The sequence below is a fragment of the Streptomyces sp. NPDC002698 genome, from assembly GCF_042888945.1.
In the GTDB taxonomy this organism is placed as follows: Bacteria; Actinomycetota; Actinomycetes; order Streptomycetales; family Streptomycetaceae; genus Streptomyces.
In genome coordinates, this window is record NZ_JBIAQM010000046.1 from 1 (window position 1) to 50,910 (window position 50,910).

At 72.2% G+C, this 50,910-nt stretch carries 38 protein-coding genes, 1 pseudogene and 1 riboswitch; of the genes and pseudogenes, 16 read left to right on the forward strand and 23 right to left on the reverse strand.

All coding sequences use genetic code 11. The annotated features are described in order from the left end of the window. Positions 1 to 168 precede the first annotated feature (168 nt). The 3 genes from ACFYW9_RS36610 to ACFYW9_RS36620 all read right to left on the reverse strand — a co-directional run bounded on the left by ACFYW9_RS36610 (position 169) and on the right by ACFYW9_RS36620 (position 3,215). Complete coding sequence (locus tag ACFYW9_RS36610; RefSeq protein WP_389159421.1) at positions 169 to 1,086, reverse strand: DUF2690 domain-containing protein; 918 nt, start codon at positions 1,084 to 1,086, stop codon at positions 169 to 171. 373 nt (positions 1,087 to 1,459) lie between these two features. After that, positions 1,460 to 1,897, reverse strand: coding sequence for a DUF3017 domain-containing protein (locus ACFYW9_RS36615; RefSeq protein ID WP_387300143.1), 438 nt, complete (start codon positions 1,895 to 1,897; stop codon positions 1,460 to 1,462). Between the two features lie 463 nt (positions 1,898 to 2,360). Beyond that, positions 2,361 to 3,215: a bifunctional methylenetetrahydrofolate dehydrogenase/methenyltetrahydrofolate cyclohydrolase gene (locus tag ACFYW9_RS36620; protein ID WP_168531814.1), complete on the reverse strand. Its 855-nt coding sequence runs from the start codon at positions 3,213 to 3,215 to the stop codon at positions 2,361 to 2,363. Positions 3,216 to 3,549: 334 nt separating this feature from the next. On the opposite strand from ACFYW9_RS36620, the gene ACFYW9_RS36625 reads away from it, so the two are divergent. Next, the gene (locus ACFYW9_RS36625; RefSeq protein ID WP_389159422.1) at positions 3,550 to 4,188 is read left to right on the forward strand and encodes a hypothetical protein; all 639 of its coding nucleotides are present in this window, start codon (positions 3,550 to 3,552) and stop codon (positions 4,186 to 4,188) included. 73 nt (positions 4,189 to 4,261) lie between these two features. On the opposite strand, the gene purH is transcribed toward ACFYW9_RS36625, so the two are convergent. After that, positions 4,262 to 5,851 (reverse strand): bifunctional phosphoribosylaminoimidazolecarboxamide formyltransferase/IMP cyclohydrolase, encoded by a 1,590-nt coding sequence (purH, locus tag ACFYW9_RS36630; RefSeq protein WP_389159423.1) that lies wholly within the window; start codon positions 5,849 to 5,851, stop codon positions 4,262 to 4,264. Further along, complete coding sequence (gene purN / locus ACFYW9_RS36635) at positions 5,848 to 6,468, reverse strand: phosphoribosylglycinamide formyltransferase (protein WP_328671011.1); 621 nt, start codon at positions 6,466 to 6,468, stop codon at positions 5,848 to 5,850. The genes purH and purN overlap by 4 nt, the downstream gene beginning before the upstream one ends. 471 nt (positions 6,469 to 6,939) lie before the next feature. Between purN and ACFYW9_RS36640 the strand changes: the two genes are divergently transcribed. After that, positions 6,940 to 7,824, forward strand: a complete 885-nt coding sequence (locus tag ACFYW9_RS36640) for a hypothetical protein (protein ID WP_389159424.1) — start codon at positions 6,940 to 6,942, stop codon at positions 7,822 to 7,824. 82 nt (positions 7,825 to 7,906) lie between these two features. Here the strand turns inward: ACFYW9_RS36640 and ACFYW9_RS36645 are convergent, their stop codons facing one another. Continuing rightward, the gene (locus ACFYW9_RS36645; RefSeq protein ID WP_389159425.1) at positions 7,907 to 9,856 is read right to left on the reverse strand and encodes a DUF6350 family protein; all 1,950 of its coding nucleotides are present in this window, start codon (positions 9,854 to 9,856) and stop codon (positions 7,907 to 7,909) included. Positions 9,857 to 9,964: 108 nt separating this feature from the next. On the opposite strand from ACFYW9_RS36645, the gene ACFYW9_RS36650 reads away from it, so the two are divergent. Then, complete coding sequence (locus tag ACFYW9_RS36650; RefSeq protein ID WP_389159445.1) at positions 9,965 to 11,179, forward strand: helix-turn-helix domain-containing protein; 1,215 nt, start codon at positions 9,965 to 9,967, stop codon at positions 11,177 to 11,179. 230 nt (positions 11,180 to 11,409) lie between these two features. Here the strand turns inward: ACFYW9_RS36650 and sucD are convergent, their stop codons facing one another. From sucD to ACFYW9_RS36675, 5 genes are all read right to left on the reverse strand, one after another. Continuing rightward, on the reverse strand, positions 11,410 to 12,294 hold the full coding sequence (gene sucD, locus ACFYW9_RS36655) for a succinate--CoA ligase subunit alpha (RefSeq protein ID WP_261705930.1): 885 nt from the start codon (positions 12,292 to 12,294) through the stop codon (positions 11,410 to 11,412). Positions 12,295 to 12,315: 21 nt separating this feature from the next. Further along, a complete protein-coding gene (gene sucC, locus ACFYW9_RS36660) occupies positions 12,316 to 13,494 on the reverse strand; it encodes an ADP-forming succinate--CoA ligase subunit beta (RefSeq protein WP_351868394.1) in 1,179 nt (392 codons plus the stop codon). Positions 13,495 to 13,898: 404 nt separating this feature from the next. Continuing rightward, on the reverse strand, positions 13,899 to 15,062 hold the full coding sequence (locus tag ACFYW9_RS36665; RefSeq protein WP_389159426.1) for a VWA domain-containing protein: 1,164 nt from the start codon (positions 15,060 to 15,062) through the stop codon (positions 13,899 to 13,901). Further along, positions 15,059 to 17,752: a DUF5682 family protein gene (locus ACFYW9_RS36670; RefSeq protein WP_389159427.1), complete on the reverse strand. Its 2,694-nt coding sequence runs from the start codon at positions 17,750 to 17,752 to the stop codon at positions 15,059 to 15,061. The genes ACFYW9_RS36665 and ACFYW9_RS36670 overlap by 4 nt, the downstream gene beginning before the upstream one ends. Continuing rightward, on the reverse strand, positions 17,749 to 18,894 hold the full coding sequence (locus ACFYW9_RS36675) for an AAA family ATPase (RefSeq protein WP_328449095.1): 1,146 nt from the start codon (positions 18,892 to 18,894) through the stop codon (positions 17,749 to 17,751). The genes ACFYW9_RS36670 and ACFYW9_RS36675 overlap by 4 nt, the downstream gene beginning before the upstream one ends. A gap of 133 nt (positions 18,895 to 19,027) precedes the next feature. Here ACFYW9_RS36675 and ACFYW9_RS36680 point away from each other — a divergent pair, with 133 nt between their 5' ends. From ACFYW9_RS36680 to ACFYW9_RS36690, 3 genes are read left to right on the forward strand one after another with little or no spacing between them, the layout of a single operon-like run. Then, positions 19,028 to 20,383: an SWIM zinc finger family protein gene (locus ACFYW9_RS36680; RefSeq protein ID WP_389159428.1), complete on the forward strand. Its 1,356-nt coding sequence runs from the start codon at positions 19,028 to 19,030 to the stop codon at positions 20,381 to 20,383. Then, complete coding sequence (locus ACFYW9_RS36685) at positions 20,377 to 20,502, forward strand: hypothetical protein (RefSeq protein WP_389159429.1); 126 nt, start codon at positions 20,377 to 20,379, stop codon at positions 20,500 to 20,502. The genes ACFYW9_RS36680 and ACFYW9_RS36685 overlap by 7 nt, the downstream gene beginning before the upstream one ends. 25 nt (positions 20,503 to 20,527) lie before the next feature. Next, positions 20,528 to 22,141 (forward strand): DUF5691 domain-containing protein, encoded by a 1,614-nt coding sequence (locus tag ACFYW9_RS36690; protein ID WP_389159430.1) that lies wholly within the window; start codon positions 20,528 to 20,530, stop codon positions 22,139 to 22,141. 503 nt (positions 22,142 to 22,644) lie between these two features. Here the strand turns inward: ACFYW9_RS36690 and ACFYW9_RS36695 are convergent. Beyond that, a complete protein-coding gene (locus tag ACFYW9_RS36695) occupies positions 22,645 to 23,061 on the reverse strand; it encodes a cobalamin B12-binding domain-containing protein (protein WP_037626795.1) in 417 nt (138 codons plus the stop codon). A 785-nt stretch (positions 23,062 to 23,846) separates the two neighbouring features. Between ACFYW9_RS36695 and ACFYW9_RS36700 the strand changes: the two genes are divergently transcribed. Together ACFYW9_RS36700 and ACFYW9_RS36705 are read left to right on the forward strand one after the other, a co-directional pair. Continuing rightward, entirely contained in the window at positions 23,847 to 24,710 is an 864-nt protein-coding gene (locus ACFYW9_RS36700; protein WP_389159431.1) for an esterase/lipase family protein, read from the forward strand. A gap of 253 nt (positions 24,711 to 24,963) precedes the next feature. Then, on the forward strand, positions 24,964 to 26,658 hold the full coding sequence (locus tag ACFYW9_RS36705) for a peptidoglycan DD-metalloendopeptidase family protein (RefSeq protein WP_389159432.1): 1,695 nt from the start codon (positions 24,964 to 24,966) through the stop codon (positions 26,656 to 26,658). A gap of 149 nt (positions 26,659 to 26,807) precedes the next feature. Here ACFYW9_RS36705 and pcrA read toward each other — a convergent pair whose 3' ends face one another. Continuing rightward, positions 26,808 to 29,294 carry a DNA helicase PcrA gene (gene pcrA / locus ACFYW9_RS36710; protein WP_389159433.1) on the reverse strand — a complete coding sequence of 829 codons (2,487 nt, stop codon included), beginning with the start codon at positions 29,292 to 29,294 and terminating at the stop codon, positions 26,808 to 26,810. 372 nt (positions 29,295 to 29,666) lie between these two features. Continuing rightward, a riboswitch (cyclic di-AMP (ydaO/yuaA leader) is annotated at positions 29,667 to 29,836 on the forward strand. Between the two features lie 7 nt (positions 29,837 to 29,843). Between pcrA and ACFYW9_RS36715 the strand changes: the two genes are divergently transcribed. Together ACFYW9_RS36715 and ACFYW9_RS36720 are read left to right on the forward strand one after the other, a co-directional pair. Continuing rightward, positions 29,844 to 31,013, forward strand: coding sequence for an NlpC/P60 family protein (locus tag ACFYW9_RS36715; protein WP_389159434.1), 1,170 nt, complete (start codon positions 29,844 to 29,846; stop codon positions 31,011 to 31,013). A 135-nt stretch (positions 31,014 to 31,148) separates the two neighbouring features. After that, a complete protein-coding gene (locus ACFYW9_RS36720; RefSeq protein ID WP_389159435.1) occupies positions 31,149 to 32,129 on the forward strand; it encodes a tellurite resistance/C4-dicarboxylate transporter family protein in 981 nt (326 codons plus the stop codon). 105 nt (positions 32,130 to 32,234) lie between these two features. Here the strand turns inward: ACFYW9_RS36720 and ACFYW9_RS36725 are convergent, their stop codons facing one another. After that, positions 32,235 to 32,588, reverse strand: a complete 354-nt coding sequence (locus ACFYW9_RS36725) for a hypothetical protein (RefSeq protein WP_326785966.1) — start codon at positions 32,586 to 32,588, stop codon at positions 32,235 to 32,237. Between the two features lie 520 nt (positions 32,589 to 33,108). On the opposite strand from ACFYW9_RS36725, the gene ACFYW9_RS36730 reads away from it, so the two are divergent. Then, the gene (locus tag ACFYW9_RS36730; protein WP_389159436.1) at positions 33,109 to 34,212 is read left to right on the forward strand and encodes an NlpC/P60 family protein; all 1,104 of its coding nucleotides are present in this window, start codon (positions 33,109 to 33,111) and stop codon (positions 34,210 to 34,212) included. An 84-nt stretch (positions 34,213 to 34,296) separates the two neighbouring features. On the opposite strand, the gene ACFYW9_RS36735 is transcribed toward ACFYW9_RS36730, so the two are convergent. After that, complete coding sequence (locus ACFYW9_RS36735) at positions 34,297 to 35,061, reverse strand: response regulator transcription factor (protein ID WP_351868357.1); 765 nt, start codon at positions 35,059 to 35,061, stop codon at positions 34,297 to 34,299. Further along, the gene (locus ACFYW9_RS36740; RefSeq protein WP_389159437.1) at positions 35,058 to 36,347 is read right to left on the reverse strand and encodes a PspC domain-containing protein; all 1,290 of its coding nucleotides are present in this window, start codon (positions 36,345 to 36,347) and stop codon (positions 35,058 to 35,060) included. Before ACFYW9_RS36740 ends, ACFYW9_RS36735 begins: the two co-directional genes overlap by 4 nt. A gap of 176 nt (positions 36,348 to 36,523) precedes the next feature. On the opposite strand from ACFYW9_RS36740, the gene ACFYW9_RS36745 reads away from it, so the two are divergent. Both ACFYW9_RS36745 and ACFYW9_RS36750 read left to right on the forward strand, forming a co-directional pair. Further along, entirely contained in the window at positions 36,524 to 37,903 is a 1,380-nt protein-coding gene (locus ACFYW9_RS36745) for a PspC domain-containing protein (protein ID WP_389159438.1), read from the forward strand. Further along, on the forward strand, positions 37,890 to 38,102 hold the full coding sequence (locus ACFYW9_RS36750; protein WP_389159439.1) for a hypothetical protein: 213 nt from the start codon (positions 37,890 to 37,892) through the stop codon (positions 38,100 to 38,102). The genes ACFYW9_RS36745 and ACFYW9_RS36750 overlap by 14 nt, the downstream gene beginning before the upstream one ends. A gap of 54 nt (positions 38,103 to 38,156) precedes the next feature. On the opposite strand, the gene ACFYW9_RS36755 is transcribed toward ACFYW9_RS36750, so the two are convergent. The 3 genes from ACFYW9_RS36755 to ACFYW9_RS36765 form a co-directional block, all read right to left on the reverse strand. Then, entirely contained in the window at positions 38,157 to 38,681 is a 525-nt protein-coding gene (locus tag ACFYW9_RS36755) for a DoxX family protein (RefSeq protein WP_351868346.1), read from the reverse strand. A gap of 448 nt (positions 38,682 to 39,129) precedes the next feature. Beyond that, a complete protein-coding gene (locus ACFYW9_RS36760; protein ID WP_389159446.1) occupies positions 39,130 to 40,425 on the reverse strand; it encodes a hypothetical protein in 1,296 nt (431 codons plus the stop codon). 280 nt (positions 40,426 to 40,705) lie between these two features. After that, entirely contained in the window at positions 40,706 to 41,500 is a 795-nt protein-coding gene (locus ACFYW9_RS36765) for a class II aldolase/adducin family protein (protein ID WP_389159440.1), read from the reverse strand. Between the two features lie 154 nt (positions 41,501 to 41,654). On the opposite strand from ACFYW9_RS36765, the gene ACFYW9_RS36770 reads away from it, so the two are divergent. Beyond that, positions 41,655 to 42,125: a pyridoxamine 5'-phosphate oxidase family protein gene (locus ACFYW9_RS36770; RefSeq protein WP_389159441.1), complete on the forward strand. Its 471-nt coding sequence runs from the start codon at positions 41,655 to 41,657 to the stop codon at positions 42,123 to 42,125. Between the two features lie 31 nt (positions 42,126 to 42,156). Here the strand turns inward: ACFYW9_RS36770 and guaA are convergent, their stop codons facing one another. Continuing rightward, on the reverse strand, positions 42,157 to 43,737 hold the full coding sequence (gene guaA / locus ACFYW9_RS36775) for a glutamine-hydrolyzing GMP synthase (RefSeq protein ID WP_389159442.1): 1,581 nt from the start codon (positions 43,735 to 43,737) through the stop codon (positions 42,157 to 42,159). A 364-nt stretch (positions 43,738 to 44,101) separates the two neighbouring features. Between guaA and ACFYW9_RS36780 the strand changes: the two genes are divergently transcribed. Then, positions 44,102 to 44,386 (forward strand): chorismate mutase, encoded by a 285-nt coding sequence (locus tag ACFYW9_RS36780; RefSeq protein ID WP_329301276.1) that lies wholly within the window; start codon positions 44,102 to 44,104, stop codon positions 44,384 to 44,386. A gap of 880 nt (positions 44,387 to 45,266) precedes the next feature. After that, a complete protein-coding gene (locus ACFYW9_RS36785; RefSeq protein WP_389159443.1) occupies positions 45,267 to 46,133 on the forward strand; it encodes an LAETG motif-containing sortase-dependent surface protein in 867 nt (288 codons plus the stop codon). Between the two features lie 150 nt (positions 46,134 to 46,283). On the opposite strand, the gene ACFYW9_RS36790 is transcribed toward ACFYW9_RS36785, so the two are convergent. From ACFYW9_RS36790 to ACFYW9_RS36800, 3 genes and pseudogenes are all read right to left on the reverse strand, one after another. Further along, on the reverse strand, positions 46,284 to 48,092 hold the full coding sequence (locus ACFYW9_RS36790) for a GMC family oxidoreductase N-terminal domain-containing protein (RefSeq protein WP_389159444.1): 1,809 nt from the start codon (positions 48,090 to 48,092) through the stop codon (positions 46,284 to 46,286). 83 nt (positions 48,093 to 48,175) lie between these two features. Next, positions 48,176 to 49,864 carry a succinic semialdehyde dehydrogenase gene (locus ACFYW9_RS36795; RefSeq protein WP_351871995.1) on the reverse strand — a complete coding sequence of 563 codons (1,689 nt, stop codon included), beginning with the start codon at positions 49,862 to 49,864 and terminating at the stop codon, positions 48,176 to 48,178. A gap of 145 nt (positions 49,865 to 50,009) precedes the next feature. After that, a pseudogene (locus ACFYW9_RS36800) lies at positions 50,010 to 50,849 on the reverse strand (serine/threonine protein kinase); the annotation flags it as partial. Between the last annotated feature and the right edge of the window lie 61 nt (positions 50,850 to 50,910).

Here is a 50,910-nt window from a genome sequence, read left to right on the forward strand (position 1 = left end):
GCCGGTACATCGATGCCCGTCGCCACCGACGCCCACCCCTCACCCAACGGCGACGGGCTGATGCACCGGCACGGCCCCGACCCACCCACCGAACCGCACCCGCACCCGCGAACGCACCCGCACCCGCACCCGCACCCGCACCCGCGAACGCCAGCGCGAGCGAACCCGCTACGCGGTACACCCCGCCCGCCCCGAAGCCAGCGTCACGCAAGCCTTCGCGTCACCGGCGCCCTTCACCACGACCATCGGCGTGTACGTGTCCACGTCCGTGCCCACCACCGCCGTCCGCTTCGCCCCGGCCCCCGCCGACACCTCGACCCGGTCCCCCGCCGCCGCCCGCGCGACACGGGCCCAAGCCGCCCCGCACGTCCTGCTGTACCGCACCTCCACCAGCGTGGTCCCCACCGTCACGCTGGTCGCCGTCGTGGCCAGCCGACCGCCGCAGCCCATCTTCTCGGGGTCCTTCCCCGCGCAGGAGGCCCCACTGCACTTCACCCCGGGCGGCAGGACGATCCGCGGACTCGCGGAGACCGCCGGCGTCTTCGGCGTGGCGCCCGGGTCCTTCTTCCCCCCATCGCGGGTGAGCCAGACAGTGGCCGCGACGACGGCCAGGGTCCCCACGACAGCGGCGACGAACACCGTCAGCCGCCGCTTCCGCCGCGCGGAGCCCTCACCCCGTCCGGCCCCGACGGGCCGCGCGTCCTGCGGCTCCGGCGCCCCGGCCGCGGGAGCCGACGTCACCGGACCGAACTCCCCCGGCACAGCCCGCGCCCGGGAGATCCGTATCGCCTCCATCGTGGTGTCGTGACGCGTCTCCGAACGGCTCCAGGCACGCTCGGCCAGCTCCCACATGGTCGCCAGATGCACGGGGTTGGCCCCGGTCACCTCGGCCAGCGCGACGACCGCTCCCTTGGGCGCGAGCAGGCCGGCGCTCAGGTAGCGGTCCCAGGATGTCCTGCTGTAGCCCGTGCGGTCGGCCACGGCCACGACATCCAACCCGCTCCGGTCGACGAGCAGTCGAAGCTGCCCGACCAACTCCGTAACCCGCGGGTCGAGTTCGCCCGGCAAGGCCTTCCAACGAGGCATCGATTTCCCCCACTCCCCCAGTACACGCCAGTGTTCCACCAGTACAGACCACAGGGCAGAGGACAAGGCGGCGAGGGCGGCAACGACGGCTGCGCGAGCCGCAGTTGTACGGTTCCCGTCATACGGCGCGCACACCGTGCCGGAATGGTCACTTCCGTGCCACAGCGGACGGCAAGCTGTTGAACAGGCCGTTCTCGTGCACAAGGGTTGACCCCGGGCGGAACACTCGCCCGATCGCGGCCCGTCCTTGACTCGGGGGAGGGGACGGGCCGCCCTCATTCCCGAGAACGACGAGGCCCGCCCTCCCCGAAGGAGAGGACGGGCCACCGGAACGCACAGCCGGGACGGCACGCACGCGCGTGCCGTCCGCGGTTCAGCGGACCGTGAAGTGCAGGGTGTCGTCGAGGAACGGGATCTCCAGCAACGGGTGGGGCTGGGCCATCAGCGCGAGCACCACGATGGCGATGCCCAGGACGCTGTAGGTGAGCATGTCCGTGAAGCGGGAGCGGACCGCGAGCATGCCGACGCTGGGCAGCATCCATCGCATCACGGCACCCGCGAGCAGCGCGGCGCCGATCAGGATCGTGCCGACGCGGAACACGTCGAGCGCGGTGAGCAGCAGGCCGAGCGCGACGGCGGACAGCACGGTGAGGATGGGCCACTGGCGCGCGGGCGCCGGGGCGTCCCCGGACGCGGCCCGGCCGCCGCCCTCGGGCCGTGCCGTGTCCCGGGTGAACAGCGGGAAGCGCCGTGTGGTGCGCCGCGGCTCGCCCTGGGCGTCGGGCGCGCTGATCGCGTCCCGGACGGTCATCCCGTCCGGCTCGTCGCCCTCAGCCTCAGCCGCGCCTCCACCGGCAACGTCGGCCCCGGACTCGGCCTCGGTGTCACTCTCAGCCTCAGCCTCGGACACGGCCCCAGACCCAGACCCAGCCTCGGCCCCGGCATGAACCTCGGTCTCCGCCCCGACCTCCGTCTCGGCCCCGACCTCTGTCTTCGACTCGGTCTCGATCTCGCTCTCCTTCTCGGACACGGACCGCACACCGGCCCCGGCCCCCCGACTGTCAGAGCCCCCGGCCACGGAACCACCCTCCGCGCCCGCGCCCGCGGAAGCAGAGGTCCCCCCAGAGGCGGAAGCAGAAGCGGAAGCCGCCACGGAAGCGGAACCCGAGTCACGCCCCCCGGTGACAGCGGCGCGCAGCGCGCTCTCCGCCTCCCGTACGGCCGACTCGGTGCCGCCGCGCGCCGCGCCGGCCCCGGACTCGTGGGCGTTGCCGTCAGCCGACACTGCGTTCCGCCGCTTCCACCACGTTGACGAGCAGCTGGGCCCGGGTCATCGGGCCGACACCGCCCGGGTTCGGGGAGATCCAGGCGGCGACCTCGGCGACGTCGGGGTGGACGTCGCCGACGATCTTGCCCTCGGCGCTGCGCGAGACACCGACGTCGAGGACGGCGGCGCCCGGCTTCACGTCCTCGGCCCGGACGAGGTGCGCGGAGCCCGCGGCGGCGACGATGATGTCGGCGCGCTTGAGGTGCGCGGAGAGGTCACGGGTACCGGTGTGGCACTGGGTGACCGTGGCGTTCTCGCTGCGCCGCGTCAGCAGCAGCGGCATCGGACGCCCGATGGTCACACCGCGGCCGACGACCACGACCTCGGCGCCCTTGATCTCCACGCCGTAGCGGCGCAGGAGCGTGAGGACGCCGTTGGGGGTGCAGGGCAGCGGGGCGGGCTCGTTGAGGACGAGACGCCCGAGGTTCATCGGGTGCAGGCCGTCCGCGTCCTTGTCCGGGTCCATCAGTTCCAGGATGCGGTTCTCGTCGATGCCCTTGGGGAGCGGCAGTTGGACGATGTAGCCGGTGCAGGCGGGGTCCTCGTTCAGCTCGCGGACCACCGCCTCGATCTCTTCCTGCGTCGCGGTCGCGGGCAGTTCGCGCTGGATGGAGGCGATGCCGACCTGGGCGCAGTCGCGGTGCTTGCCGGCGACGTACTTCTGGCTTCCGGGGTCGTCCCCGACCAGAACCGTCCCGAGGCCGGGCGTGACGCCCTTCTCCTTCAGGGCCGCCACGCGGACGGTCAGGTCGGACTTGATCGCGGCTGCGGTGGCCTTGCCATCGAGAATCTGGGCGGTCATGCCCCCCATCCTCCCGGATGACGCGGTCCAGGTTCCAATCCGGGGCCGCGGGGACCCCGCAACAGCCGTTCAGCGGCCGTTCTGTGGCTTTTCCGTTGTCTTTCGGCCGCCTCCCGGAAGCCGCCGGGTGCCCGATTCACCCGTATCCGGCCATGATCACTCATGTTGCACTTGGACAACACATACGGAATGGCGCTGGACAAGTAAGAGAGTGCTAAAGAACGATGAGCACCACAGTGTCGCGGGCAGTACCGGGGGGACGGACCGCTCTGTAGAAATTCCTCCGAACCGTGCCGCGCGTAGTCCCCGCATCAGGCAACGGAGGAAACCCGCCATGAGTTTCGGCGACCCGAACAACCCCTACGGCCCGCCGCCGCCGCAGCAGCCTCCCGCCGCCCCGCCGGGCCCTCCCGGTTACGGGTACCCGCAGGCCCCGCCGACCGTGCCCCCGCAGGGCTACGGCTACCCGCAGCAGCCCGCGTACCCCGGCTACCCGGGCGACAACATGATGCCGCAGACCATGCCGGGCCTGATGACGACCGCGCGCGTGCTGCTCTACATCGTGGCGGGCGTGCAGATCCTGATCGGCATCTTCGCCATCTTCGGCGCCGCGACGATCAACGACGCGTCCAACGCGGGCGAGGACACCTTCGGCGACAACGGCCTGTCCGACATCGGCCACGCCTCCGCGGGCATCATCTTCGTGTTCGCGCTGATCTTCCTCGGCCTCGCGGCTCTGTCGATCACCCTGGGGGTCAAGTTCACCAGAGGCGGCCAGGGCATCCGGATCACCACCATGGTCTACGGCATCCTGGGCTCCCTGCTGGGCTTCCTCGGCCTGATCAACGCGGCGGACGTCGGCTCCTCGGCGTCGCTGGTGTTCTCGCTGCTGTGGATCGGCTTCGGCGGTGTGATGGCGGCGGCGATGATCGCGCCGTCCGGCACCGCGTGGTTCAACCGTCCCCGCTACTGAACGATCCGGTACGCGCCGAGGGCCGTGTCCCACCCTGTGAAGGGGGACACGGCCCTCGCGCATGGGCACCGGATCAGTGGAAGAAGTGCCGCGTCCCGGTGAAGTACATCGTGATGCCGGCCTTCTTCGCGGCCTCCACGACCAGCTCGTCGCGGACGGAGCCGCCGGGCTGGACCACGGCCTTGACGCCCGCGTCGGCGAGGATCTCCAGGCCGTCGGGGAACGGGAAGAACGCGTCCGAGGCGGCGTAGGAGCCGCGGGCGCGCTCGGCGCCGGCCCGCTCGACCGCGAGCTTCGCGGAGTCGACACGGTTGACCTGGCCCATGCCGACGCCGACCGAGGCGCCGTCCTTGGCGAGCAGGATCGCGTTGGACTTCACGGCGCGGCAGGCGCGCCACGCGAACGCCAGCTCGTCGAGCTCGCCCTCGCTCAGGGCGTCACCGGTCGCCAGCGTCCAGCTCGCCGGGTTGTCGCCGGGGGCCTGGAGCCGGTCGGTGACCTGGAGGAGCGCGCCACCGTCGACGGGCTTGATCTCGACCGGGTCGGCCGGGGCGTTGTGGGCCCGCAGCACCCGGATGTTCTTCTTCTTGGCGAGGGCCTCGAGGGCGCCGTCCTCGTACTCGGGCGCGACGATGACCTCGGTGAAGATCTCCGCGACCTGCTCGGCCATCTCCTTGGTGACCGGACGGTTGACCGCGATCACACCGCCGAACGCGGACAGCGGGTCGCAGGCGTGCGCCTTGCGGTGCGCCTCGGCGACGTTCGACGCGACGGCGATCCCGCACGGGTTGGCGTGCTTGATGATCGCGACGCAGGGGTCCTCGTGGTCGTACGCGGCACGGCGGGCGGCGTCCGTGTCCGTGTAGTTGTTGTACGACATCTCCTTGCCGTGCAGCTGCTCCGCCTCGGCGAGACCGCCGGTGCCGGAGGTGTAGAGCGCGGCGGGCTGGTGCGGGTTCTCGCCGTAGCGCAGGGTGTGCGCGCGCTCCCAGGTGGCACCGAGGAAGTCGGGGAACTGCGACTCGTCGACCGGCGCGTACGAGGAGGCGAACCAGGAGGCGACGGCGACGTCGTACGCGGCCGTGTGCTGGAAGGCCTCGCCGGCGAGCCGCTTGCGGGTGTGCAGGTCGAAGCCGCCGCTCTGTGCGGCGACGAGGACGTCGCCGTACCGGTCGGGGCTGGTGACGACGGCGACGGAGGGGTGGTTCTTGGCCGCGGCGCGGACCATCGAGGGACCGCCGATGTCGATCTGCTCGACGCACTCGTCGGGGGTCGCCCCGGACGCCACCGTCTCCTTGAACGGGTAGAGGTTGACGACGACGAGGTCGAAGGGCTCGACACCGAGCTCGGCGAGCTGCTGCCGGTGGCTCTCCAGGCGCAGGTCGGCGAGGATCCCGGCGTGGACCTTGGGGTGCAGGGTCTTGACCCGGCCGTCCAGGCACTCGGGGAAGCCGGTCAGTTCCTCCACCTTGGTGACGGGCACCCCGGCCGCGGCGATCTTCGCGGCGGTGGACCCGGTGGAGACGAGCTCGACGCCGGCCGCGTGCAGCCCGCGGGCCAGCTCCTCGAGACCGGTCTTGTCGTACACGCTGACGAGCGCGCGCCGGATGACCCGCTTGGTGCCCTCGGTGCTCTCGGCCGTGACTGTGCTGTCGGCGGTCACTGGATAACTACCTTTCGTCCCTCAATGCGATAGCCGTTGCGGGCGAGCCGCCCCACGACATCGACGAGCAGCATGCGCTCGACTTCCTTGATGCGCTCGTGCAGAGCGCTCTCGTCGTCCTCGTTGCGGACCTCGACCACGCCCTGGGCGATGATCGGTCCGGTGTCGACGCCGTCGTCGACGAAGTGGACGGTGCAACCGGTGACCCGGGCTCCGTACGCGAGCGCGTCACGGACGCCGTGGGCGCCGGGAAAACTGGGGAGCAGCGCGGGATGGGTGTTGACGAACCGTCCGCCGAACCGGGCGAGGAATTCCTTCCCCACGATCTTCATGAACCCGGCGGACACGACGAGATCGGGCTCGTACGCGGCGGTCGCCTCGGCGAGCGCGAGATCCCACTCGTCCCGGCTGCCGTGGTCCTTGACCTTGCACACGAAGGTCGGGAGCCCGGCACGCTCGGCCCGCGCGAGCCCCTCGATGCCGTCCCGGTCGGCTCCGACGGCCACGATCTCGGCACCGTAGGCCGCTGAGCCGGCCTCCGCGACGGCGTCGAGCAGTGCCTGCAGATTCGTACCTGATCCGGAGACCAGCACGACGAGGCGCTTGGTCTTGGCCACGAGAGGGCCCTTTCTCGGGGGAGCGTTTGTACGGTCGTACGAATGCTTCGCGCCCCGGGATACGGGGAAGTCTACGAAGCGGCCGACCGTCAGCAACGATACCGGCACACCGGGCGGCCCCCACGGGACGGGGGCGAGGCCGGAAGGTAGCGTCTGGGGAGGATCCACCCGGGAACGCCTCCGGCACGGGGAACGCCCTGTGCACGTGAGACGTTGGTCTGGGACCAGAACGAACGTCCGGGGCATGGCCCCGGCACCACCCGCGGCTCGGGTTCCGGAGACCTCCGGAGCACGCGTCCGGGGGTACGAAACTCGGGGCGCGAGTCCGGAGTGCGAAGCTCGGGGCGTCGGTCCGGGGCGGACCGGCCCGAGGCGTCAGCCCGGGAGGACCGGCTCGGGGCGCGCGTCACGAGCGCGAAACTGTGTGAACACGCCGCCTGCCGGAACCACCAAGGGGAAGACGCTCACCTGATGCCGGACCGCAGTCTCCGACTCCCTCCGCTCCTGCTGCGCGAGCGGCGCTCTTCGTCCACCCCGCCGAGGCCGGGCGGAGACGGCTCCGCAGGCGGGCCCGGCTCCGCGGACGGGAACGGCGGCGGCTCGGCGGGCGGCAGCGGCGGCCCCTCGGACGAGCGCGGACCCGACGCGCCCGACACTCCCCCGTCCGACACTGCCCCGTCCGGCCCGGCCTCCTCCGGCCAGGAGGACAATCCGTTCGCGCCGCCGCCGGAGGGGACACCCGACCGGCCCTGGCAGCCGCGCCGGCACGGACAGGGCTCCGGTGAGGACGACGGGGACGGACAGCAGGGCTCCGGCCACTCGCCCTGGGGCAGTCAGTGGAGCGACCGGCAGCCCGGTCCCTCCAGCGGCGGCGGTTTCGGCGACCGGCCGGGCGCGCCGCAGGGGCAGCAGGGCGGCCCCGAAGGCCCTGGCGGCACGCCGGGCGGAGGAATGCGCTGGGACCCCACGGACCCGGCCCAGCGTCGCGCCCGTTACGCGCTGCTCTCCGGCATGTGGGCGTTCTTCTTCGTCCTCTTCGGCTGGCCGTACGTGGCCCTGCTGCTCGGGGCGCTCGCCCTGTACTGGGGCACCAGCGCGCTGCGTTCCAAGGCGCGTACGCCGGACCCCGACACCCCGGCTCCCGATCCGAACACCCGCCCGCAGAAGACCGCCGCGGTGAGCGGCATCGTCACCGCGTCGCTGGCCATCGTGCTGGTCGCCGGGGTCTTCACCGCCCGCCTCGTCTACAGCGACTACTACTCCTGCACGAACGACGCCCTGACGACCGCCGCGAAGCAGTCCTGCAACGACCTTCTCCCGAAGGACCTGCGCGGACTGCTGGGCACCCACAACTGACGACCGGTCTCCCGCCCGGACCGTCCCCGGGCCGGAGACCGGTCCGCCGCCGGAACCCGCGAGGGCGAGGGGCGGTCCCGGGTCAGCGGGGCCAAACGCTGTCCAGGTCGTCCGGGTCGGGGTTCTCCGGCCCGCCCTTTGTCCAAGGCCCCCGCCCCTCCGCACTCCCGGACGACTCCCGGCGCCCCGGTCCGTTCCGGTGGGCGGGGCCCTCCGGGTGCTCCAGGCCGTTCCGGTGGGCCGGGCGGCCTTCGGGATTCTCCTCGTCCGCCGGGTCCCCCCGGTCCTCGGGACTCTTCCCCTCCCCGGGGTCCCCCGAGTCCTGCGACTCCGGCCCAGAAGGGCCGTCCGCCTTTCGCAGGGCCTCCCGGCGGGTCTCCCTCGATGCTTCCCCGTGCCAGGCGCCCGCCGCGGGTTCCCCCGGCAGAGGGTCGTACGGCTCGAAGGGGTCGTAGCTGTCGTACGGGTCGAAGGGGTCGTAGGGGTCGTACGGATCGAAGCTCTCGACGACGGACGCCAGTACCGCGGGGTCGGCCCGGCCGGCGGTGGACGGCGCCCCCTGGAGCGGAACCGGTGTCGGCAGCGGCATCGCGGAAGCGCCGCTCCGCCCCGGCAGCCAGGCGCGCATCCGCGGCCGCGGTGTCCACCCGGTCCCTCGCGGGCCCCGGTGGACACCCGCGCCCCCGGCGGCCGCGTCCGCCCGGTCCCGCCACACGACCGCGCCCGCCGCGACCGGAATCCCGACGACCGCCGTCCACACCGCCGTCACGGGCCCCACCTGCCACCACAGCGGCCCGACATGAGTCAGGGCACGGACCCCCAGCGGCCCCCCGGCCAGCCCTGCGAGCACACCGAGCGCGACACCGCACCATCCGGCGGCGATCGAGACGACGGCCACCGCCCGCCCGAGCGGCCGGGCCTCCTCCCGGCCCGGGGTTCCTCGTACGGTCCCCGCCCTCACCGCGAACCACGCCACCGTCACCCCGGCGGCCAGCGGCACCAGCGCGCTCAGCCAGGGCGGCGGCGCCGCGGATCCCGCCTGCGGCAAGGCCGCGAGCAGCGGAAACGCGGGGAGCGGATCGGCCGGTGTGTGCGTCCCCGAGACGCCCGCGGTCAGCGGACCGGCGACATGACCCGCGCTCAGGACGACACCGGGTCCGAGCCCGTACGCCGTTCCCCACACGGCCGCGTTGGGCGCCAGGACCAGACACAGCAGCAGCACGGCGAACCGGCCCGACCACCCCCCGGTGAGCTGCACGAACGCGGCGCGGGCCGTGTCCCCGTGCCACACGAGCGACGCCGCCACGAGCAGGGCCCCGCCTCCGACGAGGACCGCGACCCCGGCCGCGGCGGCCCGCGCCGCACCGCCGAGCACCCGGTCGTCGGCGACGGCCGGACGGCGCACGGCCGGGACCGGGCGCCCTCCGGTTCCCGGAAGCATCCTCGTGGCCCGCCGTCCCCGGAACGGGCTCGGCCCCCACGGCCTCCCGTACGCCGTCCAGACCCCGGCTCCCGCGGCGATCACCGCGAGAAGGGGCAGGCAGATCACCGCCCAGGCCCAGGAGGGACGCAGCGTCCCGCCGGAGGCGTACAGCACGGCGGCCCAGCCGACGGACAGATAACCGGCGACGACCCCGGCCCACGCCGTGCGCGGCGACGACTCCGACGAGACGTCGGCCGCCTCCCGTGCGGCCCGGTGCAGCAGCCACACGGGGAGAGCGAGCAGGAGAAGCGGCGTCACCCCCACCGGCATCGGCAGGCCGGACAGGGTGTCGGTGCGGATCAGCTCCACGCCGTGGGCGAGCAGCCAGAGGGCGGCGGCGACATGCAGCGCTCCGCCCGGCCCGCTGTCCGGGTACGGCGAGCTGATCCACAGCATCATGACGAGGATGGCGAACGAGGCGAGCCCGAGCCCCGCGGCGACGGCGCCGCCCAGGAGGCTCGCGGCCAGTCCGGGTGATCGGCCGCGCATCCGGGTGAGCAGGAGCGACAACGAGAGCCTGCGGTCGGTGATTTGGGTCACGGCTCCCATGCTCCCAACGACACGCGCTTTCTCGTCGTAACAGGCGAACCCTGGATGTGTCGCTCAATATGCAGTTATGTACTTTTTCGTACGAAGGGGCGGTCTGTGGAACCCGACCTGACACAGAGCCCCGCCACCCCGCTGCCGGCGCCCAAGGAGCGCCGCCGTCTGCGCGAGAGCCGGTCGCTGACCCAGACGGACATGGCCACCCGGCTCGGCGTCAGCCGGGCGACGGTGCGCTCGTGGGAGTCCGGCCGTTCGACCCCGCGCGGCCGCATGCGGGAGGCGTACACGAGGCTGCTCGCGGCCGGCCCGGCCGACGCCCGGCCGGAGGTGACCGTCCCTCAGGAGGTCATCAGCTCCGGACTGGTGGGCGCGGGGACGAGCCGCGAAGCCCGGTCCGGTACGGGAAGGAAGCGTTCCGCCCGAGCCGGGGAGCGGCCGGGCCGGAAGCGGGCCGAGGGGCGGCTCACCGAAGGGCTGCCCACCGAGGAGTGGCTCGTCGAGGACGCCCGCGCCGGACTCTCGGAGCCTTCGCTGACGCCCGCTCAGGCCTTCGACGCCCTCTACGCGTTCTGCGCCCCCGCCCTCGTACGACAGGCCTATCTGCTGACCGGGCGGCGCGAACTGGCCCGCGAGTCCGTGGAACGGGCGTTCCAGGAGGCCTGGTACCGCTGGCCCGAGGTGGCCGTGGACCCGGATCCCGCCGGATGGGTGCGCGCGACGGCCTACGAGTACGCGCTCTCCCCCTGGCACCGGCTGCGCCCCCGCTACCGTCACCCGGAAGCACCACCCTCCGGCGCCGCCGACCGTGCCCTGCTCGACGTACTCCTCGAACTGCCGCCCGTGTACCGGCGCACCCTGGTGCTGTACGACGGCGTGGGGCTCGGGCTGCCGGAGACCGCGGCCGAGACGGAGGCGAGCACGCCCGCGGCGGCCAACCGGGTGCTGCACGCGCGCGAGGCCGTCGCCGCACAGCTGCCGGAACTGTCGTCGCCGGAGGACCTGCACCGGCGGCTCGCCGAACTCGCGAGCGCGGAGCGGCTGCGCGCGGCGAAGCCCCGCACGGTCCGCTGGTACGGGGAGCGCCGGGCCCAGCAGTGGACCCGGGCGGCCATCGCCTTCACGGTCCTGCTGATCGGGGTGACCGCCCTGACGATGGGTACGGCCCCGGACCACTACGAGGCCCCCCTCGCGCCGCCGGAGACCATTCACGGCCTGCCGCCCAAGGCCGCCCCCGGGCCACTGTCCTCGGCGGAGCTGAAGCTGCGCGCCAGGCTGAGGTCCCAGGAGATGAACGGCCCGGAACGGCTGATCCCGGAGACCCGCTGACACCGCTGACGCCCGCGAAGCCCGCGAAGCCCGCGAAGCCCGCGAAGCCCGCGAAGCCCGCGAAGCCCGCGAAGCGGAACGCCCGTGACCGCGTCGCGGGTGCCTCAGGTGACCCGAGTGACCTGAGTGATCCGAGTGCCCCGGAACGCCCGTGACCCATGACGCGGAACGCCGGTGGGCCCGCACCCCCGAAAGGGTGCGGGCCCACCGGCGTTCGGTCGAGCGTCGGCTCAGCCCGCGAGGATCTCGCGCGCGAGCTTGGCCGTCTCGGTCGGCGTCTTGCCGACCTTGACGCCCGCGGCCTCGAGGGCCTCCTTCTTCGCGGCGGCCGTGCCGGAGGAGCCGGAGACGATGGCGCCGGCGTGGCCCATGGTCTTGCCCTCGGGCGCGGTGAAGCCGGCGACGTAGCCGACGACCGGCTTCGTCACGTTCTTCGCGATGAAGTCCGCCGCACGCTCCTCGGCGTCGCCGCCGATCTCGCCGATCATGACGATCAGGTCGGTGTCGGGGTCGGCCTCGAACGCGGCGAGCGCGTCGATGTGCGTCGTGCCGATGACCGGGTCGCCACCGATGCCGACGGCGGACGAGAAGCCGATGTCACGGAGCTCGTACATCATCTGGTACGTCAGCGTGCCGGACTTCGAGACCAGGCCGATGCGGCCCGGCTTCGTGATGTCGCCCGGGATGATGCCGGCGTTGGACTGACCCGGGGTGATGAGACCGGGGCAGTTCGGGCCGATGATGCGGGTCTTGTTGCCCTTCGACTTCGCGTACGCCCAGAAGGCGGCGGAGTCGTGGACGGCGATGCCCTCGGTGATGACGACCGCGAGGGGGATCTCCGCGTCGATCGCCTCGACCACGGCGGCCTTGGCGAAGGCCGGCGGCACGAAGAGGACGGACACGTTGGCGCCGGTCTTCTCCATGGCCTCGGCGACCGTGCCGAAGACGGGGATCTCGTTGCCGTCGATGTCGACGGACGTGCCCGCCTTGCGCGGGTTCACGCCACCGACGATGTTCGTCCCGTCCGCGAGCATGAGCTTGGTGTGCTTCATACCCGTGGCACCGGTCATGCCCTGGACGATGACCTTGCTGTCCTTGTTGAGGAAGATAGCCATGGCTGTTTAGTCCCTCGTCCCTTACTTCGCAGCCGCGAGCTCGGCGGCCTTGTCGGCCGCGCCGTCCATGGTGTCCACGCGCTGGACCAGCGGGTGGTTGGCGTCCGACAGGATCCTGCGACCCAGCTCGGCGTTGTTGCCGTCGAGACGCACGACCAGCGGCTTGGTGACAGCCTCGCCCTTGTCGGCGAGCAGCTGGAGCGCCTGGACGATGCCGTTGGCGACCTCGTCACAGGCGGTGATGCCACCGAAGACGTTGACGAAGACGGACTTGACGTCCGGGTCGCCGAGGATGATCTCCAGGCCGTTCGCCATGACGGCGGCGGAGGCGCCACCGCCGATGTCGAGGAAGTTGGCGGGCTTGACGCCACCGTGGTTCTCACCGGCGTACGCGACCACGTCGAGGGTGCTCATGACGAGACCCGCGCCGTTGCCGATGATGCCGACCTCACCGTCGAGCTTGACGTAGTTGAGGTTCTTGGCCTTGGCGGCGGCCTCGAGCGGGTTGGCCGACTCCTTGTCCTCGAGCGCGGCGTGGTCAGGCTGGCGGAACTCGGCGTTCTCGTCCAGCGACACCTTGCCGTCGAGGGCGATGACCTTGCCGGAGGCGACCTTGGCGAGCGGGTTCACCTCGACGAGGAGGGCGTCCTCCTTGATGAAGGTGTCCCACAGCGTCACCAGGATCTCGGCGACCTGCTCGGCCACCTCGGCCGGGAACTTCGCCTGGGCGACGATCTCGCGGGCCTTCTCGATCGACACGCCTTCGTTGGCGTCGACGGGCACCTTCGCGAGGGCGTCGGGGTTCTCCTCCGCGACGACCTCGATCTCCACGCCGCCCTGGACGGACGCCATGGCGAGGAAGGTGCGGTTGGTGCGGTCGAGGAGGTACGAGACGTAGTACTCCTCGACGATCTCGGGCGCGGTCTCGGCGATCATCACCTTGTGGACCGTGTGGCCCTTGATGTCCATGCCGAGGATGTCCGTCGCGCGGGCGACGGCCTCGTCCGGGGTGGCGGCGAGCTTGACGCCGCCGGCCTTTCCACGGCCACCGACCTTCACCTGGGCCTTGACGACGGACTTGCCGCCAAGACGCTCGGTCGCCTCGCGGGCTGCCTCAGGCGTGTCAATGACTTCACCGGCCAGCACCGGTACACCGTGCTTGGCGAAGAGGTCCCTCGCCTGGTACTCGAACAGGTCCACGCGCGTCCGTCCCTATCAGTGATCTCGCGGTTCGTTGGATGCGTGGGCGTGCCGCGAAGGGCAACGTGACGTCCGCTGTCACAAGGGTGGCGCACACGGTGTCCGAGCGCGCGGCATGTCCGTCTCGCAGGTTATCGCCGTGGGGCACGGGACCCTAAATCGCAGCTCACACGACGGCGGTGATACCTGTCACAGATCCGGCCCGGAGGGGCCCTCACCTGGCCGGGGATCACCCGGTGAGGCCCCTGTGAGCAGCCACTGAGGGTCCCGCGCGGCCGGCCGTTCTCCGCGCGGAGCCTGTCGGGCGGGCGCGCAGGGGTCCGGTCGGGTGGATCCGCCGGCTTTCGGCCGTCCGGGTACCCGAACCGGCCCGAACCGGTCATCCGCGCTCAGGACGGGAACGCTCACCTCGTGTCCGGAATCGGAATCGGCCGCTTCTCGATCGCCGCCGCCATGACGTCGGGGAACAGATCGGGTGTGCAGGCGAACGCCGGGGCGTCGAGCGCGGCGAGCGCCGCCGCGTGCTCACGGTCGTACGCGGGCGCCCCCTCGTCGGACAGCGCGAGCAGGGTCACGAACTGGACCCCCGACGACTTCATCGCCGCGACCCGCTTCAGCATCTCGTTGCGGATCCCGCCTTCGTAGAGGTCGCTGATGAGGACGACAACCGTGTCGGCCGGTCTGGTGATCTGCGACTGGCAGTAGGCGAGTGCCCGGTTGATGTCCGTACCGCCGCCGAGCTGGGTGCCGAAGAGGACGTCGACCGGGTCGTCGAGCTGGTCGGTGAGGTCGACGACGGCCGTGTCGAAGACGACGAGCCGGGTGGCGATGGACCGCATCGACGCCAGCACGGCACCGAACACGGAGGCGTAGACGACCGACGCCGCCATCGACCCCGACTGGTCGATGCAGAGGATGACCTCCTTCTTCACGGACTGCGAGGCACGCCCGTAGCCGATCAGCCGCTCGGGCACGACCGTGCGGTACTCGGGCAGGTAGTGCTTCAGGTTGGCCGCGATCGTGCGGTTCCAGTCGATGTCGTGGTGGCGGGGTCTGCTGATCCGGGCGCTGCGGTCGAGGGCGCCGGTGAGCGTGGCCCGGGTGCGGGTGGCGAGCCGCTTCTCCAGGTCCTCCACGACCTTGCGCACCACGGCCCGCGCGGTCTCCTTCGTCGTCTCCGGCATGGCCTTGTTGAGGGAGAGGAGGGTGCCCACCAGATGCACGTCGGCCTCCACCGCCTCCAGCATCTCGGGCTCCAGGAGCAGGGCGGAGAGCCCGAGCCGGTCGATGGCGTCCCGTTGCATCACCTGGACGACGGAGGAGGGGAAGTAGGTCCGGATGTCGCCGAGCCAGCGCGCGACCGACGGCGCCGACGCCCCGAGCCCCGCCGAGCGGTCCCGCCCCGGCCGCCCCGCGCTCCCCTTCCCGTAGAGCGCGCCCAGCGCCCCGTCCATGGCGGCGTCCCGGCCGGAGAGCACGCGCCCGGTGCCGTCCGCCTCGTCGCCGCCGAGCACCAGCCGCCATCGCCGCAGCCGCTCGTCTCCGGCACCCGCCGCCACCTCGGTCATGGAGCCACCCTCACAAGATCGTCGTCGATGTCGGTGCCGGTGCTGATTCCGGTGTCGATGCCGCTGTCGGTTCCGGTGTCGGTGCTGATTCCGGCGTCGGTGCCGGTGTCCGCGCCGGGATCGGCCAGCCCCAGCAGCAGGCTCAGCAGCGGCAGGACGGCGTCGGCGCGCCCGGTGTCGAGGTCGGGGGCGAAACCGGGCATGCCGGAGCCGGAGCCCGAGCCGGCGGCCCCGGCGTTCGCCCGCGGCGCCGGGCCGCGCCGGACGAGTTCGCCCAGGGTCCTGCGTACTCCCGTCTCGTACGCCGAGAACGTCCGGCGCAGCAGCGGCAGCACATCGGTGAACGCGTCCGCCGGAACCCCGGTCAGCCACGTGTCCACCAGCGCGAGAAGGCGCTCGTCGTGCACGAGCAGCATGCCGCCGGAACCGCCCCCGACGAATCCGTCGATCCACGCGGCTCCGTCCGCGGGTTCCGTGCCCGGTGACAGCACGAGACCCATGAGCCGGGCGGCCTCCTCCTGCGCCAGTTCCCCCTCGTCCAGGAGCAGGCGGACGGACCGGCCTCTGACCACACCCGGCACGGTGTCCCGAGCGGCGAGGACCCGCAGCACCGCGTACCAGCGCCCGCGGATCCCCCCGGACTCGGCGGCCCCCGGGGTCGTCTCCTCCAGCAGTCCCACGGCCCCGTGCACGGCGTCGAGGTGGCGGCGCATCTCCTCGGCGGCGTCGCCGTCGAGGGCGGCGCAGGCCGGGGGGAGGCCGACGAAGACGCGTTCGGCGAGGCCGGCCGCGACATCGGCGAGGGCGTGGGTGTCCGTGCCGCGTACGTCGCCGTAGCGCAGGGAGCGGACGAGCGCGGGCAGGGCCTGCGCGAGATGGCCCACGTCCGTGTCGAGGGCGGCGCGGTCGGCGAGCACCCGCATCACCACGGGCAGCGCGTCCGGGAGCCCTGCGAGCAGGCAGCGCTCGGCGAGGGCCGTGACATCCGCGAGGGAGGGCGCGCCGACGGCGTCCGCCTCGGCCTTGGCCGTCGCGGCGGACAGCACGGTCGTGCCCCACACACCGGCCTCGGCGACCCGCACCGACAGCTCCGGCTCCCAGCGCAGCCGCCAGGTCTCGCGGAAGGTGCCCGTGCTGCCGCGGGACATCACGGGCTCGCCCCACGCGATGCCCAGGAGCCGCAACCGGTGCAACAGCGTGCTGCGCCCCGCGTCGGTCTCCTTGCGCAGGTCGAGTTCCATCTCCCGTTCCAGCGCCTCGGGCTTGAGCCGCAGCCGCCGCTGCGCCTGCGCGAGGTCCCGCTGCAACGGCACCGCCGGAGCGGATTCCGGCACCTCGCCGAGCACCTCGCCGACCACGAGCCGGTCGCGCACCAGTTCCAGGGGAACGTCCGAGCCCTCGCACATCACGGCCCGGACGGCGTCGGTGGTCTCGGTCAGTCCCGGCAGCGGGCGACCGCGCATCGCGGCGAGTGTCCCGGCCAGTCGCACCGCCTCGATGACGTGGGCCGACGACACGCCCCGGTCCTCGTCGCGCAGCAGCCTGGCCACCTTCGTCATCCACCGCTCGACCGGTCGGTCGGGGGCGCTGAACAGATGCCCGTACCAGCCCGGCGAGTCGATGCCCGCTCCGTAACCGCTGGCCCGGGACAGCCGGCGGTGCGTCCAGGGCACCCACGTCAGCTGGACCTTGGCCTTGGGCAGCCCCTTGAGGAGTGCCCGGTCGGCGCCGACCGTGGTCTTCCGCCGCAGCGCGGGGACGTGCCAGGCCCCGCACACCACGGCCACGTCGTCCCCGAACTCCCGCTGCGCAGCCCGGATCTGGAGCCGCATGTACGCCTCGCGCACCAGGTCCCGGTCGTGTCCGCCGACCCCGTACGCCTCGCGCAGCGACCCCATGGCCTCCTCCAGCACGGCGAACGGAGCGAACGGGTCGTCCGCCGCACCCGCCCTGTGCTCGACCACGTCCTCCCACCAGCGCTCCGGATCGTCGTAACCGGCCGTCTCGGCGAGCACCGCGAGGGGGTCGATCCGCAGGGTGGTCCCGTCGGCGGAACGGCCGGAACCACCGGCGGCTTCCGGCTGTCCGGGATCACCCGAGGGGCCGGGGTCATCGGCAGGTCCAGAATCACCCGCAGGACCGGGATCAGCCGAGACGCCGGGAGCTTCCGCGGGGCCGGACCCGTCCGGGAGACCGCGTTCGGCTTCCGGCGCGGGCTCGCCTCCGGGGCCGCGGGCGCCGGGCTCTCCGGCCGGGGTGTCGGAGGGCGCGCTCACCGGCCCGTCCCGCTCGGGGTCCGTCCCCTCTCTCCGCCCGGCCAGGGTGTGGGCGGCCGGAAGGTCGATGAAGCGGGCCGGCACCCCGTGTTCCAGGGCCCACTGGATCGCCACCCACTCCGGTGAGAACTCGGCCAGCGGCCAGAAGGCCGAGTGGCCGGGCTCGTCCACCACGTGGGCGAGGAGCGCCACGGGCGGCCGCATGTCCTTGTCGGCGGCCAGCGGGACCAGGGCGTCCGCCTCGGGCGGTCCCTCGATGAGCACGACCCGGGGTGCCGCCGCCTCCAGCGCCGCCCGTACGGCCCTCGCCGACCCGGGCCCGTGGTGCCGCACACCGAGCAGCGACGGCCCCGGACCCCGGACGATCGCCCCGCCCCCCGACGCGGGTGGCCCGGCGTCCCGCCCGGCGCTCATACGCTCACCTCGCGGCAGGCGCGGTAGAAGTCCTTCCAGCCGTCCCGCTCGCGGACGACCGCTTCCAGGTACTCCTGCCAGATGACGCGGTCGGCGGCCGGGTCGCGCACGACGGCGCCGAGGATGCCGGCCGCGACGTCGCTCGCCCGCAGGACGCCGTCGCCGAAGTGGGCGGCCAGCGCGAGGCCGTTGGTGACGACGGAGATCGCCTCGGCCGTGGACAGCGTGCCGCTCGGCGACTTCAGCTTCGTCCGGCCGTCGGCCGTGATCCCGTCACGCAGCTCCCGGAAGACGGTGACGACACGGCGGATCTCGTCGACGCCGTCGGGCACGGCGGGCAGATCGAGGGACCGGCCGATCTGGTCGACCCGGCGCGAGACGATGTCGACCTCGGCCTCGGCGCTCTCCGGCAACGGCAGCACCACCGTGTTGAAACGGCGCCGCAGGGCGCTGGAGAGTTCGTTGACCCCGCGGTCCCGGTCGTTGGCCGTGGCGATCAGGTTGAACCCGCGGACGGCCTGCACCTCCTGGCCCAGCTCCGGTATCGGCAGGGTCTTCTCGGAGAGGATCGTGATCAGACTGTCCTGCACGTCCGCGGGCACGCGCGTGAGTTCCTCGACGCGGGCCGTCATGCCCTCGGCCATGGCCCGCATGACGGGGCTCGGCACGAGCGCGTCCCGGCTGGGCCCGTGCGCGAGCAGCCGCGCGTAGTTCCAGCCGTACCGGATGGCCTCCTCCGGCGTGCCGGCCGTGCCCTGCACGAGCAGGGTCGAGTCGCCGCTGACCGCGGCCGCCAGGTGCTCGGACACCCAGGTCTTCGCGGTGCCGGGCACCCCGAGCAGGAGCAGGGCCCGGTCGGTGGCGAGGGTGGTGACGGCGACCTCGACGATGCGCCGCGGCCCCACGTATTTGGGGGTGATCACGGTGCCGTCCGGCAGTGTGCCGCCCAGCAGATAGGTGGCCACGGCCCAGGGCGACAGCAGCCAGCGCTCCGGGCGCGGCCGGTCGTCCTGCGCGGCGAGCGCGGCGAGTTCGGCCGCGAAGGCGTGCTCGGCGTGCGGTCGCAGCGCCTCGCTCGGCCGGCTCGGCCCCTTCTCTCCCGCGGGTGCGTCAACTGACGTCGGTTCTACGGACACGGACATGCCTCGGTCCCCCTCCAGCTCGGCCGGTTCGGATCTGGTTCCACCGTGCACCACGCCACTGACAATGCCCTCTGAGCTGCGCAAATGTGCTCGCGAGGATCGATTGTCAGTGGTGGGTCCTACCTTCGATGGCATGACACAGCAGGCGGTGCGCTGGACGGCGGATCAGGTGCTGGCACTGGCGCCTGACGCCGCGTCACGCAAGGCGGGGAGCAAGCTCGGCGCGGCCGGACCGTGGTCGGAGGCGGGCAGTACGGAGGAGGGGACGGTATGGGGACTGTGCAAGGGAAGCGGCAGCAAGCCGTATCAGACGGTCGTCGACATCGCGGACTCGGCGGGTCCCGCTTACAAGTGCAGTTGCCCGAGCCGGAAGTTCCCGTGCAAGCACGCGCTGGGACTGCTGCTCCTCTGGGCGGGCGCGGACGGAGCGGTGCCGTCCGCGCAGGCACCGGACTGGGCCGCCCAGTGGCTGGAGGGACGACGCAGGCACGCGGAGGACAAGAACCTGGCGGGCGGGGGATCTGGAGCCGCCTCGCCGGGTGATCCCGAGGCGGCGCGGCGCAGGGCCGAACGGCGGGCCGAGCGGATCACCGCGGGGGCGGCCGAGCTGGAGCAGCGGTTGGCGGACCTGCTGCGCGGCGGCCTCGCCTCCGCCGAGCGGGCGGGGTACGGGATGTGGGAGGAGACGGCGGCCCGGATGGTCGACGCGCAGGCACCCGGTCTGGCCGCGCGTGTAAGGGAGTTGGGGGCGATCCCGTCGTCGGGGCCGGGCTGGCCCGTGCGGCTGCTGGAGGAGTGCGCGTTGCTGCACCTTCTCGACCAGGGCTGGCTGCGGCGCGAGCGGCTGCCGGACGACCTGGCCACGACGGTCCGTTCCCGCGTCGGACTGCCCGGCTCCGCGGACGGCCCGCCGGTGCGTGACCGCTGGCTGGTCCTCGCGCAGTACGACACGGCGGACGCCCGGCTCACGACCCGCAGGATCTGGCTGTACGGCGCCGAGTCCGGCCGTACGGCCCTGCTCCTCTCCTACGGCGCGGCGGGCCGGGCACCCGAACTGACGCTTCCGGTGGGGCTGGCCTTCGAGGCGGAGGTGTCCGCGTACCCGGGCGCCGGCCAGCTGCGGGCGGCGCTGGGCGAGCGGTTCGCTCCCCCGGCACCCGCGGCGATACGGCCGACGGGGCTGACCACGCCCCAGGCGGCCGCCCGTTACGGAGAAGCGCTGCGCGCCGACCCCTGGCTGGACTCCTGCCCGGTCACCCTGGAGCGGGTCGTCCCGGTCCCGGACGGCGACTCATGGCAACTGGCCGACTTCGACGGGGAGTCGGCTCTCCCCCTCAGCCCTTCCTCGCGGTCCCGGCCCGAACTGTGGCGCCTGGTCGCCCTGTCCGGCGGCGCACCGGTCACGGTCTTCGGCGAGTGCGGCCACCGCGGCTTCACTCCGCTCACGGCGTGGCCGCAGGGCGAGGGCGAGGCGGTGGCGCTGTGCTGACCCCGGTCATCACCCCCGCCACCCTCACCACATGCGCCGCCCCCACCACATGCGCCGCCTTCGGCGGCCTCGTCACCCTCGCCACCCCGACCAGCGGTCCGGCGCCCGGCCGCCGCTGACGCGCTTCGTACGGAAAGGACGCTCATGACCACAGCACCGGCATCGGCGGGCGCGCCCGCCGGCGGTTCCTGGGAGGAGCTCGTCACCGTGGCGCTGCTCGGCACCGAGCGGCGCACGCTTCCGGGACAACGGCCCGGGCAGCAGGCTCCTGTCGCGCTGCTGGACGCGGCGGCCGTGGAGACCGTGCGGCGGCGGGCCGGAGTCCGGCCGGCACGCGCGGCGGCCCGGCCGGAGCCCGCGGCACCTGACCCGCGGGCCGCGCTGCCGCCCGCCGCGGCCCGAAGGCTGGCGACCCTGCTGGCGGACCGCCCCGGCGCGGGCGGCGGTGGCCGCAGAGGCACGGCACCCGACCTCATGGAGCTGCTGCCCCAGTGGCTGGCCCTGGCGAACACGCGTGGATTCGCCGCGCCCCCGGGGACCCTTCCCGCACTCCTCGACGCGGCCCGGGGCCGCACGGACCTGCGGCCCGCCGTACTCGACTTCGCCGGGCCGCGGGCGCTGTGGCTGGCCCGGCTGAACCCCGAGTGGCGGTTCGCGCTGCGCTCCTCGTCGGGCGCCGCCGCGCTGCCGGAGGAGGCCGGCGACATACAACGGCTCTGGCAGGAGGGCCTGTTCGCGGAGCGGGTCGCGCTGCTGGCGGCGGTACGGGCCAAGGATCCGGCCGCCGGACGCGCCTTGCTGGTGGCGACCTGGGCGACGGAGCGGGCCGAGGACCGGCTGATGTTCCTCGACTCGCTGCGGTCCGGACTGTGCGCCGAGGACGAGGCGTTCCTGGAGCGGGCGCTGGCCGACCGCAGCCGCAACGTCCGGGCGACGGCGGCCGAGCTGCTGTCCGCCCTGCCGGGGTCCGCGCTCGCCGCGAGGATGGCGGACAGGGCCGCCTCGTGCGTGGCCGTCGACCGTACCCGGGGAACACCGGTGATCACGGTCGAGGCGCCGCACGAGTGCGACGCGGCGATGGAACGGGACGGGGTGGTGCCGAAACCCCCGGGCGGCCGGGGCGAACGGTCATGGTGGCTGGGCCAGCTGGTCGAGGCGACGCCGCTCGCGACCTGGCGGGAGCGGCTCGGCGGCCGTTCGCCGGAGGAGATGGTGGCCCTGCCCGTGACGGACGGCTGGCAGGGGGAACTGCATGCGGCGTGGTGCCGGGCGGCGGTGCGCCAGCGCGATCCCGCGTGGTCGAGGGCGCTCCTCGGGCCGCCCTCCGCTCCGGAGGCCGGGGGACCCGGGGCGGTGTCGCTGGCCGAGCGGGCCAAGCTGCTGGCGACGCTGGGCGCCGGGGAGCGGGCCGAGTGGGTGGCCGGGTTCATCGGTACGCACGGACTGTCCGAGGCGTTCCAGCTGCTCGGGGTCTGCGCGGTGCCCTGGGCGGGGGGCCTGGGGCGGGCGGTGGTCGACGCGCTCGACATCGCGCGGGACGCGGGGAGCTTTCCGTGGAGCTTCAGCGGGGTGATGGGGCTGGCCGAGCGCTGCCTCGACCCGGCCGAGGCGGGACGGCTCGAAGGGCTCACCTCGGTCCCCGACGAGTCGGAGCACGCGGCACCGGGGTCCGGCGACTACTGGGCCGAGGCCTTCCAGCGGCTCGTGACGACCCTGCGGCTGAGAGCGGTCATGTCCGCCGAGCTCACGGCGCCATGACCGCCCCTCCGGCCGTGCGGTGAAAGGGCCACCTGGCCCGGCACGTCCCCTCGCCGTGGGCCGGGCGGCCAGCGTCCGGGACCGGCCGGGTTCCGCCCCGGTCCGCCCGCGCCCCGCGCTCTGCTCCCTGCTCCCGGGACACCGCGCGACACGAAGAAGCCGGGCGAACCCGAAGAGCCGGAGAACCCGGTACTCGGAGAACCCGGTACTCGGAGAACCCGGTACTTGCAGAACCCGTCCGCCCGAAGAACCCGGCAAGGCCGAAACTCTCCGGCGCCGAACCGCTCCGGCGCCGGAGATACCGGAGGTCACCGGTGCCCGCACGAAGCAACACGGGCACCGGTCGGTCACGCGGGCCGACGCAGGCCCAGGCACCCGGCGCTCACTCGGGCGCAGGCGCCCGGCGGTCGCACGGGCCGAAGCAGGCTCAGGCTACCGGCGGTCACCCGGGCCGGAGCAGGCCCAGGCACCCGGCGGTCACCCGGGATGGCGCCGGCGCCCGGTCACGCGCCGGCCGGCTGCCTGACGTTCGCCCGTACCCAGTCCACGATGGACACCGTCGTGGCGCCCGGAGTGAAGATCTCCGCGACGCCCTTCTCCTTGAGGGGGGCGATGTCCGCCTCGGGGATGATGCCGCCGCCGAAGACCTTGATGTCCTCGGCCTCGCGCTCCTTGAGGAGGGCGATGACGGCCGCGAAGAGCGTGTTGTGGGCACCGGACAGGATGGACAGGCCGATCGCGTCGGCGTCCTCCTGGATCGCGGTGTCGACGATCTGCTCCGGGGTCTGATGGAGCCCGGTGTAGATGACCTCCATACCGGCGTCGCGCAGCGCCCGCGCGATCACCTTGGCCCCACGATCGTGGCCGTCGAGCCCCGGCTTGGCCACCACCACGCGGATCGGACCGGCTGCCACACCCATCACTGCCTCCATCAACGGACTGCTTCCACCTGTACCGACGAGGACTGCCGGCACATGCCTGCGACGACCACCACCGGACGACGGCCGACAACTGGCCGAAGGTTCACCGACTGACCAGTATTGACTACCCGTTGTCACCAACAGGCGTCCGTCGACCGCGCCGACTACTGACCATCGACACATATCGCTCAGTTTTCCGCTCGCCACACCGGATCGCTCCGGATCGCCGATCGCGCCAAGCGGCACAGGCGTCCCGGGCCCTTTCGGCCCGGGAAGTGAACGAACGTTATCGCCAGCATCCCGCAAGCGGCAGTTTCGCGGTGGAGAGCGAGGGGGAAATCACACACTGGGACAAGTTCGCCGCGCACGGTTCCGTACGGCGGCACTGGCGCCGCAGGGACCTGCGGCGTACGGGCCACTGCCGGAGGCGGGCGCAAGAAGAGCCGCGACCAGGTGGCCGCACCGTCGCGTCGTCAGCGGACGGCGTGGTGCTGGGGCACATCGGTGACGGCACGACAGCGGGGAGCGAGGCCGGGCAGCAGGACCACGGGAATCACGAGGGCGACTCCACGCCACGACACGACGCCGGTGCACCCAGCACGGCGGACGTCGGGGAGCCGGGGTCGACGTCGTATACCGCGCCCTTCGGCCGAGCGCTCCGTAGCGTCACCGGTCTCCCACACCGGAGACGTTCCGTCGGCCGCCACCGTCGCCGACCTCACGGCTTTCCACTAGGGCACACGGGGGACGGAGTGGTCCTCCCGCGTGCCGACTGGAGGTCGGCCATGAAGGTCACCGAGGCTGCGTCGCCCCTTATCCCCCTGTGCCAGCGCCTGTTTCCGACGAAACTGGCAGGGCTGTCGGTGGCGCTGTTGAAGGCAACGGCCCTGGAGCTCGCGATCCTCGCCGGGCACCTCCTCCTCTATCCCTCCGGCATCATCCAGGAACGCCGGACCGGACACCCGCTCCCCTCGCCCGACGTCGCCGCCCCGCTGCCCACCGAGGCCAAGCCCCCGGTCGTCCTGCTGCACGGCTTCATCGACAACCGCTCCGTCTTCGTCCTGCTGCGCCGCAATCTCGCCCAGCACGGCCGGCAGCACATCGAGTCCCTCAACTACTCGCCGCTGACGTGCGACATCCGTACGGCGGCGGAGCTGCTGGGCCGGCACATCGAGGAGATCTGCGAGCGCACGGGTCATGAGCGGGTGGACATCGTCGGGCACAGCCTCGGCGGGCTGATCGCGCGCTATTACGTGCAGTGCCTCGGCGGCGACAGCCACGTCCGCACACTCGTCACGCTCGGCACCCCGCACTCGGGCACCCGCGTCGCGCCCCTGATGAACGCGCACCCGATCGTCCGCCAGATGCGCCCCGGCTCCGCGGTGATCGAGGAACTGACCGGCCCCGCTCCGGGCTGCCGTACGCAGTTCGTCAGCTTCTGGAGCGATCTCGACCATCTGATGGACCCGCTGGAGACGGCCTGCGTCGAGCATCCCGACCTGCTCGCCCAGAACGTCCGCGTGAGCGGTGTCGGCCATCTCGCGCTGCCCGTGCATCCGGCCGTCGCGACCGGAATCCGGCAGGCACTCGACATCGAGATGCCGGGGTCCCTCGCCGTGGTCCGGAGCGGCGGCCTCACGGTGGCGTGAGAGGCGGCACGGAACGGTCCGAGGGCGGCCGTCGGGAGGGCTGACGGCCGCCCGACGACCCTCCCGGCAACCCAAGTCTTCGAACAGTTATCGAACGCCAGGCCAAGCCCTTGCCCGCCCTCCCCCGAAACACGGCCGAATGCCCGTTTCCCGCGAAGGGGAAACCTGCCGAAGATTGTCGCGCCCGCATACCGCCGGGTACAGTCGCCGCACTGCTCTGCCAGCCCCTGTTGTCGAGGCGAAAGAGAAGTTGGTGAACGACCGTCACCCGTCGGGGATCGCGACTCCCCCGGCTCCGGCTTCCGACGCCGCCTCGGCGCTCTACGCGCCCTACGGCGCGCAAGAAGCCCAGTACGGCGACTTCACCGCGTACGGCGACTACGCCGGCTCGGTCCCCGACCCGGGAGCGAACGCGGCCGCCTACTCCGGCACGGACTTCGCCGGCGACCCGCTCTTCGGCACCATGCCGGGCGGCACCGGCTCGTACGACGCCACGCAGTGGAACGCCGGAGCCCAACAGCCGCTGGGCTACGACCCGTACGCGGCGCAGCAAACCGCCTACGGCACCGGCGCCCACGACACGACGGCCTGGACGAACGGCTATCAGCAGCACGCCGAGATCCCCGCGCAGCACCCGGGCCCCGACGCCTCGGGCCAGTGGGACGCGAACGGCTGGATCCAGCCCGAGCAGCCGCTCGACGGGACCCAGCACTGGACCGTGCCGACGCAGGAAACGGGCGCGTACGACGCCACGCAGTGGAACGTCGCCGGCGGCCAGGACACGTACCAGGCGTACGAGCACCCGCAGCCCGAGTCGTACGAGCACCCCCAAGCCGAGTCGTACGAACACCCGCGGACCGAGTCCTACGAGCATCAGCAGCCCGAGTCGTACGAACAGCCGCAGGCGGCGTCCGAGTCGTACGACCACCACGAGCTGACGCAGCTCGACATGACGTACGAGGGAGTGTCCGACGCGTCGGACCCGGTTCCCTTCGACCAGCAGGCGACCGCGACCTTCGACCAGGCGACCCACGGTCAACTCGCCGCGGAGGACGACGAGTCCGACGCGGCCGAGGACCTCGCGGACACGGCCGGCCCCGACGGCGGCTACGACCCGTACGACGAGGGGCGCGAGAGGCCGCTGCTCGACGACATGGAAGAGATCACCCCGGTCCGGCGTCCCGCGACGCGCAGTGCTTCCCGTGCCCGGCGCCGCAGCCCCGCGAAACGTTCCGCTCTGCTGACCGTCGCGGTGCCCTCGGCCTGTGTCATGGGGGTCGCGGGGATCGCCGCCGCCTCCGTGGGCGGTGTCGGCGGCCTCGGCGGGGACGACTCGAAGGACACGACCACCAGCGCCTCCGACGTGACCTCGGTGAAGCCGTCGGCCGCCAACATCAAGCTGGACACCCAGCTCCAGAGTCTGTCCGCGGGCGCGGACGACTTCGCCGACCGGGCGAGCCGCACGCAGGAACGTATCGACCTCAAGGCCCAGCAGGCGACGGAGAAGAAGAAGGCGGCGGAGGAGGCGGCCCGCAAGGAGCGGCTGCGTCCGAAGTTCGCTCTTCCCGTGGTGCGGCAGGGCCTCAGCGCCTACTTCGGCCAGGCCGGCGTCAACTGGATGTCCGTGCACACGGGCATCGACTTCCCCGTCTCCTACGGGACGCCGGTGCTGGCCGCGACCGACGGCACCGTCCGGACGCAGTGGAACAGCGCCTACGGCAACATGATGATCGTGACCGCGATGGACGGCACCGAGACGTGGTACTGCCACCTCTCCACGTACAGTCTCCCCTCCGGAAGCGCCGTCAAGGCCGGTGACCAGATCGCCTTCTCCGGGAACTCCGGCAACTCGACCGGCCCGCACCTGCACTTCGAGGTCCGCCCGGCCGGCGGTGCGGCGATCGACCCGCTGCCGTGGCTGCGCAGCCACGGCCTGGACCCCACGTAAGAACCCGGACGCCGCGTGACCGCGGGCCCCGGCCGTCTCCGGACGGCCAAGGGCCCTGCGACCGGTCATCCGGATCCGTCACCGCGATCCGTCGCCCGGATCCGTGACCGCGATCCCCGTCGACCGGTTCACGCGAACGGTCTCGCGGACTACAGCTTCTCCACCGGCGCGTACCGCAGCAGCAGCCGCTTCGGCTTGGGCTCTCCGAAGTCGACCGTCGCCTCCGCGTTCGCGCCCGTCCCCTTCACGCCGACGACGGTGCCGAGGCCGAACTGGTCGTGCGTGACCCGGTCCCCGACGGCCAGCGAGACCACCGGCTTCTCGGTCCCGCCGCGGCGGGTGGCGAACCCGGAGGCACCCGAGGCCGCGGACCGCGAACGCGAGGCCGAGAGGGAGGCGGCGACACCGGAGACGGGACCGGCGGGCCTGGACGCCGTCGCCCCCGTGCGCTTCCAGTCCAGATGGGTCGCCGGGATCTCCTCGAGGAAGCGGGAGGGCGGGTTGTACGAGGGCTGGCCCCAGGCGCTGCGCACCGAGGACCGGGTGAGGTAGAGCCGCTCCCGCGCGCGCGTGATGCCGACGTACGCCAGGCGCCTCTCCTCCTCCAGTTCCTTGACCTGTCCGAGCGCGCGCATGTGCGGGAAGACGCCGTCCTCCATGCCGGTCAGGAACACCACGGGGAATTCGAGGCCCTTGGCGGTGTGCAGGGTCATCAGGGTGATGACGCCGTTGCCGTCCTCCTCGTCCGGGATCTGGTCGGAGTCGGCGACGAGCGCGACCCGCTCCAGGAACGCGGCGAGTCCGCCCGTGTTCTCGCCCTCACCGGTCTCCTGCTCGAACTCCAGGGCCACGGAGGCGAGTTCCTGGAGGTTCTCGACCCGGGTCTCGTCCTGCGGGTCGGTCGAGTTCTGCAACTCGGCGAGATAGCCGGTGCGTTCGAGGACCGCCTGCAGGATGGTGGCCGGGCCCGCGCCGGACTCGACGATCGTGCGGAGGTCCTCCATGAGCGTGTTGAACCGCTTGACCGCGTTGGTGGAGCGCGCGGCCATGCCGTAGGCCTCGTCGACGCGGCGCAACGCCGCCGGGAAGCTGATCTTCTCGCGCTGCGAGAGGGCGTCGATCATCGCCTCGGCGCGGTCGCCGATGCCGCGCTTGGGCACGTTCAGGATGCGGCGCATCGGGACGGAGTCCTCGGGGTTGGACAGCACCCTGAGGTACGCAAGGACGTCCCGGACCTCCTTGCGCTCGTAGAAGCGGACGCCGCCGACGACCTTGTAGGGCAGGCCGACGCGGATGAAGATCTCTTCGAAGACACGGGACTGCGCGTTCGTGCGGTAGAAGACCGCGACGTCGCCGGCCTTGGCCTCACCCGCGTCGGTGAGACGGTCTATCTCTTCGGCGACGAACTGGGCCTCGTCGTGCTCGGTGTCCGCGACGTAGCCCGTGATGTTCGAGCCCGCGCCCGCGTTGGTCCACAGGTTCTTGGGGCGGCGGGACTCGTTGCGCTCGATGACCGCGTTGGCGGCGGACAGGATCGTCTGGGTGGAGCGGTAGTTCTGCTCCAGGAGGATCGTCGTCGCGCTCGGGTAGTCCTCCTCGAACTGGAGGATGTTGCGGATGGTCGCGCCGCGGAAGGCGTAGATCGACTGGTCCGCGTCACCCACGACGCACAGCTCGGCGGGTGCCAGGTCGTACTCGCCGAGCGGTACGTCCACGGGGTGCTCGGAGGTCCCCACGAGCTCCCGCACGAGCGCGTACTGGGCGTGGTTCGTGTCCTGGTACTCGTCGACCAGGACGTGCCGGAAGCGGCGGCGGTAGTGCTCGGCGACGTCCGGGAAGGCGCGCAGCAGATTGACCGTGGTCATGATCAGGTCGTCGAAGTCGAGCGCGTTGGCCTCGCGCAGCCGCGACTGGTACATCGCGTACGCCTGGGCGAGGGTCTTCTCGAAGCCGTCGGAGGCCTGGGCGGCGAAGTCCTCCTCGTCGATCAGCTCGTTCTTCAGGTTCGAGATCTTGGCGCTGAACGACTTCGGCGGGAACCGCTTGGGGTCGAGGTCGAGATCACGGCAGACGAGCGCCATCAGACGCTTGGAGTCGGCGGCGTCGTAGATCGAGAACGACGAGGTGAAGCCGAGGGTCTTGCTCTCGCGGCGCAGGATGCGGACGCAGGCGCTGTGGAAGGTCATCACCCACATCGCGTTGGCGCGCGGGCCCACGAGCGCCTCGACGCGCTCCTTCATCTCGCCCGCGGCCTTGTTCGTGAAGGTGATCGCGAGGATCTGGCCCGGGTGGACGTTCCGCTCGCCGAGCAGGTGCGCGATCCGGTGGGTGAGCACGCGGGTCTTGCCGGAGCCGGCACCGGCCACGATGAGCAGCGGCGAGCCGGAGTGGACCACGGCCGCGCGCTGGTTCTCGTTCAGTCCGTCCAGCAGGGCCGCCGGGTCCACGGCGGGCCTGGGCGCGCCGTCGCGGTAGTACGCGTCCCGGCTCGGCGGCATGTCGAACTTCCCGCCGAACAGATCGTCCGGAACGGGCTCCGGTACGTGATCGTCCTCGGGCGGCGGCGGGTGTTCGTCCTCGTGGGCCGCGGAGGGCTTGAGGTCCGCCAGGAAGCTGTCGTCAAAGAGGCTGCTCATCGCTCTCCGAGTCTAGGCCGCCCCACCGACAGCCCGCCGCCGCCTCGAGAACTCGGCCGCAAGTGTGACCAGGGTCCCGGCGGTCACCCCGGGGAAGCCGGCCTTCCGGCCATGACGCGTCACACCCCGTGACGAGAAGCGGCCGGGCGGTCACCCGGCGCGAGACCCCGTCGGCGAGCGGCTCCGGCGAGCCGTTCGGAGCGGGCGGGGCCCGTTCGACGGTTCGGACGAGCGGGTCGCCGCCCGCGGGTCGCACGGCGATGGTCACGAAAACGTATCGGGCATATCGCACATCAACCTTCACACGGGCCACACCGGTTGGCTAGCGTGCCGGAAGGCCGCTCGACCGCGACCGGCGAACCTCGCCGGGCCGAGCGGCCTCCGCCGAGTCCGGTACGCCGCGAGGCCCCGGAGCCGGGGACCCACCGACCTTGGGGTGAATCGGTCCGACCGCCTTGTGGGGCAAGGACCGTAGGGCAGCCTTCCGGAACCACCCGCCCGAACCCGACAGCTAACTCGGTAGGCGGATGACGGAAGGAGTCGCCTCTCTTGGCGTCACACCGCAAAGCGCGCCCCACGGGTGCGCGCATCGCAGGCATACGGACCCCGGCCCTCGCCACAGCGGCCCTCACCTCCGTGGCCCTGCTCTCCCAGACCGCCAACGCCGCCCCCTCGGCCGAGCCCCGGCCCAGCATCGAAGCGGTCTCGAAGAAGGTCGACGACCTCTACCACCAGGCCGAGACGGCCACGGAGAAGTACAACGCGACCCGGGAGAAGACCGCCGAGCAGCGCGAGCGCGTCGACACCCTGCTCGACGACGTCGCCCGGCGCACCGAGAAGCTCAACACCGCGCGCGAGGAACTGGGGTCGTTCGCCGCGGCGCAGTACCGCACCGGGGCCTCCGCGCCCGACACCGCGACCCTGCTGCTCGCGGACAACCCCCAGGACTACTTCGACCAGACCCAGCTGATGAGCCGTCTGACGACTCGCCAGAAGGCCGCCGTCGACGACTACATCACCGAGCAGGCCGCCACCACCAGGAAGCGGGCGGAGGCCACCCGGAGCCTGGAGTCGCTGACCGCCTCGCAGAAGGCGCTCAAGACGTCCAGGGCCACCGTGCAGCACAAGCTCACCGAGGCCCGTTCCCTGCTCTCGGAACTGAACGCCGAGGAAAAGGCGCGGCTGGCGGCGATCGAGAAGAAGAAGCGGGAGCAGGCCGCGGCCGAGGCGGCGGAGCTGGCACGGCAGCAGGCCGCCGCCGAGAAGGCCGCCCAGCAGCAGTCGTCGTCCGGCACCACGACCGGCACGGCCTCCGGCTCGGCCTCCGGGTCGTCGACGGGATCGACGGCCACGGGCTCCTCGTCGAAGGCGGCCGAGGCGCTCGCGTTCGCCCGCGCGCAGATCGGCAAGCCGTACGTCTGGGGCGCCACCGGCCCGGACTCCTACGACTGCTCGGGCCTGACCCAGGCCGCCTGGAAGGCCGCCGGCGTCAGCCTCCCGCGGGTCACCTACGACCAGGTGAACGCGGGCACGACGGTCGCCCTCGCCGACGCCCGGCCCGGCGACCTGGTCTTCTTCTACGACGACCTCAGCCACGTCGGCCTCTACATCGGCGACGGCATGATGATCCACGCGCCGAAGCCGGGCGCGTACGTCCGCGAGGAGTCGATCTACTACGACGGCACCTCCGCGATCCACAGCGTCGTGCGCCCGGCGTAGACCGGGACACGGAAGCCCCTCACGCGGGGCACGCGCTCCGGGCTCTCCCGCACGCCCGCGCGCGTGCCCCGCGTTTTCGTCCCCGCCCGCGCGTGGCCCGCCCGCAACCGTTCGACGGGTCCTTAGCATCGACGCATGCCAGACACACCGGACATGACGGACACCATTCCGCTCCGCACCTGGTGGGCGGGGTGGGCCCCCGCCGCCGGTGCCGCCGTCATGGCCACCGGCATCCTCTCGATCGGGCTGCACCTGACCGGCTACGAGGTCCTGTCCGGGATCGCGCTGGTCCTCGCGTCGCTCACCTGGGCCGGGCTCGCCTCGGACTTCCTCGGACGACTGGTGGGCGACCGGGAGCAATGGGCGCGACGGGCCGCCACCCCCGCGGGGCTCGACGCGGTCGCGGCCACCACCGTGCTCGGCACCCGCTTCGCCACCCTCGGGTGGCGGACGTTCGCCGAAGTCCTGCTCGCGCTGTCGGCCGTGCTCTGGCCGGTCCTGCTGCTGACCGTGCTGCGGCACTGGCGGCGCCGCATGACGGGAGAGGTGTTCCTCGTCTGCGTGGCCACGCAGGGGCTCTCGGTCCTCGGCTCGGCGATCGCCGCCGAGGTGGGCTCGGACTGGCTCGCGCATGCCGCGATGACGCTGTTCTGGGTGGGGATCGCGCTCTACGTTCTCTCGTTCGCGAGCTTCGACCCGCGGGAGGTGCGGAAGGGCGCCGGGGACCACTGGATCGCGGCCGGCGCGCTGGGCATCTCGGCGCTGGCCGGGACCGGGCTCGTCGTGGCGCACGACGTGAATCCGTATCTGTGGAACAACGACGACCAGGGCGTCCTGCGCTCCACGACCGGCGCGCTGCTCGTGCTGGACCTCGCCTGCTACTTCCTGCTGGCCGTCGCGGAGGTGCTGTGGCCGCGCCCGCGGTACGACGTACGGCGCTGGTCGTCCGTCTTCCCGATGGGGATGTCGGCGGTGGCCGCCCTCGCGGTCTCGGCCGCCCTGGACGTCTTCTGGCTCAAGGGGACCGGGCAGGTGCTGCTGTGGATCGCGGTGGCGGCATGGCTCCTGGCGGCCGCGGGCACCGCTCTCGCCTTCAGGTCCGAGGTACGGGGGTGACGCGGCGGGCAGGCCCCTCGCCACGGGGGCGAGGCCGCCGGCCGGGTCCGCCGGGGCGGGAAGTGCGCGCCGGTCAGCTCCGCCGGGACGGGAAGTGCGCGCCGGTCAGGTCCACAGGACGGCGATGAAGATGTTCGCGACGGTCAGCAGTCCGACCAGGCCGAAGAGCCGCTTGTCCACCGTCTCGTCGTCCCGCTTCACATAGACGAGCCCGAGGATCACGATCAGCAGGGCCAGCTTCACACCGATCTTGACGGTGTTGACCGTGCCGCCTTCGGCCTGGTTGAGCCCGACCAGGGCGACACCGGTCACCAGCATGGTCAGCGCGCCGTGGAGCATCGCCGGGACGAAGCGGGCGGTGCCCTTGCCCATCGCCTTCATCTGGGTGAGGAAGCCGCCGAGGAGCGCGGCGATGCCGATGATGTGCAGGCCGACGAAGAGATGGATGAGTACGTCCATGGGGCCGGAGCCTAATCGCACCCCCTGAGGCCCTCCCGACCGGGCCGCCCCTTCCCACCAGGCACCCTGGACCCACTCCTGCCCGCCGCCCGCCCGTTCCCCGGACCGTCCCGCCCCACCGGCCCCCCGTCGCGCTCCGGCCCCGGTCGGCACTCCCTCGCCACTGGACCGTCGCGCGCCAGCCATAGCACCTGCACCGCGCGGGCCGTCCGGGAATCGCCGCTTCGGTCATCACCCTGCGTGAAGCCGATGACGTACGGCCGGAATCTTGGTCACATTTGGCCTCTCGGCGATCCAATAGCGATAGTTCCGTACATAGCGTTACCAACAGCTCACTCCCAGGTTTAGCGTCCTCCACCAGGTGACCGGCTCCCCACCACCGTCCGGGCCAGGGACGGCAGTCGGACACCACCGCCGAGAAGGTCCGGCGGCGGCACGCTCCCCCTGTGTGAGCCGCCGCCGGACGTGTCACCGCTTGACCGCACCTCAAGGGCGGTCGCACGGAAGGATGTGGGCCCTCGTGGCAGCGCACCGCAAGGCCAGACAGCGTTCGGTCGGCGGAAACACGGCCCGCACAGCGGTCACCATCGCCCTCGCGGGCGCGGCGACGGCCACCGGCTTCGACGGGGTCGGCCACGCCGACCCCCAGTTGTCCGCGGCGCAGGTGAAGGCAAGGGTCGACAAGCTGTACGAGGAGGCGGAGGCCGCTACAGAGAAGTACAACGGCGCCAAGGAGAAGGCCGGCCGGGCGGAGGCGAACCTGAGCAAGCTCCGCGACGAGGCGGCCCGCCGGGAGGACCGGCTCAACTCGGCCCGGGACGCGCTGGGTTCGATGGCCGCGGCGCAGTACCGCAGCGGTGGGCTCGACCCCGTGGTGCAACTCGCGCTCTCCGACCGCCCCGACCGGTATCTGGAGGATGCCGCGCTCGCCGAGCGGGTCGGCACCCGGCAGTCGGCAAAGATCGCCGGGGTACGCAAACAGCTCCGTGAGCTCGAGCAGTTGCGTGGGGCGGCGCACATAGAACTGGCGGCCCTCAAGTCGCGTCAGACCGAGCTGAAGCAGCACAAGAAGACGGTCAACGAGAAGCTCGGCGCGGCCCGCCGGCTGCTCGACCGCCTCACGCCGCAGCAGCGCACGCAGTACGCGGAGCGAGGCGGCGTGGATGACCAGCAGCATGCCTCGCGCGACGCGTCCCGCGATCCGGCCCCCGTCGCGGCGTCGGGAGCCTCCGGCACGTCCGGTGCCGCCGGAGCGGACACCGCGGCGGCGCCCAACTCCCGGGCGGCGGCCGCCGTCGCCTACGCCTACGCGAAGCTCGGCAGCCCCTACGTCTGGGGCGCCACCGGCCCCAACGCGTTCGACTGCTCGGGGCTCGCCCAGGCCGCGTACCGATCGGCGGGCGTCTCCCTGCCCCGCACGACCTATTCCCAGATCAACGCCGGCACGCGGGTCGCCCGCTCCGAACTCCAGCCCGGCGACCTGGTGTTCTTCTACGCGGGCATCACCCACGTGGGCATCTACGTCGGCAACGGCCAGATGATCCACGCGCCGAACCCGTCGGCGCCGGTGCGGGTGGCCCCGATCACGGAGATGCCCTTCGCCGGAGCCACCCGGGTCGCGTGATCTCCTGAGCGGCGAGGCCGCGGGCCCCGGGCCGTCCGTCGCCCGGGGCTCCCGCCCGTCCCGGTCCAGCCGGGCCGGACCGCGTCAGACCAGTCGCCGCGCCGTCGCCCAGCGCGTCAGCTCGTGCCGGTTCGAGAGCTGGAGCTTCCGCAGCACCGCCGAGACGTGCGACTCGACCGTCTTGACGGAGATGAAGAGCTGCTTGGCGATCTCCTTGTACGCGTACCCCCGGGCGATGAGCCGCAGGACCTCGCGTTCGCGCTGGGTGAGGCGGTCCATGTCCTCGTCGACGGGCGGGGCGTCGGTGGAGGCGAAGGCGTCGAGGACGAATCCGGCGAGGCGCGGGGAGAAGACCGCGTCACCGTCCTGGACGCGGAAGACGGAGTCCACGAGATCCGTGCCGGTGATCGTCTTGGTGACGTACCCCCGGGCGCCGCCGCGGATCACGCCGATCACGTCCTCCGCGGCGTCCGACACGGACAGCGCGAGGAAACGGACCGGCTGCTCGGCGTCGGCCATCAACGGGGCGCAGCGGCGCAGCACTTCGACACCGCCGCCGCCGGGAAGGTGGACGTCGAGGAGGACGACCTCGGGGCGGGTGGCCGTGATGACCGTGACCGCCTGGTCGACGTCCGCGGCCTCGCCGACCACTTCGACGCCGGTCCGCGCGGTCTCCCCGATCTCGGCCTGGACCCCCGTACGGAACATGCGGTGGTCGTCCACGAGCACCACGCGCACCCGGCGCCCGCCCTCGGCGCCGGCCGCGGGAGCGGCGCCCGCGGATGCTGCGGCACCGGAGGCCTCCGCGGCCGAACCGCCGGACTCCACAGGCTCGTTCGTGTCGCTCATGACGTTTTCTCCACCCTCTCCATCTCCAGCTCGACCTCCGTGCCGCCGTCCGGCACCGCGCGCAGTCGCGCCGTGCCGCCGTTGCGCTCCATACGGCCGATGATCGATTCTCTGACGCCCATGCGGTCGGCGGGTATCGCGTCGAGGTCGAAGCCGGGGCCGCGGTCGCGGACGGACACGAAGACCGTCCTGCCCTCGACTTCGGCGTAGACCTGCACGGCGCCGCCCTCGCCACCGTACTTGGCCGCGTTCACCATCGCTTCCCTCGCCGCCTGCATCTGCGCGGTCAGACGGTCGTCGAGCGGGCAGTCGCCCACGACGACGACCTCGATGGGGACGCCGTGCTTGTCCTCGACCTCGGCGGCATGGCCGCGGACCGCCTCGGCGACGGTGTCGGGCTCCTCGTCCTCGGCCTTGCCACTGCCGTCCGGCTTGTGGAGCCAGGCCCGCAGATCGCGTTCCTGGGCGCGGGCGAGGCGCCGCACCTCGTTCGCGTTCTCCGCGTTGCGCTGGATCAGGGTCAGGGTGTGCAGCACCGAGTCGTGGACGTGGGCGGCGACTTCGGCCCGCTCCTGCGCGCGGATGCGCATCAGGCGCTCCTCGGAGAGGTCCTGGGTCATCCGGATCAGATAGGGGCCGGCGAGCAGCGCGATGCCGACGAGGACCGCGAGCGCCGCCTGGAGCACCGAGCCGAGGTGGGCCGCGGAACCCTGGAGGACGAAGATCCCGGAGACGCCCGCGGTGACGAGGAGCACGCCCGCCGCGGACCGCAGCAGCGAGAGCGTACGGCGACGGCGGCCGACCTCGGCCCAGCGGGCCCGCCGCGCGTTGTCCGCCTGGCGCCAGACCAGGGCGACGCCCGCGCCGACGAGGACCGTCGGCCACAAATAGACCCGCGTGCCGCCGCCGAGATTCACGTTGCCGACGAAGACCATGGCCACGACGACCATGAGGAGCAGGGCGACGATCTGGCCCTTGTCCGGCTTGCGGGCCACGAGTCTGCGGCGGCCGTCGGGCGAGGTCTCGGTGGTGAACGCCGGCGCGCGGCCGGAGCCGACGCCGCCGACGCCGAGGGGCACGAAGAACCAGAACGCGGCATAAAGGAGCGCGCCCAGCCCGTCCGCCATGAACAGTCCGACGAACACCAGCCGCACCCAGACCACGGGCAGCCCGAGATGCCCGGCGAGCCCTCGCGCCACGCCCCCGAGCCAGCGTCCGTCGCTGCTTCGGTAGAGCTTGCGCGGGGGCCGCGGGTCGTCGGCGGGCATGACTGCGGCTTCCGGCATGCCATCGATCGTCACACGCCCGGCGTACCGGAGCATCAGGGTCGGCCCCCGAAACTCCCCTGATCTTCAGGAATCGCCGTCCGAACAGTCCCCGCCCTCCTCTCCGGGCGGATATCAGGGTTCGGCCAGGGTCATCCCGACTGCCGCCGCGCCGTCCCGCCCGTCACCATGGACGCATGACAGATCAGCAGCACGCGGCGGCGGGGCCGGAGCCCGGCGCCGCTCCGGGTGACGAGCCGCGTGCTCACGGGGAAGCGGCGGCACGGCCGGCGGGCGCCGCCGCCGACGCCTCCTCCGAGGTGCCGCGCAGGTTCCGGCGCGACCGCCGGCAGAAGATGCTCGGCGGGGTGTGCGCCGGGCTCGGCCGGCAGTGCGACATGGACCCGGTGATCTTCCGCATCGTGCTGGCGGTGCTCGCCGCGACCGGCGGCATCGGCCTCATCTTCTACGGCTTCGCCTGGCTCTTCGTCCCGTACGACGACGAGGAGGAGAACGAGGTCCGCAAGCTGCTCACCGGCCGGGTCGACGGCCCCGCCCTGACCGCCGTGCTCTTCGCGCTGGTCGGCTGCGGAGTGTTCCTGTCCATGCTCAAGAACGGCGGCGTGCTGACGTTCGCCGTCGTCCTGTCCCTGCTGCTGGCGGGCGCGGGCTACTGGTCGCGGAACCGCGGCGCCGCCGACCCGGACCCCCTGGCCGCGCAGGCCGCCGCCGACGCCCCGCCGGAGGCGAAGGCCCCGCCCGTCCCCGACTCCTATCCCTCCTGGTGGCGCGAACCGATCGTCAAGGACGGTTCGCACGTCGGCGGCACCGGCTACATGTGGGGTCCCCTGGAGACCCTGGACCGCGATGTCGCGGCCGCGCTCGACATCGCCCGCGGCACCTCCCGCGCCGTCCCGCGGACGGACCGCGAGCGCGGACAGCGCGGTCCCCGCCCGATAGGCGGCCGCGTCTTCCTGCTCGCGCTCCTCGCGGGCGGCCTCACCACCAGCCTGAACTGGCACGACCGGGCACTCGGCACCAGCCTCCAGGCCGGACTGGCCGCCGCGCTCATCGTGTTCGGCCTGGGGATCGCCGTGAGCTCGTTCCGCGGTCGCACAGGCGCGGGAACGGTCTTCCTGGCGGTGATCACAGCCGGGCTCCTCGCGGCCTCCTCGGCCCTGCCGAAGGACATCGACACGCACTGGGTGCGGACGTACTGGACCCCGGCGACCGCGGCCGACGTACGGCCGGGCTACGACCTGGGCACGGGAGTGGGCACCCTCGACCTCAGCGGCGTCGACCTCGCCAAGGGGCAGACCGTGAAGACGAACGCCGAGGTGGGCGCGGGCCGGCTGAAGGTGATCGTCCCCAAGGACGCGACCGTGCGGCTGACCGTCGAGGTGGGCGTCGGAGACATCCAGCTGCCGGGTGACGACAAGAAGGACGTGGACGTGGAACCGGGCAAGCACAAGCAGGTGACCCTGCCGCCGGCGACGGGCGGCAAGGACGGCGGCACCTTCGACCTCGACCTCCAGGTCGGAGTCGGTCAGGCGGAGGTGGCCCGTGCCACGTCATGAGTTCCAGCCCGGAAAGCTGGTGGTGGGCCTCTTCCTCACCGCCGGGGGCATCTCCTACGCCGGAGACGCGGGCGGCTGGTGGGAGACCGAGTGGTTCGCCATCATCCCCGTCGTTGTCGTCGGCCTCTGCCTGGCGGGCGCCGTGGCGTCCGTGAACCACGCCGTCCGCAGACGCCGTGCCGCCCGGAGCCGCACCTGAACTCCCGCTCGGCCCACACGGTTCGTGTGGGCCCGCCGGTCGGCCCCGTCGGGCTCAGTAGCCGGTCCGTTGCTGACGGCGGCGTTTGATCACGGCATCCACCGACCAGTAGGACGCCCCGGCCAGCACCAACGGCGTCCAGCAGAACAGGTACGGGAGGTCGTTGCCGTAGTAGTACGGGTCGGAGGCCCAGCTCACCGTCAGCCACAGGCTGAGCGAGATCAGGGCGCCACCGAGCGCGGCGACGCGGGCGAACAGGCCGATCAGGATGCCGATCCCGACGGCCAGCTCACCGAACGCGATGGCGTAGCCGAAGCCGACGGGGTTCTTCAGGGACAGGTCGACGAGGGCCGGTATGGCGGAGGAGTCACGCACCGTGCGCATCATGTCGCCGATCGAGCCCGATCCGGAGGCCTTCATGAAGGCGCTGTCCGTCAGTTTGTCGAGGCCCGCGTAGATGAAGGTGACGCCCAGGAAGATCCGCAGTGGCAACAGGGCGTAGCGCGTCGCGGTCTCCCGCCAGTCCTGCCGCTCCCCCGGATACCGGGTGTGAGTATCCGTCCGCATACCGTGAGTCATCGCTCTCCGCCACCTCTCACCCGCGTGCCGTTGGCCACTCAACAGACCATACGTACGAATCGGTTCCCCGACTCATCCGACGGAACCTTTTCCGGGCCCCACCTCTCGGAACGCCCCGCTCGCCCCACCTCTCCCGGCCACCCAAAACCCTTCTTTCGCCCCCTCCGCCCCTACCCGACCCAAACCCGGGGCTCCGCCCCAGACCCCGCTCCTCAAACGCCGGAGGGGCTGGATTTTCCCGGCCGGGGCTGAAACTGCTGCCCCGCCGGGACTGAATCGTTCTGGACGGACGCACCCGCAGCCGGGATCCGGCGGAAGGGGACGTGCCGGTACATCGATGCCCGTCGCCACCGACGCCCACCCCTCACCCAACGGCGACGGGCTGATGCACCGGCACGGCCCCGACCCACAACGCACCCGCACCCGCGAACGCACCGATACCGCCGGATCAGTCCGTCACATCGATCTCGTACCGGTTCGTCTCGACCCCCGCCGCGGTGACCACCTGCACCTCCACCCGCCCCGGTTCCACATCCACCGGCACAGGCACCGTCAGCACGGCGTCCGTGGGATTGCTGAACCCCCCGGACACCGGCACCAACGGCACATGCACATGCACCGCCCCGATCCGCACGACCATCCGTGACAGCCGGTCCGCGGTCTGCGCCCCGGGCGGCACGAACCCGGCACCCCGGATCTCGATGTCGTCCCCGGTGCGGATGGGCGCGTCCAGATCGCCCGCCTCACGGGACCGGACCACGGAGAGGATCACCGGCCGCCCGCCCTCGGCGTACTTCCCGGCGAGATAGGTCGCGGCCGACACCAGCACCAGCAGGGCCAGCCCCCACGGCAGATCGGGCAGCTGCGACGGCCGCCGAGCCAGCCGCACCGCCGCGAAGACGAGAGCGACCCCGCTGATCACGACGTACTGGATGTCCGCGAAGCCGCCCCGCCCGGAGTCGTCGGTCAGCAGGTCCGCAGCCCGCGGCCGGTCCGCGCGGACCTTCTGCAGCCGCTGCCCCAGCACCCGCAGCCCGACCACCCGCCGCACCAGCACGGCGACCCCGCAGACCACCGCGACGACGGTCACGACACCGGCGGCCCGCGCGAGTTCGAGCCCGGCGATGAGTTCGTCCCGGCGGCCGTGCCCGGAGGCCGCCGCGAGCTGCCCCACCAGCACGAGCACCGCGTACACCACGAGCATCACCCAGCCGGTGGCCACCGCGCGGGAGGTGGAGAGCCGGTTGTCCTCGCCGATGACCGGCGCGAGAACCCCGCCCCGCGTCCGGTGCAGCCAGGCCGCCCCGGTCAGGAGTCCGGCCAGCACGACCGCGGCGAGCAGCCCCGCCGTCCGCGCCGCCGTCCAGCCGGCCCCGATCGCGGTGAGCGCCTGCACGAGCAGGAGGACGACGACGGCGGCCCAGACGGTGGACGCGGTGTACCGCCACAGGCGGCCCAGCCACGCCTCGCCCTCCAGGCGGCCTCGCTCGGCGACGAGGTCCGCGGACTGGGTCAGTTCGTCGGACACCCACTGCCGGGACGCCGAGGCGGAGTGCGCGACCCCGGCGGGCAGCCCCTGCCCGGCCGCCAGCGCGTCGCGCTTGGCGAGGAACGCGGCGACGGCCCGCCGGTGCCCCGCACGCGCCCCGTGCGGGCAGTCCCCGCACGTGCAGCCGCCCTCGTGCCCGCCCGGTCCCCCGCCCTGCTCCGCACCCGGACCGCCACCGGGGCCGCCGCTCCACACGGTGCCCGATCCCGACCCCGGCCCGGCACCGTGCCCCGCACCGTGTCTCGCCTCCTGCACCGCCACGCTCACTGCCGCCTTCCCGCGCCAGAAAAAACTCCGTACAGCCGGTATGTCACGAATGCCCGGCTGCCGCGCCCCCACCCGACAACTCTCCTGTGACGAAAGCGAATTGTGCCGTACTCGGCACCTCGCGCACGCGTCAGGTCGATTCGGCGCGGGTGAAGCAAGTTACCCCTTGTTGACCCGGCGGCGGACGACGCGCCGTCGCGGACAGGCCCTAGCTGAGCAGATCGGGCTCGCTGCGGCTGATGTCCTGCCACAGCGGCTGGTAGTTGATCCACGCCACCAGGTCGCCGCCGAGCTGTTCGCGGGTGGCGACCGCCTGCTTGTGGTCGATGAGGAGGGGCCGGCCCGCGGCCTTCGCGGTGAGCTGGACCTGGCTCGACCGCTCCATGGACAGGAACCACCAGGCCGCCGCGTCCACCGAGTCCCCGACGGTCAGCAGCCCGTGGTTGCGCAGCACCAGCGCCTTGCGGCTGCCCAGCGCGGACGCGATCCTGCGGCCCTCCTCGGCGTCGACATTGACCCCGGTGTAGGCGTCGTACAGTGCGTGGTCCTCGTAGAAGGCGCAGCTCTCCTGGGTGATCGGGTCGAGCAGGTCACCGAGGGCGGCGAGGGCACGGCCGTGCACGGAGTGGCAGTGGGCGACGGCGACGACGTCGGGGCGGGCCGCGTGGACCCGGGAGTGCACGGTGAACGCGGCCTGGTTCACGTGGTAGCGGCCCTCGATCACCTGGCCCTCCCCGTTGACCATGACCAGGTCGCCGACGGTGACGTGCTTGAACGGCATGCCGAACGGATTGACCCAGAAGCAGTCGCTGTACTCCGGGTCGCGTGCCGTGATGTGTCCCGAGACGCCGTCCTCGAAGCCGAGCCGTCCGAACAGCCGCAGCGCGCCGGCCAGCCGCTCCTTGCGGTGCCGCCGTTCGTCGTCCGTCGACTCGTGCATCGGCGGCATGGCGAAGCGGAGCTGGTCGGTGGGGCGGGGCAGCGGCGGAGTGGGCCCGTGCATATGTCCTCCAGCACTGGCGTGTTCGGTACGAGCGGAAGTTACCCGGGGTCAGCGCAGGAGAACAGGGGTGTTCCGTGAGAGAAAAATGTGGAACGCCGGGGGACACAGGCAATACCCGACAGGAGACGTCGGGTATACGCGGCAGACTCGCCGCATGAACTGGGCAGCACTCTCCACCGCCGAACCGGACCTCGCCGGCACCGTCGAACAGCGCTTCGGCGCCTTCACCCACCACGTCCTCGCGACCCTCCGCAAGGACGGCTCGCCCCGCACCTCCGGCATCGAGGTGCGCTTCCTGGACGGCGAGCTGTGGCTCGGCATGATGCCGGACTCCCTCAAGGCACTCGACCTGCGCCGCGACCCGCGCTTCGCGCTCCAGGCCAACCCCGGGGCGGGTACCGACATGGGCGGCGGCGACGTACGGATCAGCGGGCGGGCGGTCGAGGTGGGCGACGGCGTCCCCGCCAAGGCCGCGTACGTGAAAGAGGTGGAACCGCCGGAGCCGTTCCACCTCTTCCGCACCGAGCTGAGGGAGGTCACACGGACCTATGTCGAGGACGACACGTATCTGGTCGTCCAGGTCTGGAAGCCCGGCGCGCCGGTGCGCACGCTCAAGCGGACCTGAAGCGGGAGCGCCGCTCCCGCCCGCGGGAGGACTACTCCCACTCGATGGTGCCCGGGGGCTTGCTCGTCACGTCGAGCACGACGCGGTTGACGTCCGCGACCTCGTTCGTGATCCGGGTCGAGATCTTCGCCAGGACGTCGTACGGCAGCCGCGACCAGTCGGCCGTCATGGCGTCCTCGCTGGACACCGGACGCAGCACGATCGGGTGGCCGTAGGTGCGGCCGTCGCCCTGGACGCCCACGCTGCGCACGTCGGCGAGCAGGACGACCGGGCACTGCCAGATCTCGCGGTCGAGACCGGCGGCGGTCAGCTCCTCGCGGGCGATGGCGTCGGCGGCGCGGAGCAGGTCCAGACGCTCCTTGGTCACCTCGCCGACGATCCGGATGCCGAGGCCGGGGCCGGGGAACGGCTGGCGCTGGACGATCTCCTCCGGCAGGCCGAGCTCCTGGCCGACCATCCGGACCTCGTCCTTGAACAGCTTGCGCAGCGGCTCGACGAGCTGGAACTCCAGGTCCTCGGGGAGGCCGCCCACGTTGTGGTGGGACTTGATGTTCGCGGTGCCGGTGCCGCCGCCGGACTCGACCACGTCCGGGTAGAGCGTGCCCTGGACCAGGAACGCGACGTCCTCGCCCTCGGCGGCCTCGGCGATGATCTCCACCTGGGCCTGCTCGAAGACGCGGATGAACTCGCGCCCGATGATCTTCCGCTTCTCCTCGGGGTCCGAGACGCCCTTGAGCGCGGTGAGGAAGCGCTCCTCGGCGTCCACGACCTTGAGCTGCACGCCGGTCGCGGCGACGAAGTCCTTCTCGACCTGCTCGGTCTCGCCCTGGCGCATCAGACCGTGGTCGACGTACACACAGGTGAGCTGGGAGCCGATGGCCTTCTGGACGAGGGCCGCGGCGACCGCCGAGTCCACTCCGCCGGACAGACCGCAGATCGCGCGCTTGGTGCCGACCTGCTCGCGGATCAGGGCGACCTGCTCGTCGATGACGTTGCCGGTCGTCCAGGACGGGGTGAGACCCGCGCCGCGGTACAGGAAGTGCTCCAGGACCTGCTGGCCGTGCGTGGAGTGCATGACCTCGGGGTGGTACTGGACGCCGTAGAGCTTCTTCTCGTCGTTCTCGAAGGCGGCGACCGGGACGACGTCCGTGGAGGCCGTGACGGTGAAGCCCTCGGGGGCGGCGGAGCAGGCGTCGCCGTGCGACATCCACACCGGCTGCTCGTCCGGGGTGCCCTCGAACAGCGTGGAGCCGGACTTCGAGACGTGCAGCGGCGTGCGGCCGTACTCGCGGGCGCCGGTGTTGTCGACCGTGCCGCCGAGGGTCGTGGCCATGAGCTGGAAGCCGTAGCACATGCCGAAGACGGGGACGCCCGCCTCGAAGAGCTCGCGGTCCAGGCGCGGGGCGCCCTCCGCGTAGACCGACGAGGGACCGCCGGAGAGGATGATCGCGGCCGGGTTCTTGGCGAGCATCTCCTGGACCGGCATGGTGCTCGGCACGATCTCGCTGTAGACCCGGGCCTCACGGACGCGACGGGCGATGAGCTGGGCGTACTGCGCACCGAAGTCGACGACCAGGACGGTGTCGGGGGCGGCGGGGGACGCTTCTGGCACGGTCTGCCTTCCGGCGGTGAGCAAAAGGGTGTGTACGGCCGATTCTACCGGGGGCCGCGGTGGGCCCGGCGCCCGCGGGGTTCCGGGGGCAGCGGCGGGCCCGGCACCCGCGGGGTTCCGGACGCCGGGTCTCACCATCCGAACCGTCTTGGCCGGCGCCGCCGCGGGCGTGCATACTGCCGTCATGCTCACGCACACGACCTTCCTGTTTACCTATGGCAACCGGCCCACCGGCTGCCATGGTCGTGCTGCTTGAGCAACTGACAAGCGACTTCCCAGGCGCCCCGGGCCGACAAGGCCCGGGGCGTCTGCCGTTTCCGGGCCCTGCCGCTCCGGGGCACCCCTTCCACCGAGGAGCCCCACCATGGCCGACGTACTCGACAAGACCGGCGCCCGCACCGACGAGGCCGCCGACGTGATCACCGGTGCCCGTGAGCGCATCGACGCCCTGGACGACCGGATCATCGGTCTCGTGCAGGAGCGGATGGCCGTATCGGCCGTGATCCAGGAGGCCCGGATCACGTCCGGCGGCCGCCGGGTGAACCTCTCCCGCGAGATGGAGATCCTCGGCCACTACCGGGACGCGCTCGGCAAGCCCGGCACCTCGCTGGCCATGACCCTGCTCGAACTGTGCCGCGGCCGGATCTGAGACCCGCACCCGGCGTACGCACGTACGCATTCCCTCTCACCCGTACGGCGCGTATCCGGGGCGCCGCGGACTTCGTTTCTTCTGGTGTCCGTGTCAGCCAGGGGCGGGCCCGAAAGAACCACGCGTGGCTTCACTGGAGCGATGAGACGTACGGATCGTGCCGTGCGTCGTGGGACCTCGCTCCAGGTCGTGTGACCGGACGGCAGGGGACAGCAGCCCGGTCACTCAAGAGAACGGTCGGCCCCGGGGACGCCCGGGGCCGCCCGACGGAACCTGTTCAGGCCGTCGTCACGTGCGCGCCCTCGAGCGCCGCGGCACGGACCGGCGGCCACTCCCGTCGACCGGCGGCGCGACCCCCGACGCCGCTCCGAGGCACCGGTGCCGCCCCGACGCCGGTGCTGCCGTGACGAAGGGCCCCGCGGACACGTGTCCGCGGGGCCCTTCGCCGTGCCCGGAGCACGGACGCAGCGCGGACGCCGGGACACGGAGACGTCGGTGCGGGAAACCTGCCTGCCGCCCCGTCACCCCGCGCGCCCGGCCGGACGGTTCCCCCTCCAGGCGTCTCGAACGGACGGGCGCGAGCCGCACGTCGATGTGACCCATACCACATAAGAATTTCGTGAGGTACAGGACAACCATTCCCGGACCCGGCCGGTCTCACCTGCAGAACCAACGGTCACATCCGTGTCCACACGCGGAAGACCATCCACAAACTCCATATTCGCGCCGCGAGTTCACGGCGCACAGGATCACCGAGGTCTTCATGAAGCTTCGCCGTGCCATGGCCACTGCGGCCGCGACGGCTGTCATAGCACCGCTCGCGTTGCTGTCGGTCGCGCCGGCCGCGTTCGCGGAAGAAAGCCCGTCCCCGAGTGCGAGCGTGTCCGAGTCAGCAACCGAGTCGGCCGAGCCGAGCCAGAGCGAGTCGGCCGAGCCGACCGACACGGCGTCGGCCTCCGCGTCCGCCTCCTCCTCCGCTTCGGAGTCGGCGCCCGCGCCGAGCGCCTCCACGTCGGAGTCGGCGCCCGCGCCGAGCGCCTCCGCCTCGGAGTCCGAGTCGGAGTCCCCCGAGCCCGAGCCCTCCGAGTGCTCGGACTCCAAGGTCCAGGTCTCCATCAACGGCCTGCCCGGCAAGATCGCGGCGGGCAGCGGATGGCACAAGTTCTCCCTGGACGTCCTGAACAACTCCGACTCCACCCTGAGTGACCTCGGCTTCTTCGCGGGCGCGTCGCCCGACAAGAACGGCGAGGACATGTTCAAGAGCAAGCAGGTCCAGCTCCAGGCGTACAACCCGGACGACAAGGTCTGGGAGGACGTCGACTCCGAGGGGTACGCCGTCGGCTTCGTCGGTTACACCGACGAGCTCAAGCCCGACTACGAGGTCGACATCCCGCTGCGCATCAACGTGAAGTCCAGCGCCCCGGTCGGCGCCGGCTTCTCGCTGGGCGCGAGCATCTACGGCGACGCCGACGCGGAGTGCACCGGCTTCGGCGAGGTCGCGTACAAGTTCCAGATCGTCGCGGCCGGCACGGACACCGACGGCACCAAGCCGACGGAGGGTGGCAAGGTTCCGGTCTCGGACAAGCCCGCCGACAAGAGCAACACGCCTTCGGTCGACGGCAGCCTCGCCGAGACGGGCTCCAGCTCCGCGCTGCCGATGATCGGCCTCGCCGGCGGTATCGCCGTCGTCGCCGGCGCCGGTGCGCTGGTCGTCGTCCGTCGCCGCAAGTCCGGCGCGAGCGCGTAACACCACGGCACGGCACGACTGACGCGGTCGTCGGTCACGTACGAAGAGAAGGACCTGCGCTCGGAGGGGGGCGCAGGTCCTTCTTCTCGCTGTACGGGCCGGCGGCCGGGCCCCGGCTCCAGGGGGCCGGGTCCCGAACTACGCCTGCGCCTAAGGCTTCGGCGGCATGGTCGGCATGCCCAGGAACGGCAGCCGCAGCGCGCCGAACGCGTCCGCGGGAACGACGGGACGCCCCGGCTCCACCGCCTTGAGACGCTCGTACGAGGCCCCCGGCGCCGGACGCGGATCGGCCTCGCCCTTGTTGGGCCAGAACGACATGGCCCGCTCGGCCTGCGCGGTGATGGTGAGCGACGGGTTGACGCCGAGGTTCGCGGAGACGGCGGCGCCGTCGACCACGGAGATGCCGGGGTGGCCGTAGAGCCGGTGGTAGGGGTCGATGACGCCCTCCTCGGCACCGGCGCCGATCGGACAGCCGCCGAGGAAGTGGGCGGTCAGCGGGGTGCCCATCAGCTCGCCGACGTTGCTGCCCGGGAAGCCGTTGATCTCCTCGGCGAGGACGGAGGCGGCGCGCGAAGCGGCCTCGATCTGCTTGGGGTTGGGGGCACCGTGTCCCTGACGTGCCGTCAGCAGACCCTTGCCCGCGCCCTTGGGCTTGAGATACGTCGTCAGGGAGTTGTCGAGCGACTGCATCACCAGCCCGATGATGGTGTGTTCGGACCAGCGGCGGTTGGAGAGCGACCGGAGCGTCAGCAGCGGATGCCGGGCCGCGTTGACGAGCCACCCGGCCACCCTCGACGAGCCCTCGGCGTAGGGGACCTGGAGGATGGACATGCCGCCCATGGCGTTGGAGCCCTTGCCGTAGCGCACGGGTTCGATGTGGGTGTTCTCGTCCGGGTGGATCGAGGACGTGATGGCCACGCCCTGGGTGAAGTCGGCCCTGGGTGTCCCGTGCGCCTTGCGGTAGCGGCGGTCGTCGGTCTGCGCGCCGACCAGCGCCTCGGAGTTGGTGCGGGTCAGCTCGCCCAGCCTCTTCGACAGGTACGGGAGCTGGCCGCCGGCCTTCATGCGGTGCAGCAGCGTCTGGGTGCCGTAGGTGCCGGCTGCGAGAACGACCCGGCGCGCGGTGAACGTCCGCCCCCGGCCCTTGCGTCGGTTGTCCGTCGGGAGGGTCCGGACGGCGTAACCGCCCCGCGAGTCGTCGGTGACGGACACGACGGTCGTCATGGGATGGACGACGGCACCCGCCTTCTCGGCGAGGTGGAGATAGTTCTCGTTGAGGGTGTTCTTGGCGCCGTGGCGGCAGCCGGTCATGCACTCGCCGCATTCGGTGCAGGCCTTGCGCGAGGGCCCGGCGCCACCGAAGTACGGGTCGGCGACCTCCTCACCGGGCTTCGCGCCGGCGGAGCCGTCCGCGTCCTGTCCGTCGCCGAAGAAGACGCCGACCGGCGCCATGTGGAAGGTGTCGCCGACCCCCATCCGCTCGGCCGCGGCCTTGAGATGGACGTCCGACGGGGTCATGGTCGGGTTGAGCCGCACACCCAGCATGCGCCGGGCCTGGTCGTAGTACGGCTTCAGCTCCTCCTCCCAGTCGGTGATGTCCTTCCACTGCGGGTCCTCGAAGAACGGCTTCGGCGGTACGTAGAGGGTGTTGGCGTAGTTGAGCGAACCGCCGCCCACGCCCGCGCCCGCCAGCACCATCACATTGCCCAGCAGATGGATGCGCTGGATTCCGTACATGCCGAGCCGCGGGGCCCAGAGGTAGTTCCTGATGTCCCAGGAGTTCTTGGGGAGCGTGTCGCGGGTGAAGCGCCGGCCGGCTTCGAGGACACCCACGCGATACCCCTTCTCCGTCAGCCGCAGGGCGGTGACGGAGCCGCCGAAGCCGGAGCCGACGACGACGACGTCGTAGTCGTACGCTCCCTCGTCCGGCTGTTCCTGGACAGAGCTCTCCTGTGACACGTGCCGCTCTCCTCGTCGAGACCGTTTGAGAACTGTTTGAGAACCGGGGACCGTTGCCGAGGACCCGCGAAGGGCGACGGCCCCTACCGCAGGCGGATCGCCTTCATCAGCTTCAGGCTCCGGCTCATGAACGCCGCGTACTTCTCGTCGTCCATGCCCAGGGACGGCGCCATCGGCAGCAGTCTCTGGTGGGCGACGGTCTGCGCCTCGGTGTACTTGAGGATGCCCTCGGAGCCGTGCCGGCGGCCGAGGCCGGAGTCCTTCATGCCGCCCATGGGCGACTGGACGCTGCCGTACGCGGGCGCGTACCCCTCGTTGACGTTCACCGTGCCGGTCCGCAGCCGGGCCGCGATCGCGCGACCGCGCCGGCCGTCCTTCGTCCAGACGGAGGAATTGAGCCCGTACGAGGTGGAGTTGGCGCGCTCGACGACCTCGTCCTCGGTCTTGAAGCGGTAGAGGGAGACGACGGGGCCGAACGTCTCCTCGGCGCAGACGGCCATCGGGGCCTCGACTCCGTCGAGGATGGTGGGCTCGTAGAAGTACGGGCCGATGTCGGGCCGGGCGACACCGCCCGCGACGACCCTGGCCCCCTTGGCGACGGCTTCCTCGACGTGCCGCGTCACGGTCTCCAACTGCCGCTCCCCGACCAGGGAGCCCATGTCCGCCCCGTACGCGAGGGACGTGCCGAGCCGTATGGCCCTGGTCCGGGCGGCGAACCGCTCCGTGAACGCGTCGGCTATGGACTCGTGGACGTACAACCGCTCGATGGAGATGCAGAGTTGGCCCGCGGAGGAGAAGCAGGCGCGGACGGCGCCGGCGGCGGCCTTGTCGAGGTCGGCGTCCTCCAGGACCACCATGGCGTTCTTGCCGCCGAGTTCGAGGGAGACGCCGACGAGACGGGCGGCCGCGCCCTGCGCGACCTCGCGTCCGGTCCGGGTCGACCCCGTGAAGGAGACGTAGTCGGCGTGCCGGACGACCTCGGGTCCGACGACCGGCCCGTCACCGATGACGACCTGGAAGACCTCGGCGGGCAGCCCGGCCTCGACGAGCAGGTCACGCGCCCACAGGGCGGTGAGGCAGGTCTCGGTGTCGGGCTTCATGACGACCGCGTTGCCCGCGACGAAGGCCGGCAGCGCGTCGCCGACCGACAGCTCCAGCGGGTAGTTCCAGGGCGCGATCTGCCCGACGACACCGCGCGGGTGACGCAGTTCGGTGACCTTGGTGAGGGTCGGCATCGCGCCCGCGTGGCGCTTGGGGCGCAGATAGGAGGGTGCCTTGAGGCCGTAGTGCCGCGCGGCGACCAGGACGGCCTGGACCTCTTCGTGGGCGTGCAGCCGGGCCTTGCCGGTCTCCAGCTGGATGAGGTCCAGGACCTCGGCCTGCCGGGCGAGCACGAGGTCGTGGAAGCGGAGCAGGACGGCGGCGCGCCGCCGTACCGGAGTGGCCGCCCACGCGCCCTGTGCGGCACGGGCCCGCTCGAAGGCCTTCTCGACGTCCTCGGGGGTGGACTCGGGCACGTCGGCGAGCTTCTCGCCGGTGAACGGCGTGTGGTTGGCGGTCCGCCCCGAACCGGTCACGCCCTTGGTGAGCTGCGCGACGAGCTCGGGGGTGACGACATCGGCGGCGGTACGCGCGCCGGCCGGGGCGGGGGCGAGGGGGTTGGTGCCGAGGGCGGCGGTCACGGCGGCCGCGCCGGCCGTCGTGTCGGTACCGGCCGTCTCATCGGCGCCGGTGCTGTCCGTGGCCTGCTCCGCGGCCTGCGAGTCCGTCATGAGCCGCAGAGTATGCCCACGCGCCCCCTTTGGGTACCCGTCGGTAATGGCCTTTCACCGAGTGCTCACACACTGCCAGTGATCACTGGCAGCAAATGCGCTGATCAGGGGGTTGTCGGTCCGACGATCACCAGCGGATCGGTTCTCACGGTTTGTCGATGTCCAGGTTCGCGATCGCCGCGTCGGCGACCTCACGGCCCCGCGCGGTGAAGTCCCCGTCGCCCGGATAGCTGATCGTGAGCTTGTACATGTCCCCGGACTTCGACTTGAAGTAGAAGAGCCTCACTTCGCGGGGACGGGGACTCCGGCTGTCGTCGGTCTTGTAGGTCACCGTGTTCTCGGCGGACTCCCGGCCCCGGTACGTCGCCCTCGCGTCCGGCTTCGTCCGCGGCCCCGCCGGCATGTTCAGGTCGTAGGCGCCGCTCGCCTTGAACGTACCGTCGTCCGCGTACATCTCGGCCCTGGCGGAGTCCTTGATCACCTTGCTGGCGTCCTCGGACTTCAGGACGAGTCTCAGCCCGATCCAGATGCTCCCGCTCCAGTCGGTGTACGTGACCCAGTGCCCCTTGTCCGACGCCCGGTCCGGTGTCCCCTCCTGGTACTCCGCGGGCACCGCCAGCGTCGCGGCGACGTCGGCCACGTGCCGCTTCTTCCAGCCGTCCGGCAGCGGACCGGCGAACGGGTCCGCGATCACCACGTACGCCGTCGTCGCGGCCGCGACGACCACGGCGGCGACCGCCGCCACGAGGCCGACCAGGGCCTTGCGGCCGATACGGATGCCCCCGCCGCCGGACGCCGGGTCTCCGTCCGGGCCCGTGCTGCCCTCGATCCGCACGATCTGTGTCGGCGCGGGGGCGGGCGGCCGTACGGCCTCCTCCAGGAGGCGCCGGACCTCGGCCGCCGCGGGGCGGTGGGACGGTTCCTTGGCGAGCAGGCCGTTGATCGCCTCCGTGAGCGGGGGGGGCGCGGCGGGGGGGGGGGCCGGGGGGGGGGGGGGGGGGGCGGGGGGGGGGGGGGGGGGGGGGGGGGGGGGGGGCGGGGGGGGC

Excerpts from the sequence above, each read along its gene's own strand:
- ACFYW9_RS36610 (WP_389159421.1), bottom strand. The coding sequence starts at position 1,086 with ATGCCTCGTTGGAAGGCCTTGCCGGGCGAACTCGACCCGCGGGTTACG.
- ACFYW9_RS36615 (WP_387300143.1), bottom strand. The coding sequence starts at position 1,897 with ATGACCGTCCGGGACGCGATCAGCGCGCCCGACGCCCAGGGCGAGCCG.
- ACFYW9_RS36620 (WP_168531814.1), bottom strand. The coding sequence starts at position 3,215 with ATGACCGCCCAGATTCTCGATGGCAAGGCCACCGCAGCCGCGATCAAG.
- ACFYW9_RS36625 (WP_389159422.1), top strand. The coding sequence starts at position 3,550 with ATGAGTTTCGGCGACCCGAACAACCCCTACGGCCCGCCGCCGCCGCAG.
- ACFYW9_RS36640 (WP_389159424.1), top strand. The coding sequence starts at position 6,940 with ATGCCGGACCGCAGTCTCCGACTCCCTCCGCTCCTGCTGCGCGAGCGG.
- ACFYW9_RS36645 (WP_389159425.1), bottom strand. The coding sequence starts at position 9,856 with ATGGGAGCCGTGACCCAAATCACCGACCGCAGGCTCTCGTTGTCGCTC.
- sucD (WP_261705930.1), bottom strand. The coding sequence starts at position 12,294 with ATGGCTATCTTCCTCAACAAGGACAGCAAGGTCATCGTCCAGGGCATG.
- ACFYW9_RS36665 (WP_389159426.1), bottom strand. The coding sequence starts at position 15,062 with ATGACCGAGGTGGCGGCGGGTGCCGGAGACGAGCGGCTGCGGCGATGG.
- ACFYW9_RS36670 (WP_389159427.1), bottom strand. The coding sequence starts at position 17,752 with ATGAGCGCCGGGCGGGACGCCGGGCCACCCGCGTCGGGGGGCGGGGCG.
- ACFYW9_RS36675 (WP_328449095.1), bottom strand. The coding sequence starts at position 18,894 with ATGTCCGTGTCCGTAGAACCGACGTCAGTTGACGCACCCGCGGGAGAG.
- ACFYW9_RS36680 (WP_389159428.1), top strand. The coding sequence starts at position 19,028 with ATGACACAGCAGGCGGTGCGCTGGACGGCGGATCAGGTGCTGGCACTG.
- ACFYW9_RS36690 (WP_389159430.1), top strand. The coding sequence starts at position 20,528 with ATGACCACAGCACCGGCATCGGCGGGCGCGCCCGCCGGCGGTTCCTGG.
- ACFYW9_RS36695 (WP_037626795.1), bottom strand. The coding sequence starts at position 23,061 with ATGGGTGTGGCAGCCGGTCCGATCCGCGTGGTGGTGGCCAAGCCGGGG.
- ACFYW9_RS36700 (WP_389159431.1), top strand. The coding sequence starts at position 23,847 with ATGAAGGTCACCGAGGCTGCGTCGCCCCTTATCCCCCTGTGCCAGCGC.
- pcrA (WP_389159433.1), bottom strand. The coding sequence starts at position 29,294 with ATGAGCAGCCTCTTTGACGACAGCTTCCTGGCGGACCTCAAGCCCTCC.
- ACFYW9_RS36720 (WP_389159435.1), top strand. The coding sequence starts at position 31,149 with ATGCCAGACACACCGGACATGACGGACACCATTCCGCTCCGCACCTGG.
- ACFYW9_RS36725 (WP_326785966.1), bottom strand. The coding sequence starts at position 32,588 with ATGGACGTACTCATCCATCTCTTCGTCGGCCTGCACATCATCGGCATC.
- ACFYW9_RS36735 (WP_351868357.1), bottom strand. The coding sequence starts at position 35,061 with ATGAGCGACACGAACGAGCCTGTGGAGTCCGGCGGTTCGGCCGCGGAG.
- ACFYW9_RS36740 (WP_389159437.1), bottom strand. The coding sequence starts at position 36,347 with ATGCCGGAAGCCGCAGTCATGCCCGCCGACGACCCGCGGCCCCCGCGC.
- ACFYW9_RS36745 (WP_389159438.1), top strand. The coding sequence starts at position 36,524 with ATGACAGATCAGCAGCACGCGGCGGCGGGGCCGGAGCCCGGCGCCGCT.
- ACFYW9_RS36755 (WP_351868346.1), bottom strand. The coding sequence starts at position 38,681 with ATGACTCACGGTATGCGGACGGATACTCACACCCGGTATCCGGGGGAG.
- ACFYW9_RS36765 (WP_389159440.1), bottom strand. The coding sequence starts at position 41,500 with ATGCACGGGCCCACTCCGCCGCTGCCCCGCCCCACCGACCAGCTCCGC.
- ACFYW9_RS36770 (WP_389159441.1), top strand. The coding sequence starts at position 41,655 with ATGAACTGGGCAGCACTCTCCACCGCCGAACCGGACCTCGCCGGCACC.
- ACFYW9_RS36780 (WP_329301276.1), top strand. The coding sequence starts at position 44,102 with ATGGCCGACGTACTCGACAAGACCGGCGCCCGCACCGACGAGGCCGCC.
- ACFYW9_RS36795 (WP_351871995.1), bottom strand. The coding sequence starts at position 49,864 with ATGACGGACTCGCAGGCCGCGGAGCAGGCCACGGACAGCACCGGCGCC.